The sequence below is a fragment of the Neobacillus nitrireducens genome, from assembly GCF_030915405.1.
GTDB lineage: Bacteria > Bacillota > Bacilli > Bacillales > Cytobacillaceae > Neobacillus.
Genome location: NZ_CP133262.1, coordinates 173,015 through 230,685 on the forward strand (window position 1 = coordinate 173,015; position 57,671 = coordinate 230,685).

At 35.0% G+C, this 57,671-nt stretch carries 51 protein-coding genes and 6 pseudogenes (2 of these 57 running past the window's edge); 38 read left to right on the plus strand and 19 right to left on the minus strand.

Annotated elements, in window-relative coordinates:
• The 9 genes and pseudogenes from RCG22_RS00885 to RCG22_RS00925 all read left to right on the plus strand — a co-directional run.
• Window positions 1-163 carry the end of an ABC transporter substrate-binding protein gene (locus tag RCG22_RS00885; protein ID WP_308105305.1) on the plus strand. The gene continues 1,202 nt to the left of window position 1, outside the view, so 163 of the gene's 1,365 nt are visible here — the last part of the coding sequence; the start codon falls outside the window, past its left edge; its stop codon occupies window positions 161-163.
• 72 nt (window positions 164-235) lie between these two features.
• Window positions 236-1,186, plus strand: coding sequence for a carbohydrate ABC transporter permease (locus RCG22_RS00890; protein WP_308105306.1), 951 nt, complete (start codon window positions 236-238; stop codon window positions 1,184-1,186).
• A complete protein-coding gene (locus RCG22_RS00895) occupies window positions 1,186-2,022 on the plus strand; it encodes a carbohydrate ABC transporter permease (protein WP_308105307.1) in 837 nt (278 codons plus the stop codon). Before RCG22_RS00890 ends, RCG22_RS00895 begins: the two co-directional genes overlap by 1 nt.
• 68 nt (window positions 2,023-2,090) lie before the next feature.
• Entirely contained in the window at window positions 2,091-2,447 is a 357-nt protein-coding gene (locus tag RCG22_RS00900) for a cupin domain-containing protein (protein WP_308105308.1), read from the plus strand.
• Between the two features lie 41 nt (window positions 2,448-2,488).
• On the plus strand, window positions 2,489-3,574 hold the full coding sequence (locus tag RCG22_RS00905; RefSeq protein WP_308105309.1) for a Gfo/Idh/MocA family protein: 1,086 nt from the start codon (window positions 2,489-2,491) through the stop codon (window positions 3,572-3,574).
• Window positions 3,575-3,595: 21 nt separating this feature from the next.
• The gene (locus RCG22_RS00910; RefSeq protein WP_308105310.1) at window positions 3,596-4,510 is read left to right on the plus strand and encodes a sugar phosphate isomerase/epimerase family protein; all 915 of its coding nucleotides are present in this window, start codon (window positions 3,596-3,598) and stop codon (window positions 4,508-4,510) included.
• Complete coding sequence (locus RCG22_RS00915) at window positions 4,503-5,744, plus strand: Tm-1-like ATP-binding domain-containing protein (protein ID WP_308105311.1); 1,242 nt, start codon at window positions 4,503-4,505, stop codon at window positions 5,742-5,744. Before RCG22_RS00910 ends, RCG22_RS00915 begins: the two co-directional genes overlap by 8 nt.
• Window positions 5,731-6,573, plus strand: coding sequence for a phosphoenolpyruvate hydrolase family protein (locus RCG22_RS00920; protein WP_308105312.1), 843 nt, complete (start codon window positions 5,731-5,733; stop codon window positions 6,571-6,573). The genes RCG22_RS00915 and RCG22_RS00920 overlap by 14 nt, the downstream gene beginning before the upstream one ends.
• Before the next feature lie 229 nt (window positions 6,574-6,802).
• Window positions 6,803-7,471, plus strand: a pseudogene (locus tag RCG22_RS00925) (IS3 family transposase); the annotation flags it as partial.
• Between the two features lie 322 nt (window positions 7,472-7,793).
• Here the strand turns inward: RCG22_RS00925 and katG are convergent.
• Window positions 7,794-10,010 (minus strand): catalase/peroxidase HPI, encoded by a 2,217-nt coding sequence (katG, locus tag RCG22_RS00930; RefSeq protein WP_308105313.1) that lies wholly within the window; start codon window positions 10,008-10,010, stop codon window positions 7,794-7,796.
• Between the two features lie 505 nt (window positions 10,011-10,515).
• On the opposite strand from katG, the gene RCG22_RS00935 reads away from it, so the two are divergent.
• The 4 genes and pseudogenes from RCG22_RS00935 (at window position 10,516) to RCG22_RS00950 (ending at window position 15,490) form a co-directional block, all read left to right on the plus strand.
• Window positions 10,516-11,283 (plus strand): SDR family oxidoreductase, encoded by a 768-nt coding sequence (locus RCG22_RS00935; RefSeq protein ID WP_308105314.1) that lies wholly within the window; start codon window positions 10,516-10,518, stop codon window positions 11,281-11,283.
• A 206-nt stretch (window positions 11,284-11,489) separates the two neighbouring features.
• Complete coding sequence (locus RCG22_RS00940; protein WP_308105315.1) at window positions 11,490-13,070, plus strand: plasmid pRiA4b ORF-3 family protein; 1,581 nt, start codon at window positions 11,490-11,492, stop codon at window positions 13,068-13,070.
• Window positions 13,071-13,331: 261 nt separating this feature from the next.
• Window positions 13,332-13,646: pseudogene (locus RCG22_RS00945) on the plus strand (nucleotide pyrophosphohydrolase).
• Window positions 13,647-13,735: 89 nt separating this feature from the next.
• Window positions 13,736-15,490 (plus strand): DUF2075 domain-containing protein, encoded by a 1,755-nt coding sequence (locus RCG22_RS00950; RefSeq protein WP_308105316.1) that lies wholly within the window; start codon window positions 13,736-13,738, stop codon window positions 15,488-15,490.
• 228 nt (window positions 15,491-15,718) lie between these two features.
• On the opposite strand, the gene RCG22_RS00955 is transcribed toward RCG22_RS00950, so the two are convergent.
• Together RCG22_RS00955 and RCG22_RS00960 are read right to left on the minus strand one after the other, a co-directional pair.
• Complete coding sequence (locus tag RCG22_RS00955) at window positions 15,719-16,852, minus strand: tyrosine-type recombinase/integrase (protein WP_308105317.1); 1,134 nt, start codon at window positions 16,850-16,852, stop codon at window positions 15,719-15,721.
• 149 nt (window positions 16,853-17,001) lie between these two features.
• Window positions 17,002-17,184, minus strand: a complete 183-nt coding sequence (locus RCG22_RS00960) for a helix-turn-helix domain-containing protein (RefSeq protein ID WP_308105318.1) — start codon at window positions 17,182-17,184, stop codon at window positions 17,002-17,004.
• A 1,765-nt stretch (window positions 17,185-18,949) separates the two neighbouring features.
• On the opposite strand from RCG22_RS00960, the gene RCG22_RS00965 reads away from it, so the two are divergent.
• Complete coding sequence (locus RCG22_RS00965) at window positions 18,950-22,474, plus strand: PIN domain-containing protein (protein ID WP_308105319.1); 3,525 nt, start codon at window positions 18,950-18,952, stop codon at window positions 22,472-22,474.
• 76 nt (window positions 22,475-22,550) lie between these two features.
• Complete coding sequence (locus RCG22_RS00970; protein WP_308105320.1) at window positions 22,551-23,300, plus strand: hypothetical protein; 750 nt, start codon at window positions 22,551-22,553, stop codon at window positions 23,298-23,300.
• Window positions 23,301-23,616: 316 nt separating this feature from the next.
• Here the strand turns inward: RCG22_RS00970 and RCG22_RS25370 are convergent, their stop codons facing one another.
• From RCG22_RS25370 to RCG22_RS00990, 5 genes and pseudogenes are all read right to left on the minus strand, one after another.
• A complete protein-coding gene (locus RCG22_RS25370; protein ID WP_374049455.1) occupies window positions 23,617-23,712 on the minus strand; it encodes an SEC-C metal-binding domain-containing protein in 96 nt (31 codons plus the stop codon).
• A 15-nt stretch (window positions 23,713-23,727) separates the two neighbouring features.
• Window positions 23,728-25,058, minus strand: a protein-coding gene (locus RCG22_RS00975; protein ID WP_308105321.1) for an IS3 family transposase whose coding sequence is annotated in 2 segments (ribosomal slippage) — window positions 23,728-24,671 and window positions 24,671-25,058 — 1,332 coding nt in all. Because the reading frame shifts where the segments join, the coding sequence is not laid out codon by codon here.
• A gap of 47 nt (window positions 25,059-25,105) precedes the next feature.
• The gene (locus RCG22_RS00980) at window positions 25,106-25,591 is read right to left on the minus strand and encodes a YfgM family protein (protein ID WP_308105322.1); all 486 of its coding nucleotides are present in this window, start codon (window positions 25,589-25,591) and stop codon (window positions 25,106-25,108) included.
• Between the two features lie 112 nt (window positions 25,592-25,703).
• Window positions 25,704-26,213, minus strand: a complete 510-nt coding sequence (locus RCG22_RS00985) for a DUF2569 family protein (protein ID WP_308105323.1) — start codon at window positions 26,211-26,213, stop codon at window positions 25,704-25,706.
• Window positions 26,214-26,249: 36 nt separating this feature from the next.
• Window positions 26,250-26,411 (minus strand): annotated as a pseudogene (locus tag RCG22_RS00990) (sunset domain-containing protein); the annotation flags it as partial.
• Between the two features lie 237 nt (window positions 26,412-26,648).
• Here RCG22_RS00990 and RCG22_RS00995 point away from each other — a divergent pair.
• A complete protein-coding gene (locus RCG22_RS00995; RefSeq protein ID WP_308105324.1) occupies window positions 26,649-26,915 on the plus strand; it encodes a hypothetical protein in 267 nt (88 codons plus the stop codon).
• Between the two features lie 275 nt (window positions 26,916-27,190).
• Complete coding sequence (locus tag RCG22_RS01000) at window positions 27,191-27,412, plus strand: sigma factor-like helix-turn-helix DNA-binding protein (protein ID WP_308107058.1); 222 nt, start codon at window positions 27,191-27,193, stop codon at window positions 27,410-27,412.
• Window positions 27,413-27,555: 143 nt separating this feature from the next.
• Here the strand turns inward: RCG22_RS01000 and RCG22_RS01005 are convergent, their stop codons facing one another.
• Together RCG22_RS01005 and RCG22_RS25375 are read right to left on the minus strand one after the other, a co-directional pair.
• Window positions 27,556-27,798: a hypothetical protein gene (locus tag RCG22_RS01005; RefSeq protein WP_308105325.1), complete on the minus strand. Its 243-nt coding sequence runs from the start codon at window positions 27,796-27,798 to the stop codon at window positions 27,556-27,558.
• A gap of 229 nt (window positions 27,799-28,027) precedes the next feature.
• Window positions 28,028-28,300, minus strand: a complete 273-nt coding sequence (locus tag RCG22_RS25375; RefSeq protein ID WP_374049456.1) for a DNA/RNA helicase domain-containing protein — start codon at window positions 28,298-28,300, stop codon at window positions 28,028-28,030.
• Window positions 28,301-29,449: 1,149 nt separating this feature from the next.
• Here RCG22_RS25375 and RCG22_RS01010 point away from each other — a divergent pair.
• The 7 genes from RCG22_RS01010 (at window position 29,450) to RCG22_RS01040 (ending at window position 35,363) form a co-directional block, all read left to right on the plus strand.
• The gene (locus RCG22_RS01010; RefSeq protein ID WP_308105326.1) at window positions 29,450-29,791 is read left to right on the plus strand and encodes a helix-turn-helix domain-containing protein; all 342 of its coding nucleotides are present in this window, start codon (window positions 29,450-29,452) and stop codon (window positions 29,789-29,791) included.
• On the plus strand, window positions 29,784-30,665 hold the full coding sequence (locus RCG22_RS01015; protein ID WP_308105327.1) for an ImmA/IrrE family metallo-endopeptidase: 882 nt from the start codon (window positions 29,784-29,786) through the stop codon (window positions 30,663-30,665). Before RCG22_RS01010 ends, RCG22_RS01015 begins: the two co-directional genes overlap by 8 nt.
• Window positions 30,652-31,407 carry a hypothetical protein gene (locus RCG22_RS01020; RefSeq protein ID WP_308105328.1) on the plus strand — a complete coding sequence of 252 codons (756 nt, stop codon included), beginning with the start codon at window positions 30,652-30,654 and terminating at the stop codon, window positions 31,405-31,407. Before RCG22_RS01015 ends, RCG22_RS01020 begins: the two co-directional genes overlap by 14 nt.
• Before the next feature lie 498 nt (window positions 31,408-31,905).
• The gene (locus tag RCG22_RS01025; protein ID WP_308105329.1) at window positions 31,906-32,805 is read left to right on the plus strand and encodes a YHYH domain-containing protein; all 900 of its coding nucleotides are present in this window, start codon (window positions 31,906-31,908) and stop codon (window positions 32,803-32,805) included.
• Between the two features lie 257 nt (window positions 32,806-33,062).
• Window positions 33,063-34,070: a DNA/RNA non-specific endonuclease gene (locus RCG22_RS01030; protein ID WP_308105330.1), complete on the plus strand. Its 1,008-nt coding sequence runs from the start codon at window positions 33,063-33,065 to the stop codon at window positions 34,068-34,070.
• Window positions 34,071-34,452: 382 nt separating this feature from the next.
• Window positions 34,453-34,665, plus strand: coding sequence for a hypothetical protein (locus RCG22_RS01035; protein ID WP_308105331.1), 213 nt, complete (start codon window positions 34,453-34,455; stop codon window positions 34,663-34,665).
• A gap of 221 nt (window positions 34,666-34,886) precedes the next feature.
• Window positions 34,887-35,363 carry a GNAT family N-acetyltransferase gene (locus tag RCG22_RS01040; RefSeq protein WP_308105332.1) on the plus strand — a complete coding sequence of 159 codons (477 nt, stop codon included), beginning with the start codon at window positions 34,887-34,889 and terminating at the stop codon, window positions 35,361-35,363.
• A 125-nt stretch (window positions 35,364-35,488) separates the two neighbouring features.
• Here RCG22_RS01040 and RCG22_RS01045 read toward each other — a convergent pair whose 3' ends face one another.
• A complete protein-coding gene (locus RCG22_RS01045) occupies window positions 35,489-35,932 on the minus strand; it encodes a hypothetical protein (RefSeq protein ID WP_308105333.1) in 444 nt (147 codons plus the stop codon).
• 217 nt (window positions 35,933-36,149) lie between these two features.
• Here RCG22_RS01045 and RCG22_RS01050 point away from each other — a divergent pair, with 217 nt between their 5' ends.
• Window positions 36,150-36,401: a hypothetical protein gene (locus RCG22_RS01050; protein ID WP_308105334.1), complete on the plus strand. Its 252-nt coding sequence runs from the start codon at window positions 36,150-36,152 to the stop codon at window positions 36,399-36,401.
• Between the two features lie 170 nt (window positions 36,402-36,571).
• On the opposite strand, the pseudogene RCG22_RS01055 reads toward RCG22_RS01050, so the two are convergent.
• A pseudogene (locus RCG22_RS01055) lies at window positions 36,572-37,014 on the minus strand (helix-turn-helix domain-containing protein); the annotation flags it as partial.
• A 229-nt stretch (window positions 37,015-37,243) separates the two neighbouring features.
• On the opposite strand from RCG22_RS01055, the gene RCG22_RS01060 reads away from it, so the two are divergent.
• Window positions 37,244-38,017, plus strand: coding sequence for a PH domain-containing protein (locus tag RCG22_RS01060; RefSeq protein ID WP_308105335.1), 774 nt, complete (start codon window positions 37,244-37,246; stop codon window positions 38,015-38,017).
• An 85-nt stretch (window positions 38,018-38,102) separates the two neighbouring features.
• Window positions 38,103-38,585 carry a hypothetical protein gene (locus RCG22_RS01065; protein ID WP_308105336.1) on the plus strand — a complete coding sequence of 161 codons (483 nt, stop codon included), beginning with the start codon at window positions 38,103-38,105 and terminating at the stop codon, window positions 38,583-38,585.
• Between the two features lie 40 nt (window positions 38,586-38,625).
• Here the strand turns inward: RCG22_RS01065 and RCG22_RS01070 are convergent, their stop codons facing one another.
• Entirely contained in the window at window positions 38,626-39,015 is a 390-nt protein-coding gene (locus tag RCG22_RS01070) for a hypothetical protein (protein WP_308105337.1), read from the minus strand.
• A 319-nt stretch (window positions 39,016-39,334) separates the two neighbouring features.
• Here RCG22_RS01070 and RCG22_RS01075 point away from each other — a divergent pair, with 319 nt between their 5' ends.
• Window positions 39,335-39,670, plus strand: a complete 336-nt coding sequence (locus RCG22_RS01075; protein ID WP_308105338.1) for a YolD-like family protein — start codon at window positions 39,335-39,337, stop codon at window positions 39,668-39,670.
• Between the two features lie 36 nt (window positions 39,671-39,706).
• The gene (locus tag RCG22_RS01080) at window positions 39,707-39,871 is read left to right on the plus strand and encodes a hypothetical protein (RefSeq protein WP_308105339.1); all 165 of its coding nucleotides are present in this window, start codon (window positions 39,707-39,709) and stop codon (window positions 39,869-39,871) included.
• A gap of 332 nt (window positions 39,872-40,203) precedes the next feature.
• Here RCG22_RS01080 and RCG22_RS01085 read toward each other — a convergent pair whose 3' ends face one another.
• Window positions 40,204-40,851 carry a hypothetical protein gene (locus RCG22_RS01085; protein WP_308105340.1) on the minus strand — a complete coding sequence of 216 codons (648 nt, stop codon included), beginning with the start codon at window positions 40,849-40,851 and terminating at the stop codon, window positions 40,204-40,206.
• Window positions 40,838-41,608 (minus strand): DUF3800 domain-containing protein, encoded by a 771-nt coding sequence (locus RCG22_RS01090; RefSeq protein ID WP_308105341.1) that lies wholly within the window; start codon window positions 41,606-41,608, stop codon window positions 40,838-40,840. The genes RCG22_RS01085 and RCG22_RS01090 overlap by 14 nt, the downstream gene beginning before the upstream one ends.
• Before the next feature lie 262 nt (window positions 41,609-41,870).
• On the opposite strand from RCG22_RS01090, the gene RCG22_RS01095 reads away from it, so the two are divergent.
• Window positions 41,871-42,650: an ATP-dependent DNA ligase gene (locus RCG22_RS01095; RefSeq protein ID WP_308105342.1), complete on the plus strand. Its 780-nt coding sequence runs from the start codon at window positions 41,871-41,873 to the stop codon at window positions 42,648-42,650.
• A 318-nt stretch (window positions 42,651-42,968) separates the two neighbouring features.
• Entirely contained in the window at window positions 42,969-43,868 is a 900-nt protein-coding gene (locus tag RCG22_RS01100) for a hypothetical protein (protein ID WP_308105343.1), read from the plus strand.
• A gap of 171 nt (window positions 43,869-44,039) precedes the next feature.
• Here RCG22_RS01100 and RCG22_RS01105 read toward each other — a convergent pair.
• Window positions 44,040-44,559: pseudogene (locus RCG22_RS01105) on the minus strand (recombinase family protein).
• A gap of 260 nt (window positions 44,560-44,819) precedes the next feature.
• On the opposite strand from RCG22_RS01105, the gene RCG22_RS01110 reads away from it, so the two are divergent.
• From RCG22_RS01110 to RCG22_RS01130, 5 genes and pseudogenes are all read left to right on the plus strand, one after another.
• Complete coding sequence (locus RCG22_RS01110; RefSeq protein WP_308105344.1) at window positions 44,820-45,200, plus strand: hypothetical protein; 381 nt, start codon at window positions 44,820-44,822, stop codon at window positions 45,198-45,200.
• 198 nt (window positions 45,201-45,398) lie between these two features.
• A complete protein-coding gene (locus RCG22_RS01115) occupies window positions 45,399-46,880 on the plus strand; it encodes a type I restriction-modification system subunit M (RefSeq protein WP_308105345.1) in 1,482 nt (493 codons plus the stop codon).
• Window positions 46,870-48,192, plus strand: a complete 1,323-nt coding sequence (locus tag RCG22_RS01120; RefSeq protein WP_308105346.1) for a restriction endonuclease subunit S — start codon at window positions 46,870-46,872, stop codon at window positions 48,190-48,192. The genes RCG22_RS01115 and RCG22_RS01120 overlap by 11 nt, the downstream gene beginning before the upstream one ends.
• Window positions 48,189-51,128, plus strand: coding sequence for a type I restriction endonuclease subunit R (locus RCG22_RS01125; protein WP_308105347.1), 2,940 nt, complete (start codon window positions 48,189-48,191; stop codon window positions 51,126-51,128). Before RCG22_RS01120 ends, RCG22_RS01125 begins: the two co-directional genes overlap by 4 nt.
• A 424-nt stretch (window positions 51,129-51,552) precedes the next feature.
• A pseudogene (locus tag RCG22_RS01130) lies at window positions 51,553-51,960 on the plus strand (restriction endonuclease); the annotation flags it as partial.
• A gap of 80 nt (window positions 51,961-52,040) precedes the next feature.
• Here RCG22_RS01130 and RCG22_RS01135 read toward each other — a convergent pair.
• The 3 genes from RCG22_RS01135 to RCG22_RS01145 form a co-directional block, all read right to left on the minus strand.
• Window positions 52,041-52,769 (minus strand): M48 family metallopeptidase, encoded by a 729-nt coding sequence (locus tag RCG22_RS01135; protein WP_308105348.1) that lies wholly within the window; start codon window positions 52,767-52,769, stop codon window positions 52,041-52,043.
• Window positions 52,770-52,998: 229 nt separating this feature from the next.
• Window positions 52,999-54,447: a restriction endonuclease subunit S domain-containing protein gene (locus tag RCG22_RS01140; protein WP_308105349.1), complete on the minus strand. Its 1,449-nt coding sequence runs from the start codon at window positions 54,445-54,447 to the stop codon at window positions 52,999-53,001.
• A gap of 4 nt (window positions 54,448-54,451) precedes the next feature.
• Window positions 54,452-56,713: an AlwI family type II restriction endonuclease gene (locus RCG22_RS01145; RefSeq protein ID WP_308105350.1), complete on the minus strand. Its 2,262-nt coding sequence runs from the start codon at window positions 56,711-56,713 to the stop codon at window positions 54,452-54,454.
• A gap of 169 nt (window positions 56,714-56,882) precedes the next feature.
• Here RCG22_RS01145 and RCG22_RS01150 point away from each other — a divergent pair, with 169 nt between their 5' ends.
• Together RCG22_RS01150 and RCG22_RS01155 are read left to right on the plus strand one after the other, a co-directional pair.
• Window positions 56,883-57,038, plus strand: coding sequence for a hypothetical protein (locus tag RCG22_RS01150; RefSeq protein WP_308105351.1), 156 nt, complete (start codon window positions 56,883-56,885; stop codon window positions 57,036-57,038).
• A gap of 301 nt (window positions 57,039-57,339) precedes the next feature.
• A protein-coding gene (locus RCG22_RS01155) for a hypothetical protein (RefSeq protein WP_308105352.1) crosses the window boundary here: on the plus strand, window positions 57,340-57,671 show its 5' portion. It continues 67 nt past the right edge of the window; only the first 332 of its 399 coding nucleotides appear in the window; the start codon lies at window positions 57,340-57,342; the stop codon falls past the right edge of the window.

The window sequence follows — 57,671 nt, forward strand, 5'->3', positions numbered from 1 at the left end:
TTACAATCCAAGTGTCTTTATCGGGGTAGAAGCGAAGGAAGCCTATTATCAAAATTTACAAGGTTTAGTGGGTGGCCTTACAACACCTAAGGATGCGATGAATAATATTGAAACCGCTGCTAAAAAAGACCGTGCTGCAGGATTTAAATTAAACAAGAAATAAGAAAAGCTGAGGCTTAAATTATTTGGAAGAGTAAATGATTTAGGCCTCTGATTGCAAAGGAGGGTAATGCATTTGGACCTATATGATTCTACATCCTCTATAGAGATTGATAAAAAGAAAACTCTCACATTAATAAAGGGAAAAAACAAAATAAAGTATAAGAAAGTAATTACCATTCTTTCTTTTTTGTCACCTGCGTTAATTTTGTATTCAATCTTTATGCTCTATCCAATGATAGATGCAGTTCGCTTCAGCTTTTTTGACTGGGACGGTGCAGCTACTTCGATGAATTTTGTTGGGTTTGATAATTATATCAAACTGACGGAAGATAAGATTTTTTTAAAATCACTTGGACACAATTTGCTATGGGTGGTATTAAGTTTAATATTAATGGTCATACCTACCCTAATTTTAGCCGTTTTAATTAGTCGGGTGAAAAAAGGAAAAACCTTTTTTCGAGCTGGTTTCTACCTGCCAAGTGTTCTATCTTTGGCTGTTGTGGGTGTGTTGTGGTCTAAAATTTATGACCCGATCATGGGGCCAATTAATGTATTTTTAAAATCAATTGGATTAGAAAGTCTAGCCAAAAATTGGTTGGGAGAACCATTCTTTGTTATTCCTGCATTAGTAATAGCTAGTACATGGGCCTTTTATGGTCTCTACATGATTTTATTCTTAGCTGGTCTGCAAAATATTAATTCTGAACTATATGAAGCAGCTGATCTAGATGGAGCAGGTCCCATCAGGAAATTCTGGAGTATTACCATCCCTAGTTTACGTAATACATTAAATGTTGTTATTAGTATGGTTATTATTAATGCTCTGAAGGGATTTGCCTTGATTTGGATCATGACCCAAGGTGGTCCATTTTATATGAGTGAGCTTGTTTCCACATATGTCTACAAAGCTGCATTTAGTATGAATAAGGTAAGCTATGCAACTGCAGGAAGTGTCGTCTTAGGAATAATCGTTATAGCATTTACGATTAGCTTTAACTATTACCGTGATAGGAGTGAGAATTAGTGGAAGCTCTCGTTAAGAGGTGGAAATCATCACAACTTACACTCTGGTTATTCTTACTACTCCTTCTTCTTCTTATAACAGCACCAATTTTTTATGCGGTGTTAGCGAGTTTTAAAACGAATATGGAGATTTTTAACTCACCTTTTTCGCTCCCGAAATCATGGAATTTTGAGAACTTCATAAATGCATGGAATCTAGGAAACTTTAAGCAGTACTTCTTAAATAGTGCATTTATCACAGTTGGTGGAATGGTAATTGTTGCCCTTGTCGCCTGTCCAGCAGGATATGCGTTTGCACAATTGTCATTTAAAGGAAGTAATCTCCTTTTCTACTTGATCTTGCTAGGGATGTCTTTACCAATCCAGGCGATTATCATTCCAATCTTCTTTCAATTAAAAACTATGGGCTTAGTTAATACACTCACTGGTGTTACTTTAGTTTCATCGGGTTTGGCCCTGCCGTTTTCGATATTTCTTATGAGAAATACATTTAGAGATATTCCAAAAGAGTTGCGGGAATCAGCAGCGATTGATGGTGCGGGGGAGTGGCGAACCTTTTGGTCTGTTATTCTACCACTTGCAAAACCAGGTTTAGTAGCCCTGCTAATCTTCACATTTATGAATATCTGGAATGACTTTTTACTTCCATTAGTTTTATTAATATCGCAGGAAAAATTTACTATTTCGTTAGGTTTATATTCTTTTCAGGGTGAACAAACAACAAATTTTGGATTAATTTTTGGCGGAACTGTTATTAGTATGATTCCAAGTATCATCATATATATCTTTTTCCAAAGGTCATTCGTTGAAGGAATGACAGGAGGAGCAAATAAGTAAGTTCCTTCTTACTTTGAATATCTTCTACTAGGCTTTTCAAAAAATAACAAATAATTGGAGTGTTTTGAATGGCAACGATTACAGATTTGAATGCGGAAAAACATTTAGTACCAATGGATTGGGGGGCAATCCAGTGGCTTTGCGGGGAAGAAATAGATCCCGAGTGTGAAATGACATTCGGTATGGTTTACATAAAGGCAGGTGAATCCAATACCCGGCATATTCATCCAAATTGCGAAGAAATGATTTTTGTCTTATCGGGTGAGTGTGATCATACTCTTGGTGATGAAAAGTACCATCTTAAACCGGGCATGATGTTGCGAATCCCGCGGAATGTCCCACATAATGCAACAGTTACTAGCTGGGAACCTTGTAAAATGGTTATTGCCTATTCCGCACCTGACCGGAAGACAATTGGGGAATAATTGATTTCTTTGAGAATAGGACAATGAAAAGGGGCGGAATGATGGAACCAGTAAAATTCAATTATGAATATACTAGGAAAATTAGAGTAGGGTTTATTGGATGTGGTGCGCATGCATTTAGGAATGTCTATCCAACTTTTGATTATGCACCTGTAGACTTAGTCGCGGTATGTGATTTAAACATAGAACGAGCTGAAATTTACAAAAAGAGATTTGGTGCAGAAAAGGCATACACAGACTATAAGGAAATGCTAAAAAAAGAAGATTTGGATGCTGTATTTGTAGTATTAAATTTTGATAGAAACGGCCATCCTATATACCCGAAGATCGTTCCAGATATCCTAAAGGCTGGGTTACCTGCCTGGATTGAAAAGCCTGTAGCCTATACAGCAAAGGAAGCGGAAGAATTAGTAGAATTGGAAGAAAAAACAGGACAATTCATTCTTGTTTCCAATAAACGCTATTTTTACCCATCGTTTGAAAAGGCTAAAAAAATTATTGAAAGTCAGTCTTTTGGGGAACCAGTATCCATCTCGGGCAGGTATCCGCTTACGTTGTCACCATTTCAAGAGGAGTTTGGAGAAAGGACCGGTTTACACTGGTTTTTAGATATTTGCCATCCGATGTCTGGCATTCATTACCTCATGGGTGAGGTAAAGGAGATGTGCTTCATTGAACACCAGCCAAGCGGAAATGTGCAAACTCTTCTATCATTTAAATCAGGTGCTGTTGGGAATTTAGAATTACCCTCTACCCAAGCAGACACAAGTCCTTTTGAACGATACGAAATTATTGGAAATAAACAGAATGTCGTGATCGATAACGGCATGAGATTAACATATTATAAGGGATCCAAGGGAAGCGGGGAATACGGGAAAGCACCTTCCTATATTGGTGATGACCCTGCTGATGGACCTGTGCATTGGGAACCAGAATTTTCTTTAGGACAGATTTATAATAAAAACCTTTTTCTTCAAGGTATGGTTCAAAGTGTGAATCACTTCTCTAATGCGGTATTAAATGGTAGGAAAATTGAACGTGCCACATTAAAAGATTCGCTGCATTTAACAAAAATATTTGAAGCCTATAAAAATAATCGTTCTGGTCAATGGATTACGATTGAATAAGCTTGAAGAGGAGGAAAAATTATGAATCTCAGTATATTCACTGATATGTTAGGCTGTGAGTCATTCGAAGAGGCGCTCCAACATACAAAGGAACTTGGATTTGATAACATTGATTTAAGAGGGAAATTAAACGGATCCACAATTGATAATATTACTTTGGAGAGAGCTAGATACTTAAGTTTGCTAGTCAAAGAGAACAACCTTAAGGTGAGTAGTTTAAGTTCTTGGGCAGTAAATTCATGTACTTTCTCCGGAGAACCATCCTATCGTAATGACGATGAGAATCATCATAGACAGATGAGCACTGTCTTGGATCGTTTATTTGATTTGGCGGATATTTTCGCAACTCCCTATATTAGAATCTATTCCTTATACCGTCAAGAGGATTTTAATTTATTAGCAGATGTTGAAAAGGAAAAACAGTATAAACATAATGCCGAAATTATGCTAAGGCATGCAGAACAGGCGAAAGAAAGAGGGAAAATTTTATTGGTTGAAAACGAACCACCCACATTAACAAGTAATTGTGAAGAATTGGGGATTCTCGTAAAATATACGAATCATCCTAATTTAAAAATCAATTGGGATATCGTTAATGGGTGGCGAGCAGGAGAATATCCTACTTTGGAAAAGTATGAACACATTAAAGGTTCTGTAAATCAAACACATCTAAAAGGTGCATCGCGGTTATCGAATTCCATCTCCAGTGGCAATCGACATGGGTTGTTTGGGAACTTTGCTATTGCAGGAAAAGATGACTTTGATCATGAACCAATAATGAAGGCGCTTGCTGATCATGATCCACAGGCAATTTTAACAATCGATACTCATTATCCGTCCTTTTATCAACAAGATAAACTAGGGGAAGTCGAAGTTGTTCGACAGACGAAAGAGTTTTTCGAAAGTATTGTGAAAAAGGAGGGTGCTCATGAGTAAAAAAGTTGTCTTGGTTGGATCATTAGACACCAAGGAAAAGGAATTCTTGTATATTAAAGAGATTATTGAAGAATCAGGAGTTGAAACACTGTTAATCAATACAGGTGTTTATGAATCTTCCTCAGCTGGTGACATTCTAAATGAAGAGGTTGCCAAAGCAGGGGGATCAACCCTCGATGAACTCAGGAAAAACAATGACCGCGGCTTTGCCGTGGCAGTAATGACAAATGGTGCAGCTTCAATTGTAAAGAAATTGGTTGATAATGATCAAGTTGCAGGTGTATTTGGAATGGGTGGAACTGCTGGTACTACCGTTGGAGCGGCAGCGATGAGGAGCGTACCGGTAGGTATTCCGAAACTTATCGTTTCCACAGTTGCTTCAGGCAATACTCGTCCATATGTTGGGGAAAAAGATATCATGATGATGTATTCGATCGTGGATATTGCAGGAATTAATAGTTTATCTGCCCGAATCCTTCGCAATGCAGCTAATGCCATCAGTGGGATGGTTCGCGGAAATTCCATTTCAGTAGTAAATGAAGAAAAGCCGATGATTGGGGCCACTATGTTTGGTGTAACCACGCCATGTGTAAATCAAACCAGAGAGATTTTGGAAAAGAACGGTTTTGATGTGCTTGTCTTCCATGCTACTGGTGCAGGCGGGGATGCAATGGAAAATTTAATTAACGATGGCTTTATCCAAGGTGTTGTTGATATTACCACAACTGAGCTGGCTGATGGACTTGTCGGTGGTATTTTCTCATCTGGAAAAAATCGTTTAGAAGTAGCAGGGGCGAAGGAAATTCCACAAGTTGTTTCTGTTGGTGCGTTAGATATGGTGAATTTCGGCCCGCCTGAAACAGTACCAGAAAAATTTAAAGACCGGAAATTTTATCAACATAATCCGACAACTACTTTGATGAGGACAACGGTTGAGGAGAACTTTATCTTAGGTGAAACCTTAGCATGTAAATTAAATAAGAGTACCTCACCAACTGTTCTTGTTTTTCCAAAAGGCGGGGTGTCGTTATTAGATCAATCGGGTCAGCCATTTGAGGGAATTGAAGAGCGTCAAGCTTTATATAACGGAATTAAAGAGAACCTGAAACCTCATATTACATTAGTAGAAGTCGAAGAAGATATTAATCATCCGAGTGTTGCTAGTTTAATAGCAAATCAATTATTGGATTTATTAAGTATAAAAATAGGTGGTGTAAAGAATGCGACTCACTAGAGACGAAGTATTATCGCGATTAAATAAACAAATAGCTGACCAAAAGGTGATTATCGGTGGAGGAGCTGGAACCGGGTTATCAGCAAAAAGTGCTGAAATGGGTGGAATTGATCTTATTATCATCTATAACTCTGGCCGCTACCGTATGGCTGGACGTGGTTCATTGGCAGGGCTAATGCCATACGGTGATGCCAATCAAATTGTCGTGGAAATGGGTAACGAGGTGTTACCGGTGGTTAAAGATACTCCGGTATTAGCCGGTGTTTGTGGAACGGATCCGTTTCGAGACATGGATTACTTCTTAAAACAACTAAAGGAATTAGGTTTTTCTGGAGTACAAAACTTTCCAACAGTTGGATTATGTGATGGTCAATTCCGTCAAAACCTAGAAGAAACTGGAATGGGTTATGATCTTGAAGTGGAAATGATAAAAAAAGCACACGAAATAGGCTTAGTTACTTCACCGTATGTCTTTAATGAAGAGGATGCCATAAAAATGGCAAAGGCTGGTGCTGATATACTCGTTGCTCATGTCGGCTTAACAACAAAAGGAGCAATTGGAGCGAAAACTGCAATAGATATTGATGGGGCAGTCGATTTAGTTCAGCGAATCCATGATGCAGGGAAGATTATTAATCCTGATATTATCGTGTTATGTCACGGTGGGCCAATCTCCGAACCAGAAGATGCAGAGTATGTTCTAAACAGAACAAAGGGTGTTTCGGGATTTTTTGGCGCATCAAGTATTGAACGCCTACCAACTGAAATGGCTATTTCAGGGCAGGTTAAAAAGTTTAAGGAAATTAATGCAAATAAGATATATTCATAAAAATTTAGGCCTATATGAAAATTGCTAGCAACAAATAATAAAGTTAATGGATATCTGCTGCTATATTGTAATACACTCTTTAGTCAGCGGAGGATGTTATGACTTTGAATTTAAAAAAGGTGCATAAATGGGGTAAAAAAGCGAAATCTTTAAGATTTCGCTTTTTCTATCATAGTGGTTATAGAAAGAAATACCCACGATAGAAGTTGAGTTCCAAAAATCGACGTGACGTCGTATTACGTTGGAATTACGGAATAGAGGCTTAAAAATAAATCATAAAACAGTCCGCCACTTGATGAATGAGTTGGGTATAAAATGTCTAGTCCGTATGAAAAAATATAGATCATACCGTGGAAAAGTTGGTAAAACTGCCCCTAATATTTTGGAGCGCGACTTTAAGGCATCAAAGCCAAACGAGAAGTGGGTAACGGATGTAACAGAATTCAATCTACACGGAGAAAAGCTATATTTGTCCCCTATTCTAGATTTATATAATGGAGAAATCATCGCTTATAACATAGAAAAACGCCCTGTTTATCAACTCGTTTCAAAAATGTTGGACAAAGCCCTTGATTGTTTAAATGAAGAAGAAAAGCCTATCCTCCATTCTGATCAAGGTTGGCATTATCAAATGGAGAAATATCGAATCGCATTAAAAAAACGAGAGATTGTCCAAAGCCTGTCCCGTAAAGGAAACTGTTTAGATAACGCAGTCATAGAGAATTTCTTTGGCTTATTAAAGTCCGAATTACTCTATCTAAAAGAATTTGAGAGTATGGAGCAATTTAAACTAGAATTAGAGAATTATATTTATTACTATAATCACAAACGGATTAAGGCAAAATTAAAAGGCATGAGTCCGGTTCAATACCGAACTCATGCCCAGATAGCTGCCTAAATTTTCGTGTCTAACTTTTTGGGTTCAGATCAAATGACGGCGGTTTCTTCTTATAAGGTGGATCTGCATTAACTGAATGTTGTTTTCCTTAATTAAGCGGAGAAGTTCCGACTAAATTAGGAAATACTACTATTTCCTTAAAATAAGGGGAGCTTTTCCGCTTATATGATTGAAATCGTTGGATTTTGTCTTATATAGAGCTGTTAGTCGGAATATTTCCGCTTATTATTGCTTCCATACCCTCGTCTATATAATTAGCCGGAAATTCTCCGCCTATGAATTCTTATACCTTCGCCAAAATCAACATAATAGAGACTATCGATTACTTACCAGCTAATTGAGCTTTTTTCTGTTCAACCACCTTCAAATCAAAGCGGTCAGCATTCATTACCTTCACCCAGGCAGCGACAAAGTCTCGGACAAACTTTTCTTTGTTATCATCTTGAGCATACACTTCAGCAATCGAACGTAAGACGGAGTTGGAACCAAACACGAGGTCCACTCGAGTCGCTGTCCGTTTCACTTCACCTGATTTGCGATCGTGTCCCTCATAGACCACTTCATCGACAGGCTTCCACGCCACTCCCATGTCAAGCAAGTTCACAAAGAAGTCATTCGTGAGTTGGCCAACAGAATCGGTGAATACGCCGTGTGCCGTGCCGCCATAGTTTGTACCCAGTACACGCATCCCGCCAATAAGAACGGTCAATTCCGGTGCCGTCAGGTTTAACAGTTGCGCTTTATCAATCAACAATTCTTCCGGACTGACACTGAACTGTTGCTTTTGATAGTTGCGGAAGCCATCTGCGACTGGCTCCAGCACGTCAAAGCTTTCTGCATCTGTTTGTTCTTGGGTGGCATCACCGCGACCAGGAGCAAACGGAACGTTTACATCAAAGCCTGCCTCTTTGGCTGCTTTCTCGATGGCAGCACTTCCGCCAAGGACAATCAAGTCGGCCAAGCTGACTTCTTTTTCAAAATCCTTTTGAATGCCTTTTAGTACCTGAAGCACTTGTGCCAGTTGTTCTGGCTGATTGACTTCCCAATCCTTCTGTGGGGCAAGACGGATGCGGGCACCATTCGCACCGCCACGATGATCAGAGCCACGATAGGTACTCGCAGAAGCCCAGGCGGTTGTTACTAGTTTGCTAACGGTCAATCCTGAGTCTAAGATTTTTGCTTTCAGCTCGGCAATATCTGCATCCGTTAACTCATAATTACCAGCTGGTATCGGATCCTGCCAAACAAAATCTTCTTCTGGAACTTCCGGTCCGAGATATCTTGCTTTTGGACCCATGTCACGGTGTAAAAGTTTGAACCAGGCACGGGCGAATACATCGGCAAATTCATTCGGATTGTCATAGAAACGACGACCAATCTTCTCATAAATCGGATCATGACGCAAAGCCATATCAGCCGTGGTCATCATCGTTGGTACTTTAATCGATGCATCTTCTGCATCTGGGGCAAGATGCTCGTCAGCAGGGTCGACAATCAGCCACTGCCATGCCCCTGCAGGACTCTTTGTCAGCCACCATTCATAGCCAAACAATAGTTCAAAGTAGCCATTATCCCACTGTGTAGGGTTCGCGGTCCAAGCACCTTCAATACCGCTTGTGATCGTGTCACGGCCTTTACCGGAACCGTAGGAGTTGACCCAGCCTAAGCCTTGTGCTTCAATTGGAGCCGCTTCTGGCTCTCGACCCACATGAGATGCATCACCTGCACCATGTGCCTTACCGAATGTGTGACCGCCGGCAATGAGGGCCACTGTTTCTTCATCGTTCATTCCCATTCGGGCAAAGGTTTCACGAATGTCCTTGGCACTTGCCACCGGATCTGGTTTACCGTTTGGACCTTCCGGGTTCACATAGATAAGCCCCATTTGAACGGCAGCAAGTGGATTCTCAAGGTTACGATCGCCTGTGTAACGATTATCCCCGAGCCAATCCGTTTCCGTACCCCAATATATATCTTCTTCTGGATGCCAAATGTCTGAGCGTCCTGCTCCAAAACCGACGGTCGGGCCACCCATGTTTTCAATCGCAACATTACCGGCTAGTACAAGCAAGTCAGCCCATGAAATCTTATTGCCATACTTTTGCTTAATGGGCCAGAGAAGACGTCGGGCTTTATCGAGGCTGGCATTGTCAGGCCAGCTGTTAAGCGGGGCAAAACGCTGGTTGCCAGTTCCGCCGCCACCTCGTCCATCCCCAGAACGGTAGGTACCCGCCGCGTGCCAGGACATACGGATAAAGAAAGGACCATAATGGCCATAGTCAGCAGGCCACCAATCTTGGCTGGTTGTCATAAGATCACAAAGATCCTGCTTAAGCTTAGGGTAGTCTAACTTTTTAAATTCCTCTGTATAATCAAAGTCTTCACCCATTGGGTTCGATTTTCTGTCATGCTGACGGAGTATATTCAAATTTAACGCGTTGGGCCACCATTCCCGATTGGTCGTACCACTTGATTTAACACTAGTCGCACCTCCGTGAAACGGGCAGCCCTCGATGTTGCCATTGTGTTTAGCATCCATATTTTTTACCTCTCCTTTTATGTAAATTTATTTATATATAATTATGTATCTAGTAAAAAAATTAGACACTATAATTATAATGATTATTAAATAGTAATTAGAATAATTATTATTTAGTAGTTATAATAAATTATTTGAAATAAAAAGTCCAGAAAAATGAGGCTGAAAAATCTCTACTGGTTACAAGAAGAGAGATCATGTTGTTTAAATGGGGTAAAGAATTTTGAAGTTTCATAGGTGTATAGTGAGTGAAATGTAAGGAGAATTGGAAGATAGAATGGAAATGGATGAAAAAGATGTTTTAAGAATTTGCCTATATTCCCATTATAATGAGGTTTATTGTTAAGGGGTAAGTTATATGAATACATCTAAAGAAATCATCCTGGCGATATGTTCACAAAATTTAAATATATAATACATGCCAGCAGCCTATGACCACTGAAAAAAGTCATATAATGGAATGAATAGGTACTCGATGTTTTCATAGAAAGGGAGTGGGCAAGTAATGAAGCATGTTGTGATAACGGGGAGTACAAGAGGAATTGGCTATGGGTTGGCCCGGGAATTTTTACGGGCAGGTTGCAGGGTCATAATCAATGGACAATCACAGGAAAGCGTTAATACCGCATTGCAAAGTCTAAGAGAAATGTATCCTGGTAATGTTGAAGGATATGTGGCTGCAGTACATAAGCGGGTCGAATTGGAGCAGTTGCGGAAATACGCTGAAAAGCAGTTTGGTACGATTGACATTTGGATCAATAATGCAGGCATTGACCAAGAGCGGAAATACTTTTGGGAACTGGACGAAGGGGCGTACGACAAGGTCATTCACACTAATCTTAAAGGAGTGATGAATGGCTGCCATGTGGCTTTCCATCACATGTTAAAACAAGGCTACGGCCAAATCTTTAATATGGAGGGATTTGGCAGCAATGGGATGATGCGCGAAAAGATGACTTTGTATGGAACATCGAAAAGTGCCGTCAGCTATTTTACCCGCTCACTAGCAATCGAGGCCAAACAGACAAATATAAAAGTGGGCACGCTAAGTCCCGGTATGGTCGCAACTGATTTTCTAAGGAAATCGCTCGATGAACAGAATCGGAAAATTTTCAACATCTTGGGCGACAAGGTCGAATCAGTAACGAAATTCCTTGTGAAGAAAGTCCTCGAAAATCAAAACAATGATGCTAAAATTCAATGGCTGACCAAACCGAAGGTCATGTGGAGGTTTGCAAGTTCGATGTTTAGTAAGCGGGATATTTTTGATTGATATTTTATTTACCTATGATTATAAAAAAATTTGAGTTCTGAACCAAAGATACTATTTTATTTTACTATTAAAACGAATGTTACCTGACAATATGATGTCATAATCCTGTGTTACAATAAATTCAAGTTTAGGTAATGGGATAAAATTTTTGTATAAAACTTTTATTAATAGCAAGAACCACTTTAATAAAGAAGGTGTTGTGAAAAATGATATTTCAATTAAAAATTACAATAAAAGAATCAAAGCCTCCAATTTGGCGCAGAATTGAAATTGGTGATTCGATGACTTTTTCTGACCTTCATAAAGCGATTCAAATTGCTTTTGAATGGGGGGATTATCATTTGCATGGATTTGACATTAGGAGATCAAATTCTGTTCAACTAAATAATCGTGTATATATAGGACCAATGGATGATTCACAGCATGGATTTTCAGACTATGAATTCAATGAAGAAGATGTTTTGTTGAAGGATGTTTTTATACAGGAGAAAGATCGAGTGGTGTATACATATGATTTTGGAGACAATTGGGAACATGAGATTCTTCTGGAGAAAGTGTTCGCAGAAGAAGTGAGTACATTTTACCCTCGATGTACAAAAGCGATGCGCGCAGCACCGAAAGAGGATAGTAGGTTTGACTATCTGGAAACTGGTATTGTAACAGAAAATATTAATTCAAACGAAGAAATAGAAGATATAAATGAAGAACTTCGAAATCTTTTTGGTCATTTAGCTGAGGTAAATCTTGAGAATTCTGGAAACCAATCGGATCAAGGAGAAGGGCCAACTACTAATCCAAATTGGCATAGGTTATTAGAGATGGCTGACGAATTCAAAGGATTGAAGCCCTGGCAATGGTTAGGTGATGGTCAATTTATTGCAGTAGAAGACCCAGTAACAAAGGAATATGTATACTGTTCCATCATGGGAGGGGCGGGTCTTGAATTTGGACTTGCTGCCTATATAGGTGAACAGGGAAAGAGATTTCTAAATGGCTTATTGATGCAATCTTCTTTTGATGAGAAATATTATATAAAGCAAAGAAGTTTAATCCTGAGTTTCTCCAATAGAGAAGAATTAAATAATGAAGACTATCAAATTTTAAAGGAAACTGGTACGTCTTATCGCGGGAAAAATCAATGGCCACTTTTTCGCAGCTATCAACCAGGTTATTATCCTTGGATTCTAGATGCTGAAGAGGTTCGCTTGTTATCATTAGTTATCGAACAGGTAATCGAGGTAAGTAGGATAGTAAAGGATGATTCTAAACTACTTTCGGCATTTGACTCCCATATCGTTGCAAGAGTATTTGATGAAAAATCGAATAAGTGGGAAACTGTTCTACTTCGTGACCAAGAAAACATGATTAAGGTTGAAGAAAGTTCATTATTCATCAATGAACTGGAACTTCAAGAGCTTAAAAATTCGCTAAAATATTATAATATTCCACTAGAGTTTGATAGTGAGTATATGTTAGCGCCAATCCAAGATCATCGGAATGAACGGCCGTATTATCCAACTCTAGTTCTTTCTGTAGAGAGGAAAAATGGACTAATTGTATATAATGAAATATTGAAGAATGGTGATACAGCAGAAGCAAATCAGAATGCATTCTTAGAATTAATCAAACAATTAAATCGAATTCCTAAAGAAGTATGGGTAAAGGAAGAAATGGCTCAGTACATCAAACCAATCGCAAAAAAATTACAAATCAAACTTCTTACCGTGCAAACATTACCATTGTTAGATCATGCCCGTAAAGAAATGGAAATGATGATGCCAGTTTAATTTGATCATTGGGTGCTTTTCCCTTTTCGTATGATAGGGCATCTATGCAAAGGTTCTGGCATTCGAGATTATACAAATATTTAGAGCCATAGAAGGCTCTATTTTTTTAAATAAATCCAATCGTGGTAAATGGTTTATTCCAGCCGTGGGGTTAGAGTATCACAAGAACCAACATTAATGTGCATTTATAAAACATCAAGTGTTAAAATAAGGTAATAGGAAATAGTACTGACCTCAGAGTGGTTCATAGGAGAGAAAAAAATGAAAGAAATAATACAGAAAGTTTTAGAATTCCGTGATGAAAGAGACTGGAAAAAGTATCATAATGAAAAAGATTTGGCTATTTCAATTTCCCTTGAAGCAAATGAATCGCTTGAAAATTTCCAGTGGCGAACTAGTTAAGAAGCAATGGTAGAATCCAAACAAAATATTAAAGAAGAAATGGCGGATATCTTAATTTATCTTATTCAACTTGCTGATAAGATGGATATTAATCTTGAAGAGGAAGTCACAAACAAGCTGGTTAAAAACGCTATTAAATATCCAGTGAACAAAAGCGAGGAAAAAGTTAAATGATTATTTACAATGAGACCTCTTCAAATTTTTTAAACCATATTTATGAAAATAAAATAGGATACGTTCTAAAGGAAAATGTTTTATCGAAAATGAACAAAGTAGTTTCAAGCAGTGAATTGAGGTCATGGGAAAACTCGCTTCCCCAAATGGCAAAGGTTCTTAGGGATGCGGACTTACAAGAAGACACACACGTTTTATTAGAATATAAGCTGCCTTCATCTGAAAAAAGAATCGACTTTCTCGTTGCGGGTCAAGACGAGCAGGGGAAAAAAAATGCAGTAATCATAGAGTTGAAACAATGGCAAAAAGCAAAGGTGTCTGAAGGGGATGGCATTGTTCGAACTTTTTTAGGAGGAAGGGAGCGGGAAACGGTTCACCCTGCCTATCAAGCATCATCTTATAAAAGATATTTGCAAAATTTCAATGAGTCTCTGTACAGTGATTCCACGGCTATTCAGCTTCACTCTTGCGCCTATTTACATAATTATATTATGGCGAGTATTGGGGAACCATTGCTGGATAAGCGCTACAGCAGTTATTTAAAGGAATCTCCCGTGTACTTCCAATTTAATGATCGAGATTTAGCAAGGAATATTAGGAAGTTGGTTTCAAAAGGGAAAGGGAAAGAAATTGCCGATACCATTGAAAATGGCAAAATTCGACCATCAAAAAAATTAGTTGAAACAGTGGGTTCGCTAATTGAGGGCAATGAAGAATTTGTGTTACTAGATGAACAAAAGGTTGCTTATGAAAAGGTGGTTAGTAAATATAACCAATTCAAGACACAAACGGATCAAAAGCATGTCATTATTATTAAAGGTGGTCCTGGTACAGGGAAATCGGTCATTGGATTAGACTTAATGAGCTATATGCTAAAATCAAAGGCTTATGTAGAATATATAACTCCGAATCAAGCTTTCAGGGAAGTCCTACGTAAAAAGTTAATCGGTTCTTCAGGTCATGTAGAAGTCAGAGATTTATTTAAAGGGTCTGCATCATATGTACACGCACCTGAAAATTACTTTGATGTCCTAATTTGTGATGAAGCACATCGGTTAAAAGAGCAAGGACATATGAAAAAGAAGATTGAAGGGGAAAACCAGGTTACGCAAATTATAAGATCGTCACGGATAGGTGTATTTTTTGTTGATGATTTACAGAAGATCTCAAAAAAAGACATTGGAAGTGTAAAAGAGGTAGAAAAAGAAGCAGCTAGATTTGGAGCAGATATTCATACGGTTGAACTTGAATCCCAGTATCGGTGCTCAGGATCAGGGAACTACATTTCTTGGTTAGATAGTATTCTGAATAATAATAAAGATGCATTCAAGCTAGAAGGTGATTTTGATTTTAAAATTGTCTCAAGTCCTCAAGAGTTGAAAACGGAAATTGTTGATAAACGAGGTGGCAGACTTTTAGCAGGTTACGCTTGGGATTGGACAAAAAATATTGTGGATGGAAAGCTTGCTGATGATGTTGTCATCGAGGAGCATTACTTTGCCTTGCCGTGGAATGACCCCAATCGAATTGACTGGGCCATTCATCCAGAATGTGCAAACCAAATCGGTTGTATTCACACAGTTCAAGGTCTTGAAATGGATTATGTGGGTGTGATTATTGGTAAAGACTTGGGCTTTGATGAAGAAACGAAAGAACTCATTGTTAGAAGAGAAGAGTTCAAGGATAAAGGTGCAAAACCAGCCAAACCAAAAAAAGTACAACCGGATCCACTCGTGGAACTTGTTCGGAATACATATAAAACCTTAATGACTAGAGGGATGAAGGGGTGTTATGTTTATTGTTGTGATAAAGGGTTGGAAAGATATATCAGAGCACATATGTAGATAAAAAAAGAATTGTTCTGTTCGCACCACCACAGTCTTCAAAACTGCTTGAGACCTGCGTGCCAGGTCTGGTGGGTTCGATTCCCACGCAGTCCCGCCAACCCTGATATATAAGGGTTTTTGAGGTATTACGAGAAGTTAAATTGAGGTAAAAGTTGTTGGCCAACAACTGAAAATATCTTCTTTGGTCACATTTTGGTAACATTGATATTTTTTCATTTACATAATCTATTTAATGAGTTGATCAAATTGTTGAGCAGCTTCTTTTTGCATATTTGGCAATACATGAGTATACGTGTCCATAGTGATGCCAATTGAAGAATGCCCTAGACGTTCTGAAACCACTTTAGGGTGTACGCCTTGTTGAAGCATTAACGTTGCATGTGTATGTCTTAAATCGTGAAATCTTATATAAGGCAAACCGCTACTTTCGACTAGTTTACGGTAGTTTCTTGCCATTTCAGTTGGCTGAATTGGTTTCCCGTTTTTTTGAGCAAAAACCAAATCTAAATCATGATATTCTTTTCCCAATAAAAGCTTGTCTTCTAATTGAACCTTATAGATTTTTTTCAATTCCTTTGAGAGAGTAGTGGTTATTGTAATAGATCTACCTTTCCCTGATTTTGGTTCTTTAAATGTTAAACCAACCTTTTTTACTTCCTGCAAGGATTGTCTTACATATATCACATTATTTTCAAGATCAACATCTTGCCACCTTAGCCCTAATACCTCGCCACGACGCATTCCAGTATATATAGCTGTTAGATAGATAGAATAATATACAGAGGATTGGGATGCATCTAAAAAGGTCTTAACTCGTTCATTATCCCACGTTTGCATTTCGACTTTTTTAGTTTTTGGCGGACTTACTGCTTCTGCGACATTTCTGGAGATAAATTGCCATTTTACTGCATCTTTCAATACTTTTGAAATAAGCCTATGATGATGTTTTACTGACTGTGCTGAAAGCCCGCCACCCTCAATTTTGCCCGTTTCTAATTTTTGAGTATAATATTCTTGGAGATGAAATGGCTGTAAATTGGAGATTTTTATTTTTCCAAGGGTTGGTTTTAAATGCTGCGTAATGATATAGTTATAATGCTCTAAGGTTCTTGGTGCAAGATTAAGTCTTGCATAGTTATCGACCCAGTAGTTAAGATATTCGTTTAGGGTAATGTCCTTAGGCTCAAAATAGGTTCCATTATTGATGGAGTTTAACTTCTCACTTAGAAATTTTTCTGCCTCCTTTTTCGTCTTAAATCCTCTTTTTTTCTTTTGCTTTCTTTTACCAGTTACAGGATCCTTGCCGGTATCATATAGAACGAACCATGAAGTTCCTTCTTTTTTTATTGTTCCACGCATAAGCTAACTCTCACCGTCCATAAATTTTTTTGTGAAAAAGTTATAGTTACCGACCTTTTTATTATATAATATTTTAATTATTCAGTAGGTAACTAATTTTGTCCTTTAACAATTAACTAGTTGAAATATTGATTAGATTAACCTAATATTTATTCCTCACCATTAAGCCAACAAATAAATACAGCTTTAAGAATTTTAATCCTCTTACCTATCCTAACGGTATGAAACACATTGGAGGCTACCAGCTGATAAGCTTGTGTTCTGCCAATGCCCAATATTTCTTGTATATGATCAACATTTAATACATCAGGATATCCTTCTAATTTTTTCATAAACTCAACTCCCTTGGTGTAATAATAAAAATTGATGTTTTTTTGATATATTCTGAGAGACTTCTAGAAATTTAACTAATCCATCCTCACAATAATAGTTTTGCCTAGGCATGCTTCCTTATAAATAACCATTAAAAGTTATTTGCAGTTCTTTATAGTTATTTCAGCTGATTTCTAATCTTATTATAGGTTATATTAATAAGTTTCAACAAAGATGGTAAGCCAGCAAATTCAGTATTTTGAAATGATGAAAATGTTTAATAGTATGGAATTTAGGGCCATAAGAATAAATCCTTGAAAATTTGCTTTTTTTCTTCTAATATCTTCAAATTCTCTTATAAAGGAAAAATTTTTTTAAAAATTTTCTGAGGGGTAGTTGCATATTGGTAGCCTACGGCAACTCATAGTTTTGCGCCCCACCCCTTTTTTATGAAGACTTCTATCAAGTTTGATTTCCTAAATTAAAGGGAAATATAACCTATCCGGGGCAAGAGTTAATCAGATAGTACAATTAAGTGGCCACTTTTTTCTCCGAAGGATTTACTTAAAAGTCTGGATTTAAGCCATCGGATAAGAAAGGGATTTAGTGGTAGAAATTATTTAAATTAAATATAGTGTTTAATGTGCTAAAAAATGAAAGCATTTCCTATGTATTTTTTATAACATCAAATAAAATTGTAAACACAAAAGGATACATATTTCTATTAGGAACGTTTGTTCTTGTTCGAGAAATCCGAGGTAATTTAATGTCTTTACATATTATGCCGATAAGAAAAATATCTGATTTAAAAGTTAAATCACAAATTTAAGTCCAAGTAATGGATACAGACTATCCTTTGATAATTTATTTCACTCTGGATGAGCTTGAAAAGAATGAGCTACTGGAACAGCTGAAGGAATACAGCGGGGAATCTTACCTCAAATTGAAGACGGGAGATGGCATTATAGTGGGGAATTCCATAAATAACAAATAGTTACCAATGAATCGAGCAAAATCGTATCGTTCAATTATCTTGAGGTGGTCTAAATGCGCTCTTACGGCAAGAAAAAGGCTGCTAAATGAAATTATCACCTAGGATACAAGAATAGAAGCTAAAGTGAAATATATCGAAGGCAATTGATCCGCCTACTTTGATTTGGTCCGGTAACAGGGGTTAGATGGTGTAGTACTTAAGCGTAAGGACTCTTGGTAAGAGAAAGGAAACCGTAGTCCTGTATGGCTAAATGTTATTAAATTCCAGTATGAAGGTGTTAATATTACGGTACTCAGAAAAGGGGAATTAGGGCTTCTCATAGTCTTTTCGAGTGGGGAATAATGGAAATAAAAGAGTGTCTAAGGATGAAATAAATAAAGAGATTGTGAAGGATTGTACTTAAACTAACGAAGCAGGATAGTGGAACAAGGAATATGGTTAAATGATATTTACCGAGGAAGATATGACTTCAAATAAAAACACTCCAAACTTTTCCATAAATGGTGATACACTATAAAAAAAGGGGGGAAATTCAGAATGGAATTCAAATTTGGGAACTTTGCTATTGTGCTACCCCCTTTACACATTACGTTTTTATCTAACTGACAGGGGATTTTATTTGGGTGGAAATGTTTCATTATATTAAATCCAGTATTTTTCTCCAAAACCATTTTTTTATAAACAATGAAAGCAAATTTAGGGACAATAAGTTACTTTTTGATCTATTACAAGCGAATCCAGTTTAATAGTATAATAGTATTATGTTTATCCTATTAGAATAAGGTGAATCAATGGATGCATTATTAAAAAAGTTAGGGATTGCATTTTTTTCATTTGCACAACCTAGAATAAAAAATTTGAAAGCTGTTAGAGATTTTAAACAGAAATGGTCTAAAGATAATTACGCCTTAAAAATTACCCTTATGTTTAAAGCGGCAGTGGATGATGCTAAGGGATTTTTAGATTTGCCAGAAGAGCTTATTAAAGAATTATTAGAGGATACTAGTGTTAGAAATGAAATTTTTAGATGGATTATTGAAGGTGTTTCATATGAAGATTTTTCTTCTGACTCTTTGTTTTTAGATGCATATTTTGAAAATTATCCTCGTGAAAAAGACAAAATAATTCCGTTTTTAAAGTTAATCCTTGAGAAAATAAATGAGTACAAGGAGTCAAACTGGGATCCTGAATTTCAAAATATATTATTTGGAATCGATGGTTTGAAAAGGGAAATTCGTGGTGGTTTCAATCGGCTAGAACAACAACAATTAAATCAAGGAATTAAAATCAACGAAAATATGCAGGTAATGTTTGAAAATTACTTAGGTCCTGTAGGATTCGAAGATTTACAACAACTTTTAAACGAAGGAAAAATTATTACAGCTAGGAAAAAAGCTGAAGAACGTCTAAAGCATGCAAGAAAATCAGAAGAAAAATTAGAATTAAACGCACTCATTGCTAATAGTTATTTATGTCTGGGCTATGAAAAAGAAGCTATGCCCTTCTTATATGGAGCACTAGCAGAATGTGAAGAACAATCTCGAAAAAACCGTCTAAATACTCTCATTCATTTGATCAATAATGACTTAGACCATGCTCGGAAACTAGTGGACCTAATTATTCAGAATGATGGATTTACAGAAAAAAATGTACAATTGTTATTAAATATTTATTTGAAACAAGGTGATTATGAAAAATGTCTTTCGATCCTCGATAAGAACCCATTCAGAGAATTGGAAAGTACAAGAGCGAACATATTGCTGTGTTTAAGTCGATTTGATGAAGTAATATCAATTGCTGAAAGACAATTAGAAGAGAAACCTGATTCTAAGGAATGGCTACTTATTAAATCAGATGCAATCGTTCAAGGAATGGAACATTCCATCTTAAATGGAGGATCGATAAATCCTAAACAAACTTTGCGAGAATTAGAAATGGATTTAGAAACGATTGAAAAAGAAAATGAGAATTCCAGCCAATTGCAAAGAGTAAAAGCTCTAAAGGCAGGTTTATATTTTCGGAATAAACAATTTAGGCAAGCTGCGATATATTTTCACGAGCTTTATTCAGAGGAACCAATTAAGGAAAACAGGCGATATTTTAATAATGCTGTGTGGTCTTATTACCTAAGTGGCGATCTAGAAAGTACAATCAAATTACTTGAATTAATCTTGGCCGAAGGGAAGGAGTCACCTCAATTTGATGAGGAAAATGCAATATTCCTGGCTAGGTTGTATTTAAGTGAAGGGCGTCCTCATGATTCATTAAAAGTCTTAGAGACATTTTTTGAAGTTATTTCGGGGCAAGTACCTATTGATTATTTCTTAGTTAAAATTGAGGCCCTATTTGTATTATTAAAGATTACCGAAATTAAATCATTTATAAAAGATGTTGAACAGAATGTATCATTAACTATCACATATATCTTAAATGGCTATTTAGCTTCCTTGAAGCATGAATGGAATGAGGCATGCCAATCATATGAGAAGGCATTAGAAAATATAGATAGTGATACAGCTGATCAAGTAGAACTGTTACTAATTGATGCTTATATATATAGGGGTAATGAACAGGACTATCAAGCTGTAACTAAACTTATTCCAACTCTAAAGCATTGGGTAGAACATGAGAAGCTGGTACATCACTACATTCAAGCACTTTACTATTTGGGTAATTATGCACAAATTTTACACTTTTATCATAAAGAATTATATGAGCCAACTGTTTTTTTGCAGGAAGTAGTCGCAGGTATTTATTCGGAAAATAAGTGGTTTGATAAATCGAAAGATATGTTTCAATCACTTTATCATAAGACTCAAAACATTAAGTTTTTATTGAGATTTGCTGATAGCCTGTTCCATCTTGGGCAGACTCAAGAATGTTTTAATACACTCACATTGGCAGAGAGAAAAATACAGGAAAAGGCTACGGTTCAAGATTTTAATTTACTCACACACTCATATAAAACACTTGGTTATTATGAAAAGGCAATGGAATTTGCCTACAAAACGTTTAAACTGGGTCACGATAATTCTGAAGTATGGAGATTCTATTTCAGTGAATTTACTATGTTGTCTACAATGGTACCTGAAGAAATCAGTAAACAAGAATATTTGGATGCTTACCATCAGGTTTTAAATCAGTTTCATCAAAAGTTCCCAGACGAGAGACCTCCATTTGAACAATATAAAGTTATAGAGGAGGATGGGGGGATTTCAGAAGAATTTATAAACAAGTTAAAAGAGATTACGGACGGACAAGCTCAATTGGTATCAGTTTATAATGAGCACAGAATCAGTTTAGAAATGTTCAGGCAATTAACCAATAAAAAACCTTTTGAACTATGGGCAAATATAATCAATCAACAAAATCTTCATATATGGGTAAATCATATAGGGGGCCAGGAAGAGTTATTTAGTGGAATCAAAGTGGCTAGAAAGTCAAGACAAGTTCTCTGTGACTTGTTTTCCCTTTTCACTCTTAATTACCTAGATTTACTTGATCAACTTTCAGGATCGTACGATCTTTATATTACGCAGGAACAGTATGAAGCATTATTTTTTGAGTATCAACAATTAAAACTGACTCAGCCAAAAGGGGTTCAGACAATAGCCTATTATGAAGGAAAATTGGTAAGGGATGAAGCTACCCCTGAGCAGGTATACCAAACACTTCAACATATCGACAAAATGTTAAAATGGATTGATTTGCACTGTACTAAGGTAGGAAGTGCCTTAATAAGCCCCCAAAAAGATGATGAAAAGAGCCTTGTTTCTGTAGAGGACTCTTTAAAATTGTGCAAGGAATTTTCATATAATATGCTTGTTGATAGCCATTTTATAAGAGATTATTCGAAAGAAGGCTATAATGTTGAGACCTTTTCAGTACTAGATTTCATTAACTCTCGTTATTTTGTAAAGAGAATAGCAGAAGAATCATTTAATGAGGCTATCGGAAAGTTAATCATTATTGGTTATCGTTATATTACCGCTGTTGAAATGGTGTATCGGTATTTTTTAACTAAAAATGAATTTTTCATTTCTGGTGAAACAGAACGTTTATTTGATTATCTTAAAGAACAAGACATTCATCATGAATATGCTTTCTCCATCATATTAGATTTATTAATTTGGCTGTGGGGAGAAGACAAGGACAATAAGAGTGCTGTTACCAAATATTTATGTGAAATAATTTTGCATAAGACAAATGGGATTGAACTTTTAGAAAAGCTGCCAATGATGCTACAAGAGGTAGGAATTTTAAAACCAGAAAAAATCAATGAATTGGACGAAATAATCAGGACAGTGTTAAATTGAACAAAAAATCTTTCCCATTTTCAGATAAAAAAGTATTCAACTAACTTAAGAGTGACTTTTCAGTCGCTCTATCTTTTTGTTAGAAGTTAAAATAATTAGGGAGTTAAAAATGTTATCTAAATTAAAAGGAATAGACGTTGCGTTTTATATTTTCTTATTAACAGGGTTTGGTTATCTTACGGCATTTTTATTCGGTTGGGGATATAACAGTTATTTTGGTATTCCAATTGCCTTTATCGATTTATCAATAGCAAATGTTACGAAAAGCATAGCCCTCCTTGGAGTGTTTTTTACATTTATTGCGATGTATGTGACATTTTTTCAGGAAAAAAGCGATATAAAGACCCTGTTTTTGAAGTTATTTTCTATTAACGTTACAAATCGAATTTGGAATATATCGTTGCAAATTTTATGTATAGTAGGCGTTATCTTTTTTCTATTTGGTTGGTTTATAGTTAAAGATGCAACCAGAATCAACTTCATTGGGATAGTTTTGTTATGTGGTCTGGGTATTTGTCATTTAAAAAAATACGACAAACTGTTCTTGGTTGTTTGGGTGATATTAATGTTAATAATACCTTATATGGTTGGAGTATCTCATGCTATGAAACAAGAAGAATTCTATTTAGTTGACAACAAGACCGATTACCTGGTGATTGATTTTTACAATAATACAGCAATTGCAGCCAAGTTTGATAAGAAGCAAAATATCATTTATCCTAATTTCAAATTAATTACAGTGGACTCTATTGCTGAGGATAAAAAAGATTTAAAACTTGTAAGAGTAGAAAAAATAAATGTTGAAGTAGCATATTGTGTCAAGTAACCATGGAAATAATTGATTATGAAGGATGCATTAATAAAAACAGTGGAATTAATTTAATCCACTGTTTTTTGTCTATTTAACGTATAATAAAAGTTTTGTTCGGAACATATGTACTGTTATTAAAAAGTTATATTGACGTTATTCTAGGCAATACTGACTTTAAGCAATATCCTTAAAAATTTTTGGTGGGAGCTCTTCGCTGATGTAAGGGGAAGGTTTGACGGGGGAGGGGGGACTATGTAAGTTCCCCTTATGCCGAACAAAAGGGGATATAAAAAAGCACTTGATAAAATGTGAAATCAAGTGCTTTGAATATTTAATTAAAGTTGGGTACATTTCCATGACATTTTTTAAAACTCTTCTTTGACCCACAATAACACCTTTTATGAACTGTGACCCATAAAGTGGACAGTTTAAAAAAAGACCTTTATACAGCTAGTAAATGACTCCGGTATTGGGCCGGAGTCATTTTATTTAACCCCCATTGATAACGATCATTGTTATATTCTTCAATGTAATTTCCTATCAGTTCTTGTAATTCCTTAAAACTTTGACAATCTGAATAATTAACCTCATCCTTTAAATGACCAAAGAAGGATTCCATTGGTGCGTTGTCCCAACAGTTTCCCTTACGGGACATAGACTGGGTTAGTTTCAACTTTTTCACTCGCTTTTGAAACTCCGGGTGAGTGTAGTGAAAGCCTTGGTCTGAGTGAAGAATTGCCTCGGGGTGTACCATACCATTGAGTGAGTCTGAAAGCTTACTAAGTGTCTCATAAACGATGTCCATTTTCAGGTTAGTCGAAAGATGGTGAGCCACAATCTCCCTTGTAGATGCATCTTTAACACAAGATAAATAAGCTGGCTGTGCTGCCCCATAGTAGACGTAGGTAATATCGGTAAGTAACACTTTCCCTGGTTCGTTTTGATCAAATTTCCTATCAAGTAGATTAGATAGGGTTTTGTGCTCTTGAGTTGCCTTTGCCATCTTCCTGTAAGGATTTATCTGCCTGATCTTCGCTACCAAGTTATATTCCTTCATAATCCTTCGAATCTTCTTATGATTCATTATGACATTGTAATCGTTCTCCAAAATCATCTTGATAACAAGAGCACCAGCTTTTGCCTTCTTTTGATCAAAGATCTTTTTGATTAACTCATAATCTTTCCAATCATTTTCTTGTCTTAAAGTTCTTAGATTTTCGGCTTTTATCCATGCGTAATATCCACTCCGGCTTACTCCTGCCATCTCACAAAGGTGTCTTATCATCCTGGTTATTCCGCACTTTCGGATAATCTTTTCAATAAGCATAAACTTCTCGGTCTTCGTTACTTTTTCTTCTTTGATACCTGCCTTTCGAGAGCGTCTAACTTTTTTAAAAATTCTAGCTCTGCTTCTAAATACTTGATCCGTGCATCAGCCTTTTTTAGGCTTTCCTCAACTGTAAGCTGCTTGGAGGATGGTCTACCAGTACTGCCTTTTCCTCTCCGTTCCGTAAGGAACCCATCTTCTCCGAACTGATTAAAAGTTTTCCTCCACCTCTTTAAGCATTCTTTAGGTTTATCAGACCCAATCAATTGTAGGTCAAAGCCATTCTCAATAAAGATTTGTACGGGACCCTTTCCATTAGAATTCTCTTTTACAGCTCTGATCTTAAAGTCGGGTGTAAATGAAATGGAACGTTCTGACACATGGTCCACATTCGGATTACTCTCTAATAGCTTAATCTGAATCTCATTAAATATAAATTTACTCATTTTTTAACATCCTCCGGTTATATCCTCTAAATGATTATAAACGGGTTTTATTCAGTGGAACATAAAAAAACCCGAATAGGGGACTTTTTTAAGTGTCCATTATTCGGGTTATAGTTCAGTTTTCTTTTAATTGATAATAGCTTTTCCAAGTTAGAAATTTCATTCGATGCAGTAATGTTATGCTTTTTTATAAACTCTAAAAGGTTATCTCTAGCTACGGGATACCATTCATATCCACAAGCATCTACACCTAAAAGATATGCTTCATAAGCCTTTTTATTATCTCCTAGCCCGATATAGGCCAAACCTTTTGTCATATGTGCAACACTCATAATCTCTTGCTTAATTATTGAGTTAGCCAACTTTATGGCTTCATCGAATTGACCATTCAGGACGTAACCGTAGGCCAAGGTTGCATCATCATTCCCAAACTTTTCAAGAATCGGTACTAGGTTTAGATAGTCGTTACTTATATATAAATTTTCCATTCGATTCCAATCTTCATCAGCTTGAGTAACCTTGATTGTAATCACTTGTAAATTGCCTAAAGGTTCGTTGAAATCGATTTCAACTGAAGACTTAAATAACAAATCTAGGTTAGTGTTTATCTCTAATAGTTTCCAGCATACTTCCATAAATAAAGAATTAAATTTGATTTGTAAGTTTTTGCTTTATTAATTCATACTCTTCTTCAGTGATTTTTACATATTTTTTACGTTTTGTATTTATAAAGGTTTCTTTTACTCGTTGAGATTTAACTAAATAAGTGCCCCAAATGATAAGCCAAATAAAGGCAGCGATTGTTCTTGAAAAATATACAACTTCTCCAGATAATGCAATTACATACTCTAAAGACAAACATATTACCAGATCAGTTATATTGAGATAAATATATGCCTTGGGGAAATCTTTATTTTTTGTAAAAAATAAATATGCTAAATATGATTCTATAAGAAGAAGTATTACTACTGCAGTGAATGGATAGAATGCTTGAACGTACCTAATATTGGCTATATCCGAAGAAAAGTCATCGTAATTAAAATTAGCCACATTGTCAAAATTTACAAAAAGAACGAAAATTCCATATACAAAACTAATAATTGTTCTAATTGCAAAATAAATTAACCATCCACCTATAGGTCTTCCAGTTTCCATAATTGGTTCCCCCTTTTTTAGTTTTTCTATTTCTATTTATCTTAAACTCTCCCGATACCCAGCAGCTTCAGCATCTTCTTCAGTGCAAAACATTTCCTCAGCATTAGTTACATCGTAAAACTGACCACCTGGGATATGGTAAATCTTTTCGCCGTTGTACGTCGTTAGATTACCTTTAATTTGTGGATCATCGCAATTAGCGTCATCACTTACACTATTACTACAAGCTGACAATAAAAATAAACTTAAAAATAACCCTTTTTTAGGAGCCATCTATTTTCACCTCTTTTTCTATAGGACCTTTTATTCATATTTCTACATTTTTTTGTAAATACCTCCAAAATTAATAAATACCGGAAAAATTCACAATTCGTCCCGTTTTCCTATTCCAAATTAATATATTCTTAAACAGATGTTAATTAGGAGGTGCTCCAATTGTATAAACTGCAATTCTGTAATGCTTTTACGCAAGAAATTCTACGTGAGACGAAATACGATAAAGTTGACGTAATTCAAAGTTTAATTGAATCTTCACAAAAGAATGTTGGTTCCGGACTAGACTCATTTATCATTGACAACGAACTGAGGACATTAAGAGCTGAATATGTTACTCATTCAATGATACACCAAGGAAATGAAACCGTTTACAAGTTGTTCTTTAAGGTGAAGTTATCTGAAGTACAGGCGAAAATAACAAAATAGGCTAAATAAGAACTTGCGACGCATTCTGCCAGTGGTGTTAATCGGAGTTGTTGTAACCAGTTGGAATTGACAGGAACGTAAAACAGCTGAGGGGAAATTGTTTAGATGGAATATAAAACTGAATTGACCAAAGATGACGCCATTTTTTCATGGATATGGTGGGATCAACTAAAAGCCCAAATGTTGTACCTAAATTGTATAAAGCGAAACCGTACACAAAAGCTAAACCATAGAAATTCTAAGATTACAAGCGATTTATAGGGATCTATAAGGCCATTAGTCATGTCCTATCCGAAAGAGAGTTGACAATACTTCATGCATTATACGGTTTAAACGAAGAAAGGGCTCAATTAAAAGACGTTGCTGAATCGTTAAACATATCCCCGGAGCGTGTTCGGCAGTTGCGTAACTTTGCAGAATATAAAATTATAAGAGCCCTATTGGTGAAGCTAAGATATGAAACCAATTTAACCATGAAAGACAAAAAAGGTATGTAGAAATGCAGAATTTTCTCAATTTCCGATAAAGATATATTTTATCAAGGAAAAATGAAAGACCACAAAGCAGTGGTCTTTTTCTATGACTATTATTTAGTGGTTAGTTGGTATTCAGTTCTTTCTACTACTTATAGGCTCCATACTTAATTAAAGCAGTAATCACAGGTTTTAATTCTTCCCCATTGTCTTTTAGCTTCATCATATGAATTTACATCAAAGTATTTTCCATTTTTACATTGATTAAGAATGACCTTCTCTTCAAACTTTTCTTGAGTTACTGTTCGGCAAAGTGGTACTTTATGTATCATTTGCCCCGTTGTATCGGTTATTACTATGAATCTATTTTCCGGGTTATTAAAATGAGCGACAGTTTTAATTTGGATCATTTTTACACCACCATTTTATGTTTTTTTACGTATTCTATATTTCTTATGTTATTCCTTCTAATTTATAACTAAGAGAATAAAAACTCTATAGTATGATTGGGAGATATCTTTTACGCATAATCAACCATTTATGATTAATTAATCTTTTGAGCATAGAAAAAGGACTTTACCTTCAAAATGGGGAAATGTCCTTTTTCTTTTTTATCGTTTGCGAACTGCATTCGTTTATTTATTTGAGAACAGGAACTCCTAAAGAAACAAAAAGGTCATATGTATTATCCAAGGTTGGGTCATTAGGTATTACGATAACAGTGCCATCTCTTCCCCGTGTCAGCAGAACACGATAACTATTCTCCCGAATTTTAAAAGGGTTTTTCAATCGGCGGTCTTGATAATAGTTCACCCATTGTCCATTCTCAAAGCGGAAATCATATCCCCAAAGAAGAATTCCTAAGTCTAACTCAGTCGGAACGTAATAGTCTATACTTCTACAGCTGATAATTTAAGATAATGATAAATTTATAATTATCAATCTGATATAGAAGAGAGTAATGTATTGAAAAATAAAAAAGGTAGGATATCCCAGGATTTCCTCATTTGTAGAATGGAAATAAAAATGAGGGATTTTTTAAGATGGGATCGTAACGGTTCTATCCATTTATTATGTTACATAAGAGATTGTTAAGATTGTACTTAAACTAAAGGGCAGATATATACAGTATGATTTTTGACCGTAATCATCGTAAAGAACGAAACAAAAACAGCCCTTTTCTATCTTTGTTTACTTGTTATCTTTAGTAAGTTATTATCGTTTTCAACATAAACAACGATAGGACTTTACTTGGAGAGATGGGTATGATAGGCTCGTTTGCCTGATGAAACAACTGCTTCAGCCTTTCAAGACAAATCGTACCCATATAGGCTCCAAGTCAAGTCCTCAAACGCCATTCTACGGTTACATATAAACAATGAAAAAATGTGCATCATATCAGTGTTTTTTTACTGATACTGTATATATGCAACCTTTAGTTAAATACGAAATGTTAAAATTCAAGTAAAGGATAGACTTAGGGGGTACATATGAAATTTAAGATAATACCTTACGTTGGTGCAGGAATACTTAAGTTTGGTATGAACGAGAAACAACTTGAAAAAGCATTACAATTAGAACCAACCTCAAAAATTTAAAAAATCGCCAATGAGTGATGTATTAACAGATGCTTACCATTTTTGCCATTTGTATTATAAAGAAAACGGTGAATGTGAAGAGTTGAATTTTTCGGAACAGTAGAAGTTACATTTCAAGGAAGGTATTGCTTGAGACCTCTTATGCTGATTTAAGTAAGCTTTTTAGAGAGTTGGATGGTTCATTGTCTGAGATGAGACAGGACTTATTTCGTTTAAGTATGGTATCATCTATTTTCAAATAAATACCTCCTGTATCTCTATAATCACTACAGGTCACTCAGCCCAAAATAAATGATTCACTCTTTCTATGTAATGCTATCTTTCTAGGTAATGTTTAAAAATTTCAGCATTTTGCAACGTGCCTATAGATTTTGGAAGTTAATTATGATATATTTTGTATCAAGTTGTTACAAAAGTACGTAGTTTTGGTATATAATATATTATATAGGGAGGAGAGATATATATGAGACAACAAATATCTGTCATTCGTTTAGCAGAACGTGTTAAAACACAAAGAGGAAATCGAACCCAAGGGGATATCGAGCAACTAACCGGAATTAATAGACAAGTCATTGGTAGGATTGAAAGTGGAAAACATATACCCTCTGTTCCGCAATTGAACAGATTACTTGATGTCCTAGAAATTAATTTTTCTGAGATCCTAGAGAATAAAGAACAAAATGTTTTTGTTGCCATGATGGGAGAGGCGAGAACACCGGTAGAAAAAGAAGGTTTTGAAAAGATGGTATCAATGATGTTATGTCTCAGAAAGTATGAACGCTTAAAGGGTGTAACTCATGAATAAATTAGATTCGTCAGATATTTTTACGATTACATCTCTAGTAAAAGAAAAAAGAAATCTACTCAATGTTGGTATGGGTCCAATTGGTGATAACATCTTTAAATTGGCACGTAAACTTAATATTAAGTTAGTGTTTCTACCCATAGAAAATACGGATAATCCGACAAATGGCTTCTCGGCCCTATATTTAGAATCAAAAGAACCAACAAAAAATGTCGCCTTTGTTGGATTAAATACTTTTCAAAGATATGATAGACAAATTTTTGCAATAGCTCATGAGTTTTATCACCATTGGACCGGGACAACATTAACAGTTTGTCATCTGGAAGATGAGAAATCTGAAATTACGGAATTAAAGGCTAATCGTTTTGCTGCAGAATTTTTACTTCCTACTGAAACGCTATTACAGGAAATTGGTGAAAAGACCGGAGGTAAGCAGAATCTTTCTGATATTACGTATTTGGGAGTATTGCGTTTTATTGCCTTGCTTCACTGTGATTATCGATTACCCTATAAAGCCATCATTAGGAGATTATTTGAAATCAATGCTATTAGCAAGACTGTTTATGAGAAATTATGTGAGGAAAACGCTAGGGAAGAAAACGGAACGTATTATAAGTTAGGTTTAAGCCAAAACAAGGAAATTTTTGAAAAATTAAATGTGAGTACTATGTCTACAGGGGTAGATGGAGAAAACTTTGATATGATGATTAACTTCTTGGAGAATGATGTCATTACCTTAGAAGAGTTAGCAAATGATTTATCTCTCTTTGAAAAAGAACTATCAGACTTTGAACTAGAAGAAGAAGTGGATGATAATAGTTTAGAAGAGTTGGATGATATATTAAAGGACTATATTGACGATGAAGCTGAATAAAGTTGTTCTCACTGTTACTAATCCAGCTCTAGTGTCTTTAATAAAGGACTTTAATCAAGTGTTGCCTGTTGACGCTAACTTTTTTATCCCTTTTGACCGGTCAAACATCTCAAAGAAGATTCAACCCCTTCCGTTTAATTTTTTTAAAAAATGTTGGATTCAGCCGTTATTCCTGACCTTTCCACATCTCGCCATACACGAAGCTGTATATAATGAGATTACTGTTGCTCCTAGTTCTAAATCGTTCATTGACCAACAAATCCAGCAATATCAACAACCACTGGTATTGTCTGATAAGAATCTTGATGACGTGGAGGAAATCACTCGTTATACCATAGAAGGAAGAGTGGCCAAGTACACTAATTATGAACCTGAAAAGAATAATAAGGATGATCGTGGAGAGGTAAAGTCTCTAGCTCATATTGCCACTAAGGGCTATCTATATTTTTGTTCTCATGACTCTAACGCTCTAAAATTAATTGAGAAAGCTGTGGAATGGGAAACAAACTTAGAAGAAGTAAATGCTATTAAGACATATGAAATCCTATATTATTTATATAAGTCCAATCCAGCTTTAAAGAAAGAGATAAGGGCTATATATAAGTATTTATACTACACCACGGATTCTGATAGAAAAGTAAATCCGTCCTGGGATGATTTTAAAACAGGGATGGATTCGCTTTATGATGAATTAATAACAAGCTGCCCTGATTTTCCTATAATAACTATCCCTACTACATAAAAACGACTCGTTCCCATCTAAATGGGGCGAGTTTTTTGTGTTCATCTTAGAAGATAAAATCTTTAGTTGGCTCTAAATGAACAGGAGCGGGTTTTCACGGCAATCATGAACTGGCAAAATATTATAGTGAGAAGTTGGATAAATTTGAGGAACTTCCTGTTTCCAAGCAATCGGAGACACTAACTTATCTGCCTTTTATGAAAGGGAACCCGCATTCACCATTTTACCTACAAAGGGCACCGGTTCATTGAAAAGAACGAGGAAGTGTACCGAATCAAAGAAGATGGAACGCAAGAAAAAATAAACGTCAAACGGGTCCTTACAGAACTTATACGAATCAATATGATCTTCTGTTTAGTCAAGATCATTATATATGCAAGTGGATTAATGGAATCAGCCTGTTTTTCAAAAATTAAACATTTAAAAAGGCTAATAACATAGATAAACATTTCTATTCTAGTAATAAAGTAATAAAATTAGTTTGAGGAGGGTGGTTAAATGAGGAAAATAATCCTATTATGTGTAATGGTAATTATGGGATTTAATATAAAAGTCTATGCACACCCAGGCAATACGGATGCCAATGGTGGGCATTATTGTTGGACCAATTGTGAAAAATGGGGACTAGAGTATGGAGAATATCATTATCATAATCAAAAAACTAATAGTACACCTGTCGTAAAGGTAGTTCCAAAAAATGCCCATACATATAAAGAAGGATATGACGAAGCCTATAGTTATTGGTATAAAAGAGCTCTATCTGATCTTAAAAAAACCCAAGAGGGTGATTGGCATGCAACATGGAATGACTATACTAAAAACTATTCGGACGGATATAGAGATGGCTTTGATAAAGCTATTGATGATGCAAAAAAGGATTACAAAGATTATCAGTATAATAGAGGGGTAGAGGATGGTAAAAAAGACGCTAGGGTAGGTGTAAGTATGGGGTATTTAACTTCTAATGATCCTATCGCTGATTCAGATGATTATATGAAAGGATACGATAAAGGTAATCTTGAAGAGAAGAAAATGTTGAAGGAAAAACAAAAGGAAAATTTAGAGATTGAATTAGCAAACACTGATATTCCGGCAAAATTCCAAGATAAACATGAAAGTTTTATAATAGGCTATCAAACTGGCTTTTACGATTCAAAGACTGGCTATAATTACGACGACGAACCAGAGTCTGAATATCCAAAGGAAGCCGATGAAAAACAATACATACTAGGGTATAAAAATGGTTGGAATGATGAAGGTGGTTCATTACCTTTCATGACTGAATTAGACCTTATATATAAGAATTACATACAGACATATGCCTTGTTTCCAATAATAACTGGTGTTGGACTAGTTGGCTTTTTTGTTGGTAAAAGAAAAAAAAATAAAACGGAATAAGATTATTCGTTATTTGTTAAAGTGCTTAGCTATACGAATTTTGTGCTGCTGAACATTCTAGAATACAAACCAGCTAGGATTTTGGAATTTATGCCACTGTCTAAAATAAAAGAACCTGTACTGGCAGCGATTAAAGGGTTTCAGCTTTAGCTTGGAATCCTTTTTAAATTATATAAATTTATTCGTTTTTCGAAGTATTTCAGTAGTATAATAGTTTTGGTGTTTCTACAGATATTTACAAAAAAAGGGGACAATTTATGAAGAAATTAACCTACTTATTTATGGCGTTTTTATTAGTTTTCCTTGCAGCTTGTTCATCAAATGAAACAACCAGCAAAGAGGAAAAAATCAAAATAAATAAAACTCAAGAAGTAAGCAAAAATAACGCAGCCACTGTTGAAAGCAAAAAAAGTATACCTGAAGATGAAGCTGAAAAAACGACTAGTGAAAGCGAAGTCAGTCCAAGCGTTCCTGCCACTAGTACACCAACCACAAAAAGTGTTAATGGTGACTTTGACTACAGTAAATATACGTTAATCGAAGTAGATGGCGGAGAAATGTCAGGATATAGAAAGCCGAATGTCAGAGTTGATGTCGGGTTTGGCGACAGGGAATATTGGGCTTTTACAAATGAATACGGACAACTAATTCGTGTTGAGGCAAAGAATATAACACTCCAAAATCCGAATACTGAACATGTTTCCTCTTCTGGGAGATACTATTCTGATGAAGCGAAGGTTCCCGGCACAGAGAGTCCAACGTTAGATGAAGGGCATGTAATTGCTGATTCACTTGGGGGAGTATCTAACGCATATAACATTACACCTCAAGACAGCATTCTCAATAGACACGGTGATCAAGCTTATATGGAAAAAGTGATTCGAGATGCAGGAGGTTGTACTGATTTCGTAGCAGTGATTCAATATCCAAATAGACAGACGCAAATTCCGAACCATTATAAATTCACATACAAAATTCAGGGCAGATCTATTACAGATGAATTTGACAATGTAAACCCAGATGAAGTGAACAAAAATTTAGGGAAAACGACAGGTACGAGCAGTACGCCACCGAAAACAGACAATATATCTGCAACCGAAACGGAAAATAATAATGAAGATGTTAGTAAAGTGGATACCAATCATAACGGAAGTGTTACGATCGCTGAAGCCAAAGCTGCTGGTTTTAAAATGCCAATTACGCGAGATTCATGGCTCTATAAATATATGGATGATCGAGATGGTGATGGCTTAGTAGGTGAATAAATGGGGTTATGCGGCGATTCTTTTCTACTTATTGAATTAACGGAGCAGGTGTGCGGCCGAGCATAGGTCGTATCATATAGCGGGTGGGATTCCCGTCGAGTAAGAACTAGCCATTCGCTCGTAGCGAGTCTTGGAGGGCTAAAGGTAACTTTAGTCTTTAAGCGTAGACAGTTAGGTGGCGGGCCGAAAGCCAAATGGTTGAAGGGATTGAGCTCCAAAATGTTAGTAATTCGAGAGGGCTGATGCTTTACCTGCAGCAGAAAGCAATATTTCATTCTTCGTATATGGCAAGAAGAATGAAACCTCTCTGGGGTCAGAGATCTTGGCACGTTATACATTGATATGATACGGCAACTCGGGAGACCCTATCGGTCTTTTCTAGTTGGAAGAGTATGGTGTACAAGCGATAAAAAGCAAGGAAGCCAAATGCCGATTTAGGGAGTCGGATAGCAGCGTAGTACCAATGAAGTTGGGTAATGCCGATGGAGGAAAGGCTAGCTACCAGTTATCACCCTTACTAGGGGCACATTTACTACACACAGAGGTAGGAAATATAAATGGAAACAAGACTAGTAAGGATAGCAGAAATAGCTAATCAGATTCTAGACGATAAGCTATATTTTGTGAATGGTAACTAGGAGGAGCCGTGTGCGTTAATTGCGCAAGCACGGTTCTGGGAGGGGGGAGAACACAATCTACCGTAAGTTAGAGAGGTTCTCTTCTACTCGACTAATTAAAGAGGGAATATAAATTTATGCATATTCATAACAAGAATATAACAATAAGGGAGTAAACAAAAATTGAGGAGGTATTGTAGTGAACCAACATCAAATCATAATTGTTCAGTATGATTCCAAGTATGCTGAACAAACAGTGAAAATGTGGCGAAATAGTAAGGAACGGGCAATTGGTCAGAAAGAAAGTCATAGCTTAAAAAGTCACATTTATTTTTTAAACCACATATTACCTGGGCAGTTTCAAATAGATTTAGCGTTAATAGATGAAAGAGTAGTTGGAATGATTGCCTATAACGAAACGGAAATAAGTCAACTTTATGTTCACATAGATTATCAAGGAATTGGTATAGGTCAAATATTATTAAATAAAGTAAAAGCACAATCAAGCGGGAAATTATCGTTGTACACGTTTGAAGTAAATAAAAATGCACAACGATTTTATGAAAAAAATGGATTTAAAATAATTGGAAGAGGCTATGAAAATGAAGAAAAGCTACCTGATATTCAATATGAATGGAATATAGAAATAAATGATGTAAATTTGATGCGGAGTTAAAGAAAATAGTCTGTTGCCTTTACTTATTTCTTGTTCCACTAACGGTCAGACTAGTTGAATTAGATTGCCAAATAGCAATCCACGAATAGGTTAGTAGAGGATCCTAACCAAATAGTAAAACCTAATCACTTTGGAGATACGCTTCCTCCAAGATAAACTTTAGTAGGAGGTATTTCAAGTTTACTCTTTTTTATTTTATCCTTTTTCGCAATCCTCAATTTTGCCTGATTATAGTCTTTATCAGAAATGGGTCTAGTGGAAGTTGAACACTTAAAATAATATCGATCTGCTTCCTGGACACAATTTTTCTTTGGATCAATTTTATAAGTAATCTTTAGTTTCGATTCAGTTTGCTTAAGTGTAAAGTATGACCCATTACTAATTATATTTAAATTTTGATTTTTCAATAGATCATTATGAATCCTTAAATAAAGAGTTGCTGCAAAAAATGCAGTTTCTTCCGTAATGCTTGCAGTCGAATATACACTTCCTTCCTCAAGCTCTATATCCGTCCACGTTAATTGAAAATACTTTTTCTTTTTTCCTTTTCGATTAACTTTAACACTCATTATTAATCACCCTTGTTTTTTATACCAATTTTATCACTAAAATTTCTGAATGTTTACCGTACAAAAGATTGTGAAGAAATTTTCTTAAACTATGATTTGAATTATGAGAACTTAACAAAGTACATAGAAACTATCTTTTGCACGGCTCTTCCAATTGAAGGTATCTTTTATGTTTAATAAAATGTGGGGATAATAGTGTAAAATTGGAGGTGTTTACGTGCTTGTAAAGTTTAAAGAAAAGGATGACCATCTTATAGTCTTTGAAAAAGAATTTAATGACCTTTCACTAATATTTGAAATGCTTAAACAGAAGGCAATTATGAACATATTTTTTGACCCTGAAGGGGATGAAAGGGTTTCTGGTAGGGTGTGTGATTATGAATATACAATAGAAATCAATAAAGGGAGGGTAAAGGAAAGTTTAGTTGTTGCACTGGATTGTTATGAAATGGAATTAACCAATTATTAGAAAGGTTATGGAGTCGCTGCTGTGCGGCTCTTTTCCTTATTAAGCTAAAGGGGCAGTTTAGTTTAAGTGTAATTATTCACAATCTGAATTTTTTTTGTCAGTTTAAAAAACCGTACAAACAGGATTTATCCTTTCATTTATAAAAATTCCCCCGCAATTAGGCAGGGGATTCATACGTTTATCGTTTGGTCATATTTCTCTCTCAGCCGCTTTATATCTTCTTTAGGTGGAAAACCAAACATACGAAAATATTCACGGCTGAATTGCGATGGACTTTCATAGCCAACACGGAATGCGACATCAGCTGCATCTGGCGACTCGGATATTACCAGGCGACGTGCTTCCTGAAGTCTGAATTGTTTTTGGAATGAATAGGGCTCATAGCAGTTCCTTGTTTAAAATGCCTATGAAGTGAAGGAACACTCATATTTGCTATTTCCGCAAGCTCCTCAATCCGAAAAGACCTTTCATAATTATTCATAATATGTTCGATAACATCTCTGATAAGATAGGTAGAGCTTCCTTCTATTACCATTTGTTCCAACGCACCCCCATGCTGCCCTTTCAGAACCCTATAAAGAATTTCCTTCGTAAATAGAGGAGCAAGTACAGGAAAGCAGTAAATGAATGGAGTTTTAGACAACTGTTGAACGATAGGGAATATCAAATGTGGTTTCTCCATCATTACGGTAAAGAGTGGTTTTCTCTGATAACAATGGATGGAATTATAGGAAAATAATGTTTATAATAGAGTTAAAGAAACATATAAATCATAACCAATCGATTTTCAGAAAAAAACTTTATAAAAGGGTTGTCTTCGACCTAAAAATGGAGGTTTAAAGATGGGATTTTTTGATCGTAAAGCAATTTGTGGTGTTTGTAGTAACGAAGTTGGCTTAAATCGTTACAAAGTAAAAAAATCTGACGCTTGGGTTTGTCCGGGTTGCGTTAAACAAGCGGGTGGATTCAGTGTTGTTAATGTTAATAAAGTAACCGTAGAAGAAATCAAAGCAATAATTGATGCTAAAGCAGAAAAACGGGGCGACGATCCAATGAATAGTGCTGAAGGTATGTATAGGTATTGCGTTGAAAATAAATTCGGCTCTGGGTTTAATGAAAAATGGGGCATTAAACACTTTGGGATCCTGGAAAATAATTTGATCAAGGGTGAAAAAGTTCTAATGACTTTTATTGGCTTACACAATTATGTATCCGTGACTAAGCACGATAATAACTATGCTTACGCTATCACCAATAAACGAATTATGTTTGGACAGAAGCAAACGATATCAGGTGAAAAGTTTAAAGCAATTGCCTACGAAAGAATTAATGATATTTCATTTGAAACAGGAATGATGTTTGGTGTTCTCACCATTGATACACCACAAGAGAAATTTAATATTGCGTTAGACAAAGGTTCCGCCATATCCATTAATAGTCACATACACGAGGTTCTCGATACAGTAAAAAATGGTTCTAATGGAACTCAACCACAAACAGCTTCAGGTACTGGTTCAGTGGCAGATGAATTGAAAAAATTCAAAGAACTATTGGATAGCGGTGTTGTTACAGAAGATGAATTTAACACCAAAAAGAAACAGTTGTTAGGAATATAACTGGAGACTTTGGCAAAAAGGTAAACAAAATAAAAGATTTTACGAAAAATAATATCTCTGGAGAGGTTTAAGGAGTTAGTAATAGATGAAAAAAACTGAAGAGGTTATTGCTGAATTTGAAGCAGCAACAAATGAAAAATGTGCAACATATGATTTAGGGATTATTCATATTGATCCTGAGAGGATTATCGCACTAAGTCTTGAAGAAGAAGATATAAAAGATGATCGAAAAATGAGAATACTTAAAGAAAAAGTTGAAGAATACGGTTGGACCAATGAAGGACCTTTTGGTTTTGCACTTTTGCAATTTCCTAATGGTGACTTGGCTGTAACGGGTGGTGGAAACCACAGAGCATACTTATCCAAAGAATTAAAGAAACAAGGGAAATTGGAATTTGTAAAAGCCAATGTTTTTAAAGTAGTTTATACAGACAGACTTCCAAAGGATACGTTAAAACGTTTAAATCAGCTAGAATCAATTATTGATTCGGAAACAGTGGAGGATGAAGAGCTACTAAATGATTTGATAAAGGAAAGATACGATATTTTATCGAATATTAGTCAATAAAAATAAAAAGTCACCATCAGGTGACTTTTTATAAATACTATTAATCCTGAAATAACTTTCGTTGATTTATTTTATCAACTAAAGCGTGATACTTAAATATTTTTTGGATTAATTCATTTAATTGAGAAGCATTGTATTCAAATTCACAATGTGGATTATCATTACAGGCAATGACTTTTTTTACAGCTATTTCAAATCTAGCCATTGCTTTCCCTAAATCCTCAATATCCTCCTCGACTAAATCATAATTTTTTCTTAACTGCTCCAACGTTCCAAGAAAATAATTTTCATGTCTCACTACGTCCTCATTACTTTGTATCCGACTGTAAACAGAATTATCATTAACATAATATCGATTCGAATACCTTTTTAACTTATTGTCATATTGATACTCTGCTCTCAAAGTAAGCAGTGTAGGTTCATTTTTCAAAAAAACACCCCCTAGTAAAATATTCCATACGCATTTCCATATTCGACAATAAGTCCCAAAAACCCTGTACTATATTAATAATATTTACTTTAATTTATTTTTTGAAAGTCATATTTTTTTAAGAAAGAGTTGCTGCGGTAGCTTTTTTCTTGTTCCAAGTTCAAACGTAGATATGTTACTTTGTGAAAGAGTGTACTTAAACTAATGGGTGCTTTAATTGTATATGATCAGATGAACTTGGACCAAGATTGGTCCTTTTATTTTGGTCTACATAAGGAACGTTTGTTCGTATATAATAGTAACGGAGGAGATGATCATTATGGCAATTCGTGACAGAGGCAAAAAGAAATGGCAAGGGGCGTTTTTTATGCCGGAGCAGGTAAAGGCTCAGAATGAATTATGGCGTGATGCACAACGCCAATTGAAGCCGATTATGGACGAATATGAAAAGGAGGAGTTTGACCAGCGAATAAGTTATGCGATGGAGTATCACTTGCCTGTACTCTTAACGATTTGGAGCGATGGATTCATGGAGGTTATAACTGGCAAGGTGCATTATGTGGACCCAATCACTCATCAGCTACGGATAGAAACAAAGCCTGGAGAGTTTGAGCGAGTGACATTCGATAGTGTTGTAGGTGTGAATGTAGATTGAGCGAAATAAAAAGAGGAGAACCTACGTATCGATTTTGTGCAGAAATACACTTATGAATTGCTTCAGCTATCTGGGAAGGTTAGAAAAGTGAAATTAGGATTGTTTTTTACTTGTTTAATCCTCCACGGTAATGTAGAGGCAATTAAGCGATCGAGAAAAGAATTAAGGAAAGAATGGACAGAAGAAAAGGAAATCTATTAGGCAGCTACCGATTCGTATTGGAAAGTAAGACGGAGTACAGGATTTCATTTTCTCATAGAGGATAAGGAATTTGCTTTATGAACTAAAAAATAAAGAAAAGTATAAACGATAATATGCCCCTCTCGGGATGAGAAGGGCTAGTCTACCTTTATAGGAATTATTTTATAGTTAATTGGTTACACTAAATATAAGAACTGTAATGTCATACAATGTATGACAATGTTCATTGACATTTGTACTTTCTTACAATATATTTAAAATAGCTCATCTACCATGTTGTAGAAGGAGACAGCTGGACTTCGCACAGCGATAACCGGCTTTTTAAATAACATTTAGGGTACTGTTGTAACAACAGTGCTTTTTTTAAATTTTGCATAGTTTTTATCATATTGTTCTTTGTTATGTTTTAAAAAGATTGGGAATGCAGTTATGAAATCATATTTTACTAAGGTTTTATTACGCCAATCCTCCTTAAAAATAATTAGAAAGTCATCCATTCCACATTCATAACGTATATAATGTTTTCTTATCTTATTCTTCTTTGAATCTGTTTCGTTTTGAGACCAAGCTCGAATACGTTCATCTTTTTGATTAGCAAGTTCTATTACTTCTGGAACCCAATGTATACGGGCTAATCTATACAAACATTCCCCTCTATTTATTACTTGAAACTCATCCAAAGCCTGATTGCATTGGCATTTATTATGACAAAGTTCATAACTTATATCATTATTGCAAGGGAACATGGTATGGGTATCTTTTTCTATAATAGAACAAGCATGCATAAATCTTTCTGGATAACTAAACGAACGTCCCTTATATTTTGTACTAATATTAAAAAAAATAAATTTCCCATTTAGGTAGGGTCGTCCTTCTTTTTTTATGAATATTTCATTAAATTCGTAAAATATATTATTAATCTTTTCCAATATGCTAGCACCATGAAGTTGTCTAGGTGGGGATAGTTTACTTAATTTCATAATGATCCCCCTTTTGTGGACGCCAAACAAAAACATTAAATTTTGTTTTATTTAAAGGTGTAGTATCATGTAAAATTATCTTATGCTTTAATAAGCAATATTCTATAAGTGCTTGCTTTCCTTTACTTGATTTATCGGAAAAATATAAACCTCTATGATAATAGGTCGCCATACCAATTAATAGGTCAGCCAATTGTAACAACTCAGATTCCCTTGAATTTATTTGATTAATATCTTTTAAAAAGATCTCATTCGATAATCCTGGTAGATTATCTTTTTTTATACCCTTAATTAATACATCTTTTAGTTTTTTTACCTTTGGACCGCCTTTAGTGTCTTTAATATCAATAAAGACTCTAAAATCCGAATTTTTGACACCTGTTGGATAAAAGCCGTTTTTTATAATAGGTAATAAAAGGTGATAATACATCTTATAATACCATTCATCATAATTGCCATTATTATATTTCACATGGTCAAGTTCTTTTTTACCTGGAGCTATAGTACAACGGAAGGTTAAATCTTGATTATTAAAAAAGTAATCAACTAATTCTTTATAGAATTTAAGTTTGCTTAGCGATACTTTTGTCCACTTTACTTCTGCCCAGCTACTAATACCATGTTTTTCTTTTATTTTTCGAATTTCATTATAAATTTCTATTTTTTTACTTTCATTACATTTTATAGCACCTAAAACCATTACATCACTATCATCGTTTGGAAGATGGCAACTTTCGTCACAATATAAATTGTACATAGTTTCACTCCTTTCCTTATACCATGTACTATGTTATTGATATATAAATTGTTTAATATTATTAATAAAACTCATTATAGCATTTCTTTATACAGCAAACTTTCATTTTCGACAAAACAATTTACAAAAAAAACTAGTTTTATTAAAAATGTTTAGTTTTATTTTCACCCTATATCATCATAGTGTGAATTTCCATAAATGACAATTAGTTACCAATGAATTTAGTATTAAGAAATCGTACAATTATCATGAGGTAGTTTATGTGTTTGTTTCACCAATGCTTTTACAAAAGTTAGAGCAACCATTTGATGATTATTCATATATTACGGAATTAAAGCTAGATGGAATAAGGTTGATACTTTCAAAGATTGATAACAAGGTGCAACTGTATACCCGTCATAACAATGAAGTTACTGCTAAGTTCCCGGAACTATTAACACTAGATATTCCGAACGGTACAGTACTAGATGGAGAGATTATTTTTACAGATCAAACCGGAAAACCTGATTTTGAGGCTATGATGAGCCGATTCATGTCTAAAAGAAACATTCTAGAAGATGGTACTTTAAGTTACGTTGTATTCGATATTATTAAATACAAAGGTGAGTCTATTACTAGGCTGTCATTAATAGAAAGAAAGCAGCTCTTTGATGAAGTAATACCCACGGATACAGGCTTATTAACAAAAGTTAAATATCTAGAGGGTCATGGTACTGCATACTTCGATTTGGTCCAGCAGCAAGGTTTAGAAGGAATAGTGTTAAAGCGTAAAGACTCACGCTATGAGGTAGGGAAACGTAGCCAGTCGTGGCTTAAGGTCATTAACTACCAGTTTAGTGATGTGATGATTACGGGGCTTAGAAAAGGCGAATTTAGGCTGTTGCTTAGCTTTCTAGATGGCAAATCAGCTGGGGTAATGGAGTTCATGCCACCTGGAGAAAAAAAGAACCTATACAAGGAGCAGCAAGTTGTTTCAGAGAATAATAAATTTATCTTTATTGAGCCTATTAAATGTCGAGTGAAGTATAGAAATCTAACATAAACGGGGTTACTCAGGCTACCGTCATTTGTGGAATGGAATTAAGTAAAAAGAATTAATTTTAAGGATGGGATCACTATGGTTCCATCCTTTTATTATATATTAGGGGGTGGGAAGGATTGTAACTTAAACTAAAATAACAGTTTAATTAAAAAAAGGAATTATTGGAGGAAAATAGAATTATTTATAAGTCTAATTAGTTTTAAAGTGGGAGGAAAGGTGAGCGTAAGAAGGTTTTATAATTGTACATGGTTATTAGATCTACTTTTGGTTTATTAGTGTATTTACAAATTCAAAATCAATGAAGAGGGATAATTTAAAATGAGCGATTATTACAAACAAAGAATTAAAAAGAATTCGGAAGATACCAGGGTCACCTTAGAAAAATATAAAAAATTAGAAAATCTCATTAATATGCAAAAGATGAAAACACCGAATGATATTCGTTATAGTATTTCTGTTGCGGTTCTTGATAAGGTTACTAAATTAACTAAAGAAATATTAGACGACGAAAAAAAGATGATGATAATGTTGGGTAACCTTAGATATATTTTTGAAACATTAGTTGTCAGCAGATTATTATTAGAAGAAAAAGATTACGCTTTTAAGGTTTATTTTTCAATTCAAACTACACAAATTAATAAATTAGATAAAATTGTTACAAGAATCGAAAAGGAAATTCAATTATTAAATAATTTAATAATGGAAGAAGAACAGTACTCAAATGATCCTGATAATATGTTGACCAATATCGAAAAATTGGATAAAAAATTAAAAAAAGAAATCACTATATTTATGGAAGATGTAGAAAATCACGGATATTCATTTCATAAACATCTTGTTGAAACACAAATCTTATCCACCTATAAAAACAAATTGGATGAATATAAAAGTAAAAACTTAAAAAGAGCAAAAGATTTGGCGAATTCCCAATCTTTTAATAAATTCTTTCAAACTAATGGACAAAGTTCTAAAGTATTTAAGTTATTAGCAGACGGGAGAAGTTGGAAAGCAAAGGCTGATAAGGTAGGTTTAACTGATGAATATGAGATAGTGTACGAAATGACAAGTTCGCTAATGCACTTTAACTCATATTCACTATTCACATCTGACCAACTAGATGAAGGAGAAGTTTTTTTAATTTATAGAATGCTAAATCAGTACTTAGATCATATATATTATAATTTAGTGAAATTTTGTGATTTTATATTGATTGATTAGAAAATCATATAGGGTGAAAAATTATATGAATACATAAAGAGACATAAAGAGCTTGAGTAATTTCAAGCTCTTTTACGTAATTTCTTTTAATAACTGAAGAGATGTTACAATTGAGTTCCTTTAACTTAAGCCTTTCTCTTTTGCTTTAGAGTAAATAGTACTTCTAGGAACTCAAGTCGTTTTTGAAATATCGTTGACGCTTAATCCATTTGATTCCCTTTCATAATAAAGCTTTAAAGCCTTCTTAATGTCCTTCTCTGGCTTTCCAATACGACCCATATGCTTTCCTTGAGCTTTTGCCCGTTCACGCCCTTCTGCTGTTCTATCAGCGATTAAGCCCCGTTCAAATTCAGCAATAGCACCCAGCATTGTAAACATGAGCTTTCCAGCTGGTGTCGAGAAATCAATCTGTTCTTTAATAAACACTAGGGATACTCCCCGGCTTTGCAGCACTTTTGCGATTTTATGTAAATCGAATGTACTCCTCGCCAATCTATCCAGCTTATAAACACCCAGCTTGTCGCCTTCTCTTAAATAGTCCAAAGCTTTGGCAAGTTCCTCACGATCGCTTTTAGCTCCACTTTGCTTTTCCATAAAGATTCTTTCACAGCCATATTCCTTTAATTTTGTCGATTTGTATTTCTAATTCCTGGTCTCTAGTAGATACCCTTGCATAACCAATGATTGCCATAGTTGTTAATCCTCTCTTATTGTCTAAAAGTCTTATATCTTTTGTATTTTTATTTCAAACTAACTTTTAGACAATATCAATAGCAATAATAGCAGCAATTTAAGATGTTATTTTCTTTGTACAAAACTTATAACTTCTAGAATTAAGAATAATATCCTTTTACTAAAAAAGTATTTAGAATATATATCTAATAATAGTACTAGTTCTTACAACATAGGTATAATTTCTTTATATATCGGATTGGGAAGTGAGGTTATATTATGTACTTGTTACATGAATTTTCATTAAGTTATGATGACAATATTGAAGAACACCCCATTTGTATGAGGGAGAAAAATGGTGAAATTAAGCACATGGGAATTTTATTAAAAAGACGGATTAGCCAGGGAGATTATGAAGGTACTGAATACTACCATTATGTTGATTTTTATGGGAAAAGCCCAATTAATTTTAATTCATTAGATTACAAGGAATTAAGGAAACAAGTTAATTTTGACGATGGACTAAAAATGATTGCTGACTTTGGATTTAGTTATAGTGATGTAAGTTTTCAACCTGGGTTAGGTTCTAAAAAAGATTTGAGAAAAAAAGACAGTGTTACTATCCTACCAGTGTCAGAAAGGAATCGGTATGATTTATAGGTAGCCTATTATTCATTCAAGAATAATGTAAAAATGATCATCTTTAAGATGGTCTTTTTTATTTGTTTGATAATTATTTTAGTATTTCAAAATTACTTTTTAGGGTTAAAATAATAACGATAGTACATCAGTTTCTTTCTTTGGTATAGTTAAGATGGACTAATTTACATATTACTGTATAGAAAAAGGGGATTACATATGTCTCAATTAACACTACAGAAGCTTGAATCTCACCTATGGGAATCAGCGAACATTTTAAGAGGGTCAATTGACTCTTCAGACTATAAAAATTATATATTTGGTTTATTATTTTTAAAACGCTTGAATGACGTATTTGTTGAAACTGCCACACGGATTGAAGAGGAGGAAGGGGATGATTACGGCTGGTACGATCACGATGAACACCAATTCTTCGTCCCAGAACGTGCTAGATGGAATCATATCCAGGCTCAAACACAAGACATTGGGAATAGCATTAATAAAGCCTTTGAAGCTCTAGAAGAAGATAACGCTTCGCTTCAAGGGGTATTAGCAACTATTGACTTCAATGATAAGGAAAAGCTACCAGACCGTTTATTAATGCAGCTAATTAATCATTTTTCTGCCATTGATTTAAGTAACGCTAATTTATCTGAACCAGATATGCTAGGCCGATCCTATGAGTACCTAATCAAGCAATTTGCAGATGACGCAGGGAAAAAGGGTGGGGAGTTTTACACTCCAAGTAAAGTGGTTGAATTGATTGTTAAGCTGATTAACCCAGAAGAGGGTATGCGTATTTGCGATCCAACTGTCGGTTCGGGTGGTATGTTAATTCAATCAATTGATTATATAAAATCAAAAGGTGGAAACCCACGCAACTTAACTCTGCATGGTCAAGAACGGAACTTAAATACATGGGCTATTTGTAAAATGAATTTGCTGTTACATGGGTTAAGTGACCATCGAATCGAAAAGGGGGATACGATTCGAGAACCAAAGCTGCTAGAAGAAGGAGAACTAATCCTCTATGATCGTGTGATTGCAAATCCACCGTTCAGTCTAAGTAATTGGGGTAGAGAAGAAGCTGAAAGTGATGAGTACGGACGTTTCCGTTTTGGTATACCACAAAAAGATAAAGGTGACTTAGCTTTTATTCAGCACATGGTTGCAATATTAAATCATGAGGGTAGAGCTGGTGTAGTAATGCCACATGGAGTTTTATTCCGTGGTGGAGCAGAAGGGACCATTCGACAAGGTTTGCTTGAAGAGGATTTAATTGAAGCAGTTATTGGTTTACCGTCAAACCTTTTTTATGGTACTGGGATACCAGCGTGTATATTATTACTTAATCGGAATAAACAGGAAAGTAAAAAAGGCAAAGTGTTTTTCCTAAATGCTGCAGAGGACTATCAAGAAGGAAAAAATCAAAATACTCTACGTGACCAAGACATTGAAAAAATAGTTTCAGCTTACGATGAATGGAAGGAAGTTGAGAAGTATTGCCGTCCTGTCAGTTTAGATGAAATTAAAGAAAATGACTATAACTTAAACATTGCCCGTTATATTGATACAGCAGAAGAAGAAGAATTAATTGATGTAGAAGAAGCTCTGGTAAAACTTCGTGTTTTAGAAAAAGAACGTAGTCACATTGAAGTAAAGATGTACGGTTACTTGAAGGAGCTTGGGTATGGTGAATAAGAAAATAGAATCACAGAAATATGCCCTTCCAACTAACTGGAGCTTATGTTCGATTGATGAAGTAGCTTATGTTAATCCCGAAACATTATCGCCAAGTAAAACTGCCAATAATTACAGGTTTGAATATATTGATATTGCTTCAATTGCGAAGACTGGAAAAATCAAAGATACAAAAATTGTAGAGTTTTCTAAAGCACCTAGTAGGGCTAGAAGAGTTGTTATTAAAGGAGACACCATAGTTTCAACTGTTAGACCTTATTTAAAGGGTTTTGCTTTCATTAAATATGAAAGTGATTTACCTCAGATCTGCTCCACCGGATTTGCTGTATTAAGGGTAAAAAAAGACATTGATCCGGATTTTATATATCAATCAATTCTTGACGATAAGTTTGTTTCGTATTTAGAGACAAAAATGACAGGTTCAAATTATCCAGCAGTTAAGGCTGGGGATATAAAGGAGTATAAACTTGGCATTCCCAATTTCAGTGAACAGAAGAAAATTGCTGAAATTCTTAATACTGTTGATTCTGTAATTGAAAGTACAGAAGAAATTATCGAACAAACTAAAAAAGTAAAAAAAGGGTTAATGCAGCAACTATTAATAAAAGGAATAGGACATTCCAAGTTTAAGAATACGGTGATTGGTCAGATTCCAGAAGAGTGGGAAGTAAAAGATTTAGATAGTTTATTTGAATTTTTCGGTGGAATGCCTTTTTCCCGTTCTTCACTTGGTGATGAAGGGGCTTATTATCTTCACTATGGCGATATACATAAAATGGATAAAATTATTTTCGACACAAGAGTAGATTCTTGTTGGCTTCCAAGGATTAATATTAAAGAGGGAAGTATTAGAGAAGATAGTTTATTACAAACAGGCGATATTGTTTTTGCAGATGCTTCAGAAGACACTGAAGGTATTGCGAAAAGTGTAGTGGTAATAAATGATAAAAATAAACCTTTTATTTCGGGGCTTCATACGATTATTGCAAAAGAAAAGTTACCATTATTGGATATTAAATACAAGCAATATTGTTTTGCTAATTCTGAAATAAAGAAACAGTTTTTAAAAATTGCAACGGGTGCAACAGTTTATGGTATATCTAAGTCGAATATAAAAAGCATAAAAATTCCAGTTCCACCGATAGAGGAGCAAAAAAAGATTGGAGATATTCTTCAGTCTTTTGACGAAAAAATTCAGCATGAACAAAAGAAATTAATACCATTAACGAACCTCAAGAATGGTCTTATGCAAGTTCTTTTAACAGGTAAAGTTCGAGTGAAGGTCGATGAAAAAGTGGTGTCACACTCATGACAATTGCAAGTGATTGGAATGAAAAAACACTCGTAGAAAATCGCTTTATTAATCAATTAAAAGAAATGGGCTATGAAAATAATCATGGCCCAGCTCTTGATATTGAGCGTGAAACGATGGGAGAAGTTGTTTTAAAAGGACGACTAATAAAAGCAATTCAAAAATTAAACCCTTGGGTTTCAGAAAACAATCTTAATAAAATTGTCCGTTCAATTACACATATACATGCAACCAGTTTAATGGAAGCAAATCAATCATTTCATGAAAACCTCATCAACATGATTTCCATACAACAAGACCTAGGAAAAGGGAGGAAGAACCAAACAGTAAAATTGATTGACTTTGAGTGTCCAGAAAATAATGAGTTTTTGGTTGTTGATCAATTTACAATATCAAATGCAAGAGGAATAATTCGCCCAGACCTTATTATTTTTATAAATGGGCTGCCATTGGTGGTTATTGAATGTAAGAGCCCGACTTTATCACCAGATGAACAAATTGGACAAGGTGTAAAGCAACTGCTGCGTTATCAAGACCAATGTGAGCAATTGTTTTTTTACAATCAACTATTAATAGCTTCAAGTAATGACCGTGCAAAAGCTGGAACAATTGGAGCAAGAGTGCAGCATTATGGGGAATGGAAAGATCCTTATCCAAGGACTGTTGCTGAAGTTGGAGATAATCCATCTGCACAAGATATTCTTGTTTCTGGAATATTCCCGAAAGAAATATTACTCGATCTTATCCAAAATTTTATTGTCTATGAACCAGTTGAAGGTCGCACCATTAAAAAGTTGGCACGTTACCAGCAATACAGAGCCGTTAATAAAGCCATTATTAGCATTTTAAATGCTGAGGACTCCCGACGCCGAGGTGGAGTAGTATGGCACACTCAAGGTAGTGGGAAATCGCTTACTATGGTATTCTTAGCTGTAAAATTAAGAAGGCTGAAGGAACTAAAAAATCCAACAATTGTAGTGGTAACTGACCGTAAAGACTTAGACGATCAGATAACTAATACCTTTCGTAGATGTGGGTTTCCTAATCCTCAACAAGCAGTTTCAGTAGCAAAGCTAAAGGATTTACTGCAGCAAGGACCTGGAACCACAGTTATGACCCTGGTGCAGAAGTTCCAAGAAAACGCCGAGAGTAATAGTTATCCGGAGTTAACAAAGGCTGAAAATGTTTTTGTTATGGTCGATGAATCCCATCGTACACAATACAGTGGTCTAGCTATGAATATGCGTACAGCTATGCCGAATGCCTGTTATTTGGGATTCACAGGGACACCTATTGATAAAGGAGACAAAAGTACAATTCGGACTTTCGGTACATATATAGATAAATACACAATCGAACAGGCAGTTGAAGATGGTGCTACTGTTCCTATTTTTTTTGAATCACGGATGGTCGACTTACACATTCAAGGTGACTCTTTAGACGATTTATTTGACCGAAAGTTCCGTGATTACGGAGATGAAGATAGGGAACGAATAAAGAAAAGATTTGTAACAGAGGAAGCCCTTATTTCTTCACCAAAACGTATTAAACGGATCGTCCTAGATATGATTGAACATTTTGAAACACATATTAAACCAAATGGTTTTAAAGCTCAAGTTGTTGCTGTTACTAGGGAAGCTGCTGTTAATTATAAGGAAATGTTTGATGAATTGAGTGATTATGAATCAAAAGTAATTATTTCTGGTAGACATAATGATGATGAGAGAATGAGGAAACATCATTTATCAAGGGATGAAGAAAAGAAAATTATTGAACGGTTTAAAAAGCCAATGAGTGAAGATTCACTTAGTTTTATCATTGTCTGTGATAAGTTGCTAACCGGATTTGACGCTCCGATTGAACAGGTAATGTATTTAGATAAGCCTTTAAAAGAGCATAACTTGTTACAAGCAATTGCAAGAACAAATCGAACCTATGATAAAAAAACATATGGATTAATAGTTGATTATTACGGAGTTTCACGCTTCTTAGAACAGGCTTTAGGAATCTTTGCTGAACAGGATGTTAAAGGGGCATTGCAAAGTGTTGATTCTGAAATACCCCGTCTTCAAACAAGGCACCGAAAAGCTATGAGATTCTTTAATTATGTAAGGAAAGATGATCTTGAAGCTTGTATTCAAATCCTTGAACCAGAAGATGTCCGTAATGAATTTGATACAGCCTTTAAGAAGTTTTCTGAAAGCATGGATATGATTTTACCTAGTCCGAAGGCAAAATCGTATTTGAATGATTTGAAATTCCTAGGGAAAGTCCGACAACTAGCTAAATCACGTTATAGGGAAGATAACTTGGATATATCGGATTGTGGTCAAAAGGTTAAAGAACTAATAGAAGAATACTTATTTGCGACGAATATAGAGGTGATACATGAACCGATAGATATATTATCCAACAAATTTGAAAAACGGTTAGAAGAAGCTACGACTCCGGAAGCCAAAGCTGCAGAAATGGAACATGCAATTCGGCACGAAATAAAAGTAAAAATTGATGAAAACCCTGTGCTTTATACCTCTTTAAAGGAACGTCTTGAGGAACTAATCAAAAAGCGTAAAGACCGTCAAGTAACCATTGAAGAGCTTTTACAAGAATATAGAGAAATGGTTAAAGAAATTCGAAATACTGTTCAGAAAAGCCTGGAACACGGGTTTACAAGAGAGCAATACCCATTTTTTCAAATGCTTGAACAGCAACTGCCGGATGAAGAAGATAAGGAAGCATTAAAGGAATTAACACATATTATTACCGAGGATATACAAGAACAGGCTGTCATTGAATGGACTGAAAAAGAGGACGTAAAAAGGGAAATGCGTAAGAAGATAAAACGGCAGCTACGTGTGAGTAAATGTCCAAATGGTAAAATAGAAGGGTTGACCCAGCAGCTAATGGAGTTAGCTGAGGTTCATTATAAAAAGTAAAACTAAACAAAATACAAGGGAATAGTTTCTTTTGGGGATGTGTATATGGTTATGCCAAAACAGTCTGAAATGGAGGTTCCCTTATTAGAGGTGTTGATTTCTTTAGGTGGACAAGGGAAGCCAAAAGACATATCCGTTTAGTGACAAATAAATTTCCAGGTTTAACCTAGGAAGATTTAGATGAAAGGATGGAATTTGGAGGTAACAAATGGGCTAATCGGATTCAATGAGTAAGGCAAAAGCTGGTAGATATTGGTGAAATGGATAGTCCTCAAAGAGGGATCTGGGCAATAACTGACCTAGGAAGAAATCGTTTAAATTCACCTGTACTTGTCCCCTCCAATTCTCCTGTTAATTTTGTTGAACTATATGAAGATACGAAGAGGATTTTAAATCACAGTTACTTGATAAACTTCACGAATTAACTCCAAGGCAATTTGAGGAGTTTGCAAAAAAATTATTGCAAGTTTCTGGGTTTGTAAATTTAACTGTTACAGACGTTGGTCCCGATGGGGGAATCGATGGGTACGGAAGGATAAAGATTGGACTTGCTTCCATGAATGTTGCCTTTCAGTGTAAAAGGTGGCAAGGAAATGTTGGAAGAAGAGAAATTCAACAGTTTCGTGGTGCTATTCAAGGTACTTACGAGCAAGGGATTTTGTTTACTACGTCTGATTTTACATCACAGGCAACAGGTATTTCGTTTCAACAGGGTGCAGTTCCAATTATTTTGATGAATGGTACTGGAATTGTAGATATTATGATCGAGAAGGGGCTAGGGGTAGTTAAAAAGCTTTGTATCTTTATTATGATAAGGTTCAAGATTTTTTAGATGAATAGATAATTACTGGAGAAAAAGAGGTACTTTTAAGTAAAAGGTACCTCTTTTTCTTTTTTACTTAAAAATATTAATTAACAAAGTAATATAGGCCCGTTTATTCGAAGCCACTCTTTCCTTTGGTTATAATCCGGCAGTATAGACCGAACAAAATTCCAATAATCAGTTGAGTGGTTCGGATATTTAAGATGTGCTAATTCATGAACAATAACATAATCAACCACCGACATCGGAGCCATCATAATTCGCCAATTTAAATAAATAGCTCCATCTTTTGTACATGTTCCCCAACGCTTTTGCTGCTCTTTTAATACAACCTTTGACGGCTCAAGTTCCATTTTGGGACAATAGATCTTTAACCTTTCCTCTACCTTTTTATTTCCATGTGTGACATACCAATCTTTAAACAGTTGACTCAATTTGGTTTGTCTTTCTTCATCAGCCATTTTTGGGGGGATTTCTGCTATAAAACGCCCTTGTTTAAATGCTAGCTCTGGTTTTTTCAAATGTTCGTTCTTATAAACCTTTAGAGTATACTGGCGACCTAAATATCCGAATTTTTCGCCACTAATATATTCTTTTGGTGTAGGTGAATCAACAATCTCTTCAAGCTCAAATTTTTTCTTTAAAATCCAAGGAGCTCTTTTATGCAAAATGGTTTTTATTTTATCAAAGTCAATTCCTTCCGGAGCAACTAACTTTACTCCTTCATTTAAGCAGACTGAAAGTGAAACATCTTTTTTATCTTTTTTATATTCAATCGAAAAATCAATTGTAGTAGTCCCATATTTAAAGTTTTGCATGATGTATTGTCCTCCTGTTGCTAACAATTATTATTTTATTAGTTATATTAGGCTAGGTCAAACCATGGGAGAGCAATTTGTCCGTTCTAAGGTGGTGTTTTGCATTGTTCAAAATGCCTTAAATTTTGTCTTTGGAACTGGGAAATAAACTCTTTTATTCATTTGTTTAGTCATATATTTTGTCATTAATCTAAAAATACGAATCTATAAAAAAAGAACCTAACCTTAATTAGGTTAGACTCTTTTCCCCAAGTGTGTATTCTTGAAACGTTTTATCAGCTTCAATCCATTTATCTTTGGCATTGTTTCTATTTGTATAAAATTTTTCTAATATTTTATCCATGTTATTTGCAATTTCAACTTGTTTCAAGTAAGGAACACCAAGATCTGTATTGTCAGGAATTACAATTTTTCTAATATCAACTGGCTGAAGCTCTATCTGACCAGAAGACCCAGTAAAAAGACCTTCTATTTGGACTTGTCCAAAATGGGACCTTAAAAAATGAGCAATAAATGATGGGTCATAATCCTCTTTAACCCTAATTATTGATACGTGACCATCACACATAGCAGGAGTATCGCTTTCATATAAAGCAACTTTACCCATCGACCCAATACCGGTTGAAGCTAGAAGTATATCGCCTTTTCTAACATGGTATTCAGAACTATCCTCAAAGAATTCATTGTCTACACTAAGGCACTGTTCAAGATCAATACCTTCATCAATAACATCAACTGTTTTAATTACTTTATTTTCCCCATCATCGCTATATTTGGGTTGATTCCCTCTTTTAATAGGCTCAGATATTATCTCATTTATAGTTGTAGTAGAGTATTTTGTAGCCAATTTGTCTACTATACTTAGCTTGGGATTATAATACAAGTAATTGAGTCTATTCTCCAAATCATCCGGGAAACTGTAAAAGGATAAAGTTTTCTTTGTAGTGCCAGATCTATGAAAGTAATTATTCTCGTCATCTGGGTCAAATTCAACTTCAATTTGTTCTCTAAAATAAGCTCTCGCTTCTTCAAGTGCCCTTTTTGCAAAAACTTCAAATTTTAACGCAATATATTGTATTTTTCTTACGTTAGAAATTATTTGTTTTTGTAACAATAAGTCAAGATTTGGCACAAGTATTTGAGGTAGGTCAACTTCTTGGTTAATGGCAGGATAACCAGCTCCACTACAATACTTCTCAAATTGATATTTTGAGATATCAGTTCTTAAAGCAAAAAATAAAAACTCCGGAAGAATTCCTGGTTTTGGTTTTAATACAGCAAATCCGGTAGAGCATATTTCTTTATCATATTTCGCTGGGACTAGAGATATTGCTTTCCTAGTTGGACGAGTAGTTGAAACTATAATTGTATCCTTATACATTATTCTTCTTACCCTGGAGCTAGTAGCATCTTTACCAATCATTTTTATAGGATTTAGCTTTCCTTTAACTATGTCCACTTTTCCTATTTCAGCATAAAAGAATTCCTCATCAGGAGTATTAATAGGATTGCGACTATCTTTAATAAAGTTAGCAGCTTCAGATATTGGAATAAACTCAAAAGGAGAGTTATTTATTTTCTCCTGTATAGAGTTGTAAATTTTATCATTGTAAAGGACATCAAGACGCTTTTCAAATTCTTCTGGGAATCTGAAATAGCTATGTGAGAATTCAAACAAGATTTCAGTCCTCCCTTGTCATTTGTTGTAAAAATAATTGTTTAACAAATTCGTTACCTCTATATGATCTTAAGACAGCTTCCTTAAAACGTAGGTAATCATTTAATGTATTATCAAGGTGGTTGTCTGTTTCTTTACCCTGGGTATTTACTCCTACTTTATCAACATGTGCAAAGAAAGTTGGCTCTTTTTGTAGAGCACTAAGATCGGTCTTTTTAATAGCATATAATATAGAGGTCTTTGTTGATGTTTTAGATATCGGAACAAAGGTATCTCGAGTAAGTGAAATTACTGCCTTAATATAAAAGTGTGTCTTTAGATATTTTCTAACTTCACTGTATTCATCCGTATTTAAAATACCTTCGTCAAGGATGGTAATAAGTTTACCTCCACGCCATTCTGGTAAATCACATTTATTAGTATCTTCTTTTAAGTAGTGCCAGATTGAAGGTAAGAACAGTGCACCACCCTTCATTTTTGTACCTGTAATTTCTATCTCACAATTATCGGAACTAATTAGTCGGCCTAATTGTTCAAGCTTTTGATAATTGTTTTCTAATGTTCTTGATTTTCCATTAATTTTTGTTGTTAAAGATCTATATTCTGCAGAACCTTCAGTTTCATTTTCCCTTAAATTATATAATTCTTCTAATTCTGCACTATATATCCCTATTTTCTCAGATATTTCGTCCCTTTTTTCAATTGTCTTATTTTTAAAAGGCAATATTGGGAACCTAGCGAGTCTTGTGTTTATTTCTCCCAAGCTTGTAAAGGTAGCTGTTTGATAATTTACTTCTCCTAGAGGAGGATTAGTTAATATTACATCAAATGCATTATCATAATTAGAATCTTGAATTGTATGCAATGTTAATCCGTTTGCCTCTCCTCGAATATTAGTTTTTCCATCACCATGAACCCACATATTCATTTTAGCGATTTTAGCTACTCTCATATCAATGTCCGAACCAAAAAGTTGACTTGTCTTTATCTCTCTCTGTTTTTCAATTGTACGACTTTCTGTAGGCTCATTTACAGACTTTAATAACTGACTCATCGAGTGAATTAGGAACCTACCTGTCCCACACGCTGGGTCAAGAACATGGTCATTTTGTTCTAGGTCAGCTAACTTAACCATAAATCGTACCACATTATCCGGTGTAAAGAATTGTCCAACTCTAACGTCCTTTTCAGATCGTTTTGCTAATACTTCATAAACAGCTCCAAGTGCATCGACCAAAGTTCCTAGGAAACTATATTTAATGAAAATAGGTATAATGTGTTCCTTAATGAAATCATCGTTTAATGAGTCTGGTAGGCTGTCATTTTCTGTAAACATTCCAGATTCAATAAATTCACCTTCATCTTTAATAACATCAAAGAGCTCATGGATTGCCCTTCCTTGTTCACGGATTGCTTGAGCAAGGTTATTTTTATACCTATTAAAGGAATCAACATCTAAAAGTCGATTTTGCTGATTACTTCTTTCACGCTTTTCCTCAAATATTTTAATGAAAACAAGGTAAATTAACGTGTTAATAGCAGAAGCTCCTGTAGCTATTCCGTTTTCTCTCATGTAACTTTCTAATTTATCAAGGTCCTTAACGAGTTCTTCTAAAGTTTTCATATCCCTTTCAATTTCTTTACTCTCTATATCTTGAAGTAATTCTTCGTCAAAAGGGAAAACATTTTGTTGGATTAACTTCTTAATCCTAAGGTCGTCCACAAATTCCTTATGAAGAGCAAAAACTCTAATTAAATCTTCAAGTGGATATAATGTTCTATCACTCTCTGACAACCTTTGTAGGTATAGTTCTAATGTTTCGAAATTTACTGGTAGAATTTTCATATCAAATCTACCTTCTTGAGTTCTTTGTCTATTGAAATCCCTAATGCTATCTATCATTCTTTTGGAAGTTTCAGGGGTAACGAAAATGCAAAAACAATTTTTTTGGTTGTTTGTCTCTTTGACTTTTTGAAGATGTTCTTTTATAGAATTAAATTCTCCGTCTTGTTGAGCACCATATCTTTTAGCAACTTCAATATTAATATTGAATAAATCATTATAAAGTTCAATATCGGAATATCCGGCAGGGGCGTGAGAAACACCACCATTGTGTTTTACTTCATACCCTCTTTTTTCAAAAGCATTTTTTAAGTCGACAGTTATTTCTTGCTCAAGTTCTGTTCTTGGGTCAAGTGAATCATACTTTGACACTAAATCACTCCTAAATGCAATTTTTTTATTATTAAATAAAATATTTTCCAAAATTATCAACCTACTTATTTTAGCATTTTAACTAATTAAATAGGAGAACAATATTGGTGGAAGAAAAAAAGAAAATCTTATGTCAATGTAAGTATTAAATCTTATGGTCAAACTTTTTATAGGAGCGATGATTAGCCTGGCAAGAATTTTATCGGAAAGGAGTATTATTATGAACGAATTACTCGAAGCGAAGCTTACAATTTCATGTATTAGAACGCAGCTTCTTGATCTGGCTGGTGAACTTATTGCTGATGATTTATCGACAAAAGAATATGCAATAAAAAGGATACTCACTGTTATCGATACATTGATGAATACGATATGAAAATAGAGATTATTAATGAAACTTTGGCATGACGAACTGCCTTAAGGTAGCTTTAATTGAGTCTGCACAAAAGAATGTTGGTTCCGGACTTGACGCATTTATAATTGATTGTCAATTAAGAACATTGAGGGATGAATATGTTACTCATAAAATGATTCATAAAGGGAATTAAACCGTTTACAATCTATTCTTCAAGGTGAGGTTATCTGAAGTACAGGCAAGAATAGCAAAATAGGCTGAATATCAAGTTACGACGGCTACTGCCAGTGGCCCTTATCAAAGTTGAATGTAACCGGTTGGATTGGACAAGAATGAAAAAAGTTTAGGGGAAATTGTTTTGATCGAATATAAAACTGAATTGACCAAAGATGACGCCATTTTTTTCATGGATATGGTGGCGTCTGTGTGGAGTCCAAATTTTGTATCTAAATTGTATAAAGCTAAACCGTATATAAAAATACTGACCGAAAAAGTTTCAGATAATTACAAGCGATTTATTGGTTTATACACAGCCATGAGTTATCTATTATCAGAAAGAGAGCTGATAATACTTAATGGAATATATGGTGTCAACAAAGAAAGAGCTCGATTAAAATCTGTTGCTAAATTGCTAAACCTATCCCCGGAACGTGT

Excerpts from the sequence above, each read along its gene's own strand:
- RCG22_RS01020 (WP_308105328.1), top strand. The coding sequence starts at position 30,652 with ATGAAGCTGAATAAAGTTGTTCTCACTGTTACTAATCCAGCTCTAGTG.
- RCG22_RS00955 (WP_308105317.1), bottom strand. The coding sequence starts at position 16,852 with ATGCGTGGAACAATAAAAAAAGAAGGAACTTCATGGTTCGTTCTATAT.
- RCG22_RS01030 (WP_308105330.1), top strand. The coding sequence starts at position 33,063 with ATGAAGAAATTAACCTACTTATTTATGGCGTTTTTATTAGTTTTCCTT.
- RCG22_RS01110 (WP_308105344.1), top strand. The coding sequence starts at position 44,820 with ATGTACTTGTTACATGAATTTTCATTAAGTTATGATGACAATATTGAA.
- RCG22_RS00985 (WP_308105323.1), bottom strand. The coding sequence starts at position 26,213 with ATGGAAACTGGAAGACCTATAGGTGGATGGTTAATTTATTTTGCAATT.
- RCG22_RS01005 (WP_308105325.1), bottom strand. The coding sequence starts at position 27,798 with ATGATCCAAATTAAAACTGTCGCTCATTTTAATAACCCGGAAAATAGA.
- RCG22_RS01045 (WP_308105333.1), bottom strand. The coding sequence starts at position 35,932 with ATGAGTGTTAAAGTTAATCGAAAAGGAAAAAAGAAAAAGTATTTTCAA.
- RCG22_RS00935 (WP_308105314.1), top strand. The coding sequence starts at position 10,516 with ATGAAGCATGTTGTGATAACGGGGAGTACAAGAGGAATTGGCTATGGG.
- katG (WP_308105313.1), bottom strand. The coding sequence starts at position 10,010 with ATGGATGCTAAACACAATGGCAACATCGAGGGCTGCCCGTTTCACGGA.
- RCG22_RS01135 (WP_308105348.1), bottom strand. The coding sequence starts at position 52,769 with ATGCAAAACTTTAAATATGGGACTACTACAATTGATTTTTCGATTGAA.
- RCG22_RS01090 (WP_308105341.1), bottom strand. The coding sequence starts at position 41,608 with ATGTACAATTTATATTGTGACGAAAGTTGCCATCTTCCAAACGATGAT.
- RCG22_RS01060 (WP_308105335.1), top strand. The coding sequence starts at position 37,244 with ATGGGATTTTTTGATCGTAAAGCAATTTGTGGTGTTTGTAGTAACGAA.
- RCG22_RS00950 (WP_308105316.1), top strand. The coding sequence starts at position 13,736 with ATGAACAAAGTAGTTTCAAGCAGTGAATTGAGGTCATGGGAAAACTCG.
- RCG22_RS01100 (WP_308105343.1), top strand. The coding sequence starts at position 42,969 with ATGAGCGATTATTACAAACAAAGAATTAAAAAGAATTCGGAAGATACC.
- RCG22_RS00960 (WP_308105318.1), bottom strand. The coding sequence starts at position 17,184 with ATGAAAAAATTAGAAGGATATCCTGATGTATTAAATGTTGATCATATA.
- RCG22_RS01115 (WP_308105345.1), top strand. The coding sequence starts at position 45,399 with ATGTCTCAATTAACACTACAGAAGCTTGAATCTCACCTATGGGAATCA.
- RCG22_RS01150 (WP_308105351.1), top strand. The coding sequence starts at position 56,883 with ATGAACGAATTACTCGAAGCGAAGCTTACAATTTCATGTATTAGAACG.
- RCG22_RS01120 (WP_308105346.1), top strand. The coding sequence starts at position 46,870 with ATGGTGAATAAGAAAATAGAATCACAGAAATATGCCCTTCCAACTAAC.
- RCG22_RS00910 (WP_308105310.1), top strand. The coding sequence starts at position 3,596 with ATGAATCTCAGTATATTCACTGATATGTTAGGCTGTGAGTCATTCGAA.
- RCG22_RS01125 (WP_308105347.1), top strand. The coding sequence starts at position 48,189 with ATGACAATTGCAAGTGATTGGAATGAAAAAACACTCGTAGAAAATCGC.
- RCG22_RS00905 (WP_308105309.1), top strand. The coding sequence starts at position 2,489 with ATGGAACCAGTAAAATTCAATTATGAATATACTAGGAAAATTAGAGTA.
- RCG22_RS00915 (WP_308105311.1), top strand. The coding sequence starts at position 4,503 with ATGAGTAAAAAAGTTGTCTTGGTTGGATCATTAGACACCAAGGAAAAG.
- RCG22_RS01025 (WP_308105329.1), top strand. The coding sequence starts at position 31,906 with ATGAGGAAAATAATCCTATTATGTGTAATGGTAATTATGGGATTTAAT.
- RCG22_RS01085 (WP_308105340.1), bottom strand. The coding sequence starts at position 40,851 with ATGAAATTAAGTAAACTATCCCCACCTAGACAACTTCATGGTGCTAGC.
- RCG22_RS00920 (WP_308105312.1), top strand. The coding sequence starts at position 5,731 with ATGCGACTCACTAGAGACGAAGTATTATCGCGATTAAATAAACAAATA.
- RCG22_RS00900 (WP_308105308.1), top strand. The coding sequence starts at position 2,091 with ATGGCAACGATTACAGATTTGAATGCGGAAAAACATTTAGTACCAATG.
- RCG22_RS00940 (WP_308105315.1), top strand. The coding sequence starts at position 11,490 with ATGATATTTCAATTAAAAATTACAATAAAAGAATCAAAGCCTCCAATT.
- RCG22_RS01075 (WP_308105338.1), top strand. The coding sequence starts at position 39,335 with ATGGCAATTCGTGACAGAGGCAAAAAGAAATGGCAAGGGGCGTTTTTT.
- RCG22_RS00965 (WP_308105319.1), top strand. The coding sequence starts at position 18,950 with ATGGATGCATTATTAAAAAAGTTAGGGATTGCATTTTTTTCATTTGCA.
- RCG22_RS01065 (WP_308105336.1), top strand. The coding sequence starts at position 38,103 with ATGAAAAAAACTGAAGAGGTTATTGCTGAATTTGAAGCAGCAACAAAT.
- RCG22_RS01015 (WP_308105327.1), top strand. The coding sequence starts at position 29,784 with ATGAATAAATTAGATTCGTCAGATATTTTTACGATTACATCTCTAGTA.
- RCG22_RS01010 (WP_308105326.1), top strand. The coding sequence starts at position 29,450 with ATGAGACAACAAATATCTGTCATTCGTTTAGCAGAACGTGTTAAAACA.